Source organism: Maricaulis sp. (genome assembly GCF_015665295.1).
GTDB lineage: Bacteria > Pseudomonadota > Alphaproteobacteria > Caulobacterales > Maricaulaceae > Maricaulis.
Genome location: NZ_JADFAJ010000031.1, coordinates 1 through 53,634 on the forward strand (window position 1 = coordinate 1; position 53,634 = coordinate 53,634).

Here is a 53,634-nt window from a genome sequence, read left to right on the forward strand (position 1 = left end):
GGTCTGGTCGAGATAGCGCGTCAGGGCCGCACCGGGCACGGCCGGCCGGCTGCGCACATCGCGACGCACGGAAACGGTCATCAGCTGGCCAGGCAGGAGGCGCCCATCCAGATTCTCGATTTCGGCCCGAATGATGACGCTGCGGGTGACCGGATCGATCCGGCTGTCGATCTGGGCGATTTCGCCGGTGAAGGTCTCGCCGGGATAGGCAGACGTCTCGGCCGCCACCTGCATGCCGGCGCGGACCACCGACAAGAAGCGCTCGGGCACAGTGAAGTCGAGCTTGATTCGGCTGGTATCATCGAGCCGCGCGATCGTGTCGCCGGGACGGACCAGGCCGCCCAGACTAACTTCGCGCAGACCGACAATGCCGGCAAACGGCGCCCGCACGATGCGGTCGGCCAGCTGGGCCTCGATCGAGGCGACCCGGGCTCGCGCCCGTTCGACGGCCGCACGGGCCTCGTCAAGACGGGATTGCGGCACCACGGAGCGGGCGATCAGGTCATTGGTGCGATCAAGATCACGCTGGGTTTCGCGCAGGGTTGAGCGCGCCTCGGCAAGGTCGGCGGCTTCTTCCGTATCCGTCAATTCAACGAGGATCGTCCCCGCCTCGACCTGCTGACCGGACTCGAAATTGATCCGGGAGATGGTGTCGGTCACGCGGGCGGTTATTGTCACGGTTTCATTGGCGCGCGCAGTCCCGAGCGCTTCGACAACATCGGCAAATTCGAGGCTCGGCACCTCGGACACAGCGACCGGCAGGACGCGCTCACCGCGCGCCATCATATCGTCCGCTCCGGGCAACAGGGCCCGCACGGCAACGATGGCGGTCATCGCCACGAAGGCAACAAGTACAACAATCAAGAAACTGGCGCGACGCATGGCATTCTCCTGAGCGCATAGATGGCTTTCGGCTCAGCAAAGGCAAGTCTTGAGGTTTGCGCAGGCGCACGCGTTTGCGTGGAACGGGACTAGCCGCATGGCGCCGCAGCCCGGAAAGCCGCCGCGTGCGCAGGTTGATCGTGCCGGAGATACCGCCCTCGATCATGTCGGCGGCCGGCCTATTGAACGCGTCGACGCCGCCCATGCGTTGGGAAAGAACGTCGGAGAAGCTGAGAATACGACCATTATTGGCCGAAAAGTTATCACGTCCGTGCAGTTCGGTGCGGACCCAGGTCAGACCGCCAACGACGATACCGGAGCCTTCGATCGAGAAGTGGTCCGGATCAACGCCGGCGGCGAAGCGGTCGATCGACACGCCGGGAACGCGTTGCAGCGTCTCGGCGACCGAGCGGTCCGGCAGGGCGCCGATGTCATCAGCGGTGATCGAGTCGACCACCACTTCGCTGTCGCGTTTGATTGTTCGTGATGTCTGCAGGCTGGGCCGGAAGCCCGTGATCTGGATGACTTCAGCGTCATCCGCGTCATCGGTGGCTTCGGTGGCTTCGGTGGCTCCGGTTCCCGGACCAAAAGCAGGCGATATGGCCAGCAACGCAGTCAGAGCAAAGGCAGATACGCCTTCCTTCCAACCCCGGCCACGGCCGCGCCCCGCAAGACACACTGGTATCGTCGGTGATTTTTCCCTCCGACTTCCTCCCCTTTGATGCGCAACTGGTAGCGCTATTAATATTGCCTAGCACAATTGTATGACTAATTGATTGGGCAATCCAAGTTTTCCGGCGTGGCAAGCTTTCAACCCAATGAATTTGTCGCACGTCGGAATGTGTTTCCCGATTGCAGTGCTGGCGCTTATGTCCACGTTGTCAATTGGCAGAATCAGCCCTATTCTTGCTTGGAATCTCACGGGCCTGGAGCGTTGACGCTCACGACAACGCTCCAATATGCTTGCCTCCGGGTCGGCGGAGAGGCCGGAGTTCAATGTCAGACAATAGCGTAAGAAGAGTGCTGATTGTTGGCGGCGGAACTGCGGGCTGGATGTGCGCCGCAGCCCTGTCGAACGCCTTTCGCGACACGGACATGGCGGTTGAACTCGCAGAAACCGAAGCCATCGGCACCGTGGGGGTCGGTGAGGCAACCCGGCCCCATATCCGCCATTTCAACGCCGGCCTCGGCATCGACGAGGCGGATTTCATTCGCGAAACCCGCGCGACCTTCAAACTCGCAATCGAGTTTTGCAACTGGAACCGGATCGGCGACAGCTACCTCCACCCGCTCGGCGAATACGGCATGCCCGCAGCCGAGATCGAGTTCCATCACCTTTGGGCGAGCTTTGTTGAAGACCTCAATGCAAGCGCACTCGACGCCTATTCCCTGCCCATCCAGATGGCACGGGCGAACCGGTTCGCACCGCCGCACACCGATCCGAACTCCCTGCTCTCGATCTATTCCTACGCCTATCAATTCGATGCCGGACGCTATGCGCGCTATCTGCGAACCTATGCCGAGGCACGCGGCGTCACCCGGACCGAGGGCCGCATCCAGTCCGTCGCCCGGAACGGGGCAAACGGCCACATCGCCTCGGTGAGGCTGGAAGATGGCCGGGTGCTGGCTGCTGATTTCTTTGTCGATTGTTCCGGCTTCAGTGGCCTCCTGATCGAAAAGACGCTCAAGGCCGGATGTGAAGACTGGACCGACTGGCTGCCCTGCGACCAGGCGCTGGCCGTGCCGTGCGAAGGGTCGAAAGAAATCACGCCTTATACCCGCGCCACCGCGCGCGAGGCCGGCTGGCAATGGCGCATTCCGCTGCAGCACCGGATCGGCAATGGCTATGTCTATTCGTCCAACCACATATCCGACGATGAAGCCGCCGCGACCCTGCTCGCCAATCTCGACGGCAAGCCGCTTGCCGACCCCAGATGCCTGCGCTTCGTGACCGACCGGCGCAAACAGGCCTGGGTGAAAAACTGTGTCGCGCTGGGCTTATCCTCCGGCTTCCTGGAGCCGCTGGAATCGACCTCGATCCACCTGATCCAGAGCGGCATCGCCAAGCTGCTGCAGATGTTCCCGAGCACCGCGTTCGAACAGGCCGATATTGATCGTTTCAAGGCCCGCACCAAGGAAGAGTTCGAGCGGGTGCGCGACTTCATCATCCTGCACTACAACGCGACGACGCGGGACGACACGCCGTTCTGGGATCATTGCCGGACCATGCCGGTCCCGCCGGGCCTGGCCGAGAAATACCGCATTTTCGAGGGTTATGGCCGAATCTTCCGGGAAAATGACGAGTCGGTCAATGATACCAGCTGGTTCGCGGTGATGATCGGCCAGGGGCTCAGACCGCGCGCCTTCGACCCGGTCGCGGAATGCCTGTCCGAGGACGAAACCCGTCGCCGTCTCGCCCAGATCCGCCAAGCCATGCAGGCCTCGTCGGATCACATGCCGACCCATGCCGACTTCATCGCCAATAATTGCGCCGCCGAAATGGAGCCCCTGTCATGATCCGCCACCTTCTGCTGGGCGTCAGCCTTGCCACACTCGCTGCCTGCTCTGCCGACACGGGCGGGACCCCGTCCGCTGGTATCACCCCGGCCCGTTTCGAGCGCTTCACCTATTCCGGCGGCGACCCGGTCCACGAGGGCGTGCCGCGGGATGCCGGCACATTCCTCAACCCGGTACTCGGCGGCTTCTATCCGGATCCGTCCAACACGCGCGCCGGTGACGACTATTATCTCGTTACCTCGACCTTTGCCTATTTCCCGGGCCTTCCGGTTTTCCGCTCCAGCGATCTTGTGCATTGGGAGCAGATCGGCAATGCCATCGACCGCCCGGACCAGGTGAATTTCGGCACGCTGGGCCTGTCGCGCGGCCTGTTCGCACCGGCCATCGAATACCATGACGGCCTGTTCTACATCCTCAATACCTGTGTCGATTGCGGCGATAATTTCCTGATCACCGCCACCGATCCGTCCGGACCCTGGTCGGACCCGGTCTGGCTGCCCGACCTTGTCGGCGCCATCGATCCCTCACTCTTCGTGGACGATGACGGCCGCGCCTACATCCTCAATAACGGTCCGCCGGACCGGGAGCCGGAATACCAGGGGCACCGTGCCGTCTGGATCCAGGAATTCAATCTGGAAACGCTGGAGACGTTCGGTGAGCGAATCGTTCTGATCGACGGCGGCGTCGATTTTTCCGAACAGCCGATCTGGATCGAGGGCCCGCACATCTACAAGGTAGACGGACGCTATTACCTGATGGCCGCTGAAGGCGGCACCGCGGAAAACCATTCCCAAGTTGTTCTGGTGGGCGATGCGCCGATGGGCCCCTACACCGCGTATGAAAACAATCCGGTCCTGACCCAGCGCGACCTGCCCCGCGACCGCGCCAATCCGATCACTTCGGCCGGCCATGCAGATCTTGTACAGACACCGGACGGCGACTGGTGGGCCACCTTCCTCGCCGTGCGTCCCTATGGCGATGACCAGTACAATACCGGCCGTGAAACCTTCCTCATGCCGGTCAGTTGGGAGGGCGGCTGGCCACACATCACCGGGCCGGGCGAGGCTATCCCCTATGCCGCCGCCCGCCCCGACCTGCCGGCCGGCGATCCGGAGATTGCGCCGATGGCCGGCGCCTTCACGGTGATCGACGAGTTCGACACAAGCGAGATGGGCCCGGACTGGATGATGATGCGCAATCCGCGCGAGACCTGGTGGCAACTCGATGGCGAGGCGCTCGAACTCCAGCCGCGCCCGGTCGGGCTGGGGGATTTTTCCAACCCGTCCTTCTTCGGCCGCCGTCAGCAGCACATGTTCGGCCAGGCCGAGCTCGCCTTCAGTTTCACGCCCGACACGACCGGTTCTCGCGCCGGACTCGCCGTGCTGCAAAATGACGAATACTGGTATTTCATCGGCCTCGAACAGACCGAAGACGGGCTGGCCATCCAATTGCGCCGCCGCGCCGGGAGCGACGCCCCGTCAGACGGCACCGTGATCGCCACGGCAGGGGTTTCCCTGAACGCGGGCGCCCTGGTCGAGGTCCGGGCCACAGCCCGTGGCCCGCGCTATGATTTCGATTATCGCCTGCCCGATGGCGGCTGGCAGAATCTGCTGCGTGGTGCCGACGGCACCATCCTCTCCACCCGCACCGCAGGCGGTTTCGTCGGCGTCACGATGGGCCCACACGCCTTCACGCCGACCGGGGAATAGACCCGCGATTACCTTCCTACTCGGCCTGCCAGCTTGCGGGCGGGCCGAGATAGGTATCGGGCAGCTCGCCGGTGCGCAGTGACAGGCGCTGGAAGACCAGACCGGGATCAATGAGCCAGATCCGGATATTTTGGGCGCCCGGCGCCTCGACTGTGTGGCGTGTGGTCAGCACGGTGACACTGTCGGCGACATTGCGCATCCAGGCCGCGTGACTGTCATCGGCCTGGACATTGACGATCTCGATCGGCCCGCCATTGAGCTGAACCCCGTAACGCATGCCGCCGCGGTCGAGATAATCCAACGTCGGCGACAGGGTGACATCGATCTCGACCTCACCCGTCGACCAGAGCTGGACCGGATAGTCGAGATAGGGGCCCTCGCCCGGCACGTGAGAGGGTGAGTTGGCCGGCAGGACACTCATGCCGGACCGGCTACGGCCGATTTCGGGAATTTCCACCCAGGCAACGCCATCACCATTCACCGCCGCAGCATGGTCGGCAGCCTCGATCGTGACATGGCCATCGGCCTCGACGAAATGACCGGTCACCGTATCGGCTGCCCGCTGGCGGGCGATGACCGGAACCGTGTATTCGGCGCCGCCAGACCCGGTAACCGTGATCTGACCAGCATGCTCGCCGGCTACCAGCGCTGTCCAGTCGATACTGACCATGACCTCCCCGGCACCGCCTTCGGTGCGGGACAGGATGATCCAGGCTGCACTCGCCGAAAGCTGCACCAAAGCCCGACGGTCCCCGCGATCGAACACCTCGATCTGGCGATCAGCCTCGCCATAGCGGTCAAATACCAGGGCTTCGCCGCCGCTCGACAGGGCCAGCCCGAGATGGGCACCATCAAGCGCCTCGACACGAACCGTTTCCGGCAGGAGATCTTCCTCTGGCTGTTGCCAATAAGTGTAGGAAATGTGGGTCTGGGACATGAAATGGTTCCATTTCCCGTCCGCCACATCCTCGTGATAGATGCGCTCGAGCTCGGCATCGCGTTCAAACAGGTAGGCGACCCGGTCTGCCGCCTCATTCGCCGTGACACGGCCCTGGGCTGCCCAAAGGCGGTTGCGGGCTGTCTCGATGTGCAGCGAATTGAGATTGGCGCTGGCCTGGATCGGGAACCAGACCAGCTGAACAAAGGCGTCGTCGTAGGTTTCAGGCAAACGGGCCCGAACGGCATCCGCCTCGGCCGCAAGCGCCTGCCACTCCGCCTCGACCCGGTCCGCCTCATCAAACCCGGTCAGCGAGAATGTCCCGGCATCAATCAGCTCGGGTTTGCGGCGGGCGTTGTATTGGGTGTAGCGGATCAACAGCGCCGCGATCGCATCGGCCTCAGCCTCGCTGAATTGTTCGGCAGCCCAGTCCCGCGTGTAGCCGGACATCGCCTCCAGCGTCATCGACTCGGGATCCCAGGCGTGGTCAAGAAAGAAGCTGATTGGAAATTCCATCGGCTTGAGATCGCCAACATTGACAATCCAGAGCTCGTGAGCGCCGTGCTCCCAGGCCAGATTCATCTGCTCCCATGTGCGCTCGATCTGGGTCGTGTTGAGCCATTTATAGTTCCGCGGATCACCGACATAGTCGAAGTGATAATAGACGCCATAGCCGCCCTCACGATCAGCACCGCGTCTCGGCAGACGCCGGATATTGCCCCAGTTATCGTCCGCAAAAAGCAGGGTCACATCGTCGGGAACATCCATGCCCTGATCGAAATAGTCCTGCACCTCCTTGTAGAGCGCCCAGACCTGTGGCGTCTCGGAGGCCGGACGGCCTGTCACATCGGCAATGATTTCGCGCTGGGCCGCGACCACGCTTTCCAGGAGGGCAATCGCGGTACCCTCGGTCATCGCCTCGTCGCCATCGCCGCGCATGCCGATCGTGACCAGGCTCTCATGATCACCCATGCGCTCGACACCCTCGCGCCAGAATTCGCGCAAGGTTTCGGGATTGACCGCGAAGTCCCAAGGCCCCTCGCCATAGCGGGCCCATTCAACATGGGCCCGCATCAGAGGCTCATGGTGCGAGGTTCCGATCACCACGCCATACAGGTCCGCGGTCGGCGCATTGAGCGGATCATCATCTGAGAAGGCCTTGCCCCACATGGCCGGCCAGAGATAATTGCCACGCTGGCGCAAGATCAGCTCAAAGACCTGCTCATAGAAATCATGGTTGAATCCGCCATAGCTCTCATTGACCCAGCCATACAGCGCCGGGTTCTCGTCATTCAGGAATATCCCGCGATAGCGCACCGACGGCGCGTCTAGCCGATGGCCGGCCGAGACCTGGAGCTGGTCGTGACGGTCAACCGGCACATCGGCCCACCAATGCCACGGCGACACCCCGGATGCGCGCGAGACGTCATAAACGCCATAGATCGCGCCGCGCATGTCAGCGCCGGCAATGACCAGCGCCCGCTCAATGCCAGGCGCCGGATTATCGACGACCTGGTGAAGATAGGCTTCCCACACACCGTCGATGCCGGACACATCGAGCCGCCCCTCGGCTACCAGGCCATCGATCAGGGCACTGCCGCCAATTGTGCCGACAATAATGGCGCGACCGGCGGCCGCGCCTGCATCGATGGCGACCGGCTGGCCGGACACGGCGGCGAGGTCCTCGGCAAGGTCCTCGGCAGCCCGCAACAGGCCCGGCGCGTCATCCGGATCGGTGACGATGGCAGCGGCCAGCCCGTCCGCGACAAGCGCAAACCCGTCCGCCGCAGGACGACCGGGACAGATCGCGGCCTCACCCGGACAACCTGTCCCGACGTCCGCCTCGGAGGAGGGCTCTTGCCTGTCAGCCATCGGCTGACAGGCAACCAAGATGACCGCAAAGGCGGCCGGAAGAATGTGCCAGGTTGAAGTCCAGCGCATGGGTCCGCCTTTCGGATACCTGTCGCTTTGCCGTCAGTCGGCCGTCACGGTGAGTGTCACTGCTTGAAGATTGGTCGAATCGGCACCCACCGAGATGGTGAATGTGCCGGGTTCGACCACCCGCTCCATGTCGAGATTCCAAAGTGACATTGCACGCTCCGTGACTTCAAAACGCAGGGTCTGCGTTTCACCGGCCGCGAGCGAAACCCGCTGGAAGCCGGCCAGTTGCAGGACCGGCCGTGTCACCACGGCGAGATCATCGCGGATGTAGAGCTGGATAACGTCATCACCGGCGCGGTCACCGGTATTGGTCACATCGACCTCGACGAAGGCACTCTGTCCGGCAGGGATCATATCCTCGACCAGACGCGGCTCGGACATCTCGAACGTGGTGTAGGACAGTCCATAACCGAACGGGTAGAGCGGCGCCTCCTCGTCGAAGAGATAGCCGCGACGGGCTGATGGTTTGTGATTGTAGAAGACCGGAAGCTGGCCAACCGAACGGGCAATGGTCACCGGCAGGTGGCCGCTTGGATTGACCTCGCCCAGCACGACATCGGCGACGCCATTGCCGGTTTCCTGACCCAGATACCAGCCCTCGATCAGGGCATCGGCGTTCTCGGACAGGAAGTTGACAGCCAGCGGTCGGCCATTCAGCAGGACGACAATGGTCGGCTTTCCGAGGGCGAAGATTGCGCGAGCCAGGTCGAGTTGCTGCCCGACCAGTTGCAGGTCGGCCCGGTCGCCGAGATGGTTGTCGGCCCAAGCTTCGCGGCTGAGCTGCTCGTTTTCACCGAGCACCATCAGGATGACATCGGCCTCGCGGGCGGTCGCGACGGCAGCCTCGATCAGTTCGGCATTGACGGCGGGATCGACGAGGTCGACCTGGTCGGCCGCCCATTGCCGGCTCTCGGTCAGGCGCACACCTTCCGAATAGACCACCTCAAACCGGCCGGCGGCGGCCTGCTGGAAACCTTCCAGAATGCTCACCACATGACGCGGCTGATCGGAATAGCCACCGATCGGCGTGTCGACGGCATGGGTGCCGATCACGGCCAGCGTGCCGATTGAATCCGGGTCGAGCGGCAGGGTGTTGTCGCGATTCTCCAGCAGCACCATCGCGCGTTGCGCCGCCGTACGGGCCAGGGCTATGGCGTCGTCGGTCGCCGTCCCGGCAACCGCCGCGTCGGCGTCGGCATAGGGGTTTTCCCAAACGCCGGAGAGGAATTTCAGGCGCAGGATGCGGCGCACGACCGTGTCGATCTGTTCCTCACTGATCCGGCCCTCCGCCACCATGTCCGGCAGGCTGAGGAAGCCGTCACCATGCGGCAGTTCGACATCGACACCGGCTTCCAGGGCGCGGATCGCAGCATCCTCGATATTGTCATACATCCCGTGCCGACTGATCAGCTCGCGAATGGCGAAATAGTCACTGACGACCAGACCTTCATAGCCCCATTCATCGCGCAGCACATCAGTCAGCAGCCAGCGATTGGCGTGGCTGGGGACGCCGTCAATCTCGTTATATGAGGCCATGATCTGCATGACCTCGGTATCCTCGACCAGGCGCTCGAAGGGCAGCAGGAAATTCTCCCGCAATTCGCGCTCGGAGATCTGGGCCGGGCCGATATTCATGCCGCTTTCGGGCTGGCCGTGTCCGGTCATGTGCTTGAGCGTCACGAAGACCCGGTCATCGGCGAGCGGCAGGCCGTCGCCCTGGAAGCCTCGCACGGCGGCAATGCCCAGCTCGGAGACAAGATAGGGGTCCTCGCCATAGGTTTCCTCGATCCGTCCCCAGCGCTGGTCGCGGGCGATGTCGACAATCGGGGCGAGGGTCAGGTGGACGCCGCGCAGGCGCATCTCGCGCGAGGCGACGTTGAACACGTCCTCGAGCAGTTCGGTATCCCAGGTCGAGGCCAGACCGATGGATTGCGGGAAGCTGGTCGCGTTGGGCGCGACATAGCCGTGCAGCGCTTCTTCATGGAAGAGCAGCGGAATGCCAAGGCGTGTCTCCTCGATCGCCCAGCGCTGGGCGGCATTGATGTACTCGACCGTCTCGCGTTCATCGCGATTGAGCACACCGGCATTGGCGCCGGCGGCCTGGGTGCCCGGCTCGACGCCCTGGCGATCATAGGGGCGTGAAATCTGGCCCAGCCCGTTGGGATAGTTCTCGGAAGCACGCTCGGACGAGAAATCGCCGGACGGGGTCTGGATTTCAGCCTTGTTCTGCCAGATGCCGACCATCTGGGCGACTTTTTCTTCGAGCGTCATGCGCGAGAGCAGATCCTCGACCCGCGCCTCGACCGTCTGGCTGGCATCGCGGTAGACCGCGTCCGGGCCGGGACGTTCAGCCTCCTGGGCGGCGCAGGCGGTCTGGCTTGCAAGGATGGCGAGGAGGGCTGCCGGAGCGGCGATCCGGCGCGTCAGCCGGACAATATCGAAGGCAGGCGTCTGGACGCTCATACTGGTGTCTTCCCCTTTGACAGGCCGGATCAGCGACGGTCCGGCGCTTAGCTTTGCGCGATAGTAAGACGAGGCATGGGGGGAAGGTCAATGCATTTGTCCGAGTAAATGCGCCCATATGGACACCCCTGCCGCCTGGAAGTAAGACCGTAGACACAAAAGCATTGGGAATCGTGGCGGTTTATCGCCTAACCCAACCTGCCCGCTGGACGGACAGGCGACAGGCCAAAAGACTGCCCAGACAGCACGACAGAAGGACGATCGACATGGCGGCCACCGACAAGACCGAGGGCAGACCGCGGCGGCGTACCGGCAATCCGGCCCGCATCCACGGCACAATCGCCCATGATCTTGGCATTGCCATTGTCTCCGGCCAATATGCGCCCGGCGAGACCCTGCCCAATGAAATCGACTTCTCCGAGCGTCTGAAAGTCTCCCGCAGTGCCTATCGCGAAGCGGTCCGCATCCTGTCGGCCAAGGGGCTGGTCGAGAGCCGCCCCAAAACCGGGACCCGGGTCACCCAGCCGACCCGCTGGAACCTGCTCGATCCGGATGTGCTGGCCTGGTATTTCGCGTCCGAGCCTGATCCCAAGCTGATCGACGGCCTGTTCGAACTGCGCATGATCATCGAGCCGGCCGCCGCCGCGCTGGCCGCCGAGCGTCGCGAGCCGCATCACCTCACCATCATGCGTGAGGCCCTGATGAACATGGAAAAGCACACGCTGAACAGCGAAGCCGGCCAGAGCGCGGACCGCGCCTTCCACGACGCCGTGCTTGATGCGTCCTGCAACATGCCGCTGCGCAGCCTGGCCAGCACGATCGGTGCAGGCGTGCGCTGGACGACCGTCTACAAGGCCCGCAAGGACGAGCTCCCGCGCGACCCGATGCCGGACCATTGGCGGGTTTTCGACGCCATCGCTGCCGGCGGCCCGGAAGCCGCTCGCAGCGCCATGGCGGAACTCGTGGGCGCCGCCCTGCGCGACACAGCACGGGCGCTGCGCCGCGGCCAGAAGCAGCCGGAAACGCCTGACGCGGGCTGATTTTGCTGCAATTTCTCGCGTAGCGCGGCTCGCCTTGTCGATGCAGCATCTTGCTTGCTGTCAAAATGCAATCTATTTGTCGGAGTATTATTTTGTCTCCGATGCGGGGACACCGCCTGCATTAGAGAGCCTGATGACGAAACGCCTGAGATCACGCGCCTGGTTCGACAACCCGGAAAACCCGGACATGACCGCGCTCTATCTCGAGCGCTATCTGAATTACGGCCTCACATTGGAAGAGCTGCGCTCAGGCAAGCCGATCATTGGCATCGCCCAGACCGGCTCCGACCTCGCCCCGTGCAACCGCCACCATCTCGAATTGGCCAAACGGGTTCGAGAAGGCATTCGCGAAGCCGGCGGCATCGCCATGGAGTTCCCGGTTCATCCAATTCAGGAAACCGGAAAGCGTCCGACGGCGGGGCTGGACCGCAATCTTGCCTATATGGGCCTGGTCGAGCTTCTCTACGGCTACCCCATTGATGGCGTTGTGCTCACCGTCGGTTGCGACAAGACCGCACCAGCCTGCCTGATGGCCGCGGCCACCGTCGATATCCCGGCCATCGCTCTGTCGGTCGGACCGATGCTCAACGGATGGCGCCAGGGCAAGCGGATCGGATCCGGTTCGATCATCTGGCAGGCCCGCGAGATGATGGCGCGGGGCGAACTGGACTATGAGGGTTTCATCGAGCTGGTCGCCACCTCGGCGCCCTCGGTCGGCTATTGCAACACGATGGGCACCGCCTCGACGATGAATTGCCTGACTGAGGCACTCGGCATGAGCCTGCCCGGCTCGGCAGCCATCCCGGCTCCCTATCGCGAGCGCGGCCAGGTCTCCTACCAGACCGGCAAGCGGATTGTTGGCATGGTCCATGAAGACCTCAAACCGTCTGACATTTTGACCGAGGACGCCTTCCTCAACGCGATCGCGATCAATTCGGCCCTGGGCGGCTCGACCAATGCGGCCGTCCACCTGACGGCCCTGGCCCGGCATTCCGGCGTCGATCTACCGCTCAAGGCCTGGCAAACGCACGGCCACAAGATCCCGCTCATGGTCAACATGCAGCCGGCCGGCGTTTATCTCGGCGAGGACTTCCACCAGGCTGGCGGTGTGCCTGCCGTGGCCGCCCAGCTGATGCAGCATGGCCTGTTGCGCGCGGACGCGAAGACCGTCAGCGGCCGCTCGATCGGCGAGAATTGCCACGGCGCCGAAATCATCCTGGAAGACGTGATCTGGCCCTTCGAGGCTCCGCTGCTCAAGGATGCCGGCTTCATTGTTCTGAACGGGAACCTGTTCGACAGTGCGCTGATGAAGACGAGCGTCATCGCCAAGGCTTTCCGCGACCGCTACCTGTCCGACCCCAATGATCCGAACGCGTTCGAAGGCACGGTTTACGTGTTTGATGGCCCGGAAGACTATCACCGCCGCATCGACGACCCGGCCGAAAAGATTGGCGATGACGGAATTCTGGTGATGCGCGGCTCCGGCCCGATCGGGCATCCCGGCGCCGCGGAAGTCGTCAACATGCGGCCGCCCGCCTATCTCATCCAGCAGGGCATCAATGTCCTGCCCTGCATCGGCGATGGTCGCCAGTCGGGAACATCCGGCTCGCCCTCCATACTGCACGCCTCCCCGGAAGCGGCGGTCGGCGGCAATATCGCGCTTCTGCGCACCGGCGACCGACTGCGGATCGACCTCAATGCCGCGACCGTGGACTGGCTGGTCAGCGCCGCCGAAATCCGCAACCGGCGCGATGCGCTCGAGGCTGCGGGTGGCTATCCCTACCCCGCGTCGCAAACCCCGTGGCAGGAAATGCAGCGCGACACGATCGGGCAGCTGGAAACCGGCGCCGCGCTCGAACCGGCCGTCAAATACCGTCGGATTGTCGAGACTTTCGGCAATCCCCGCGACAATCACTAGGACTGCCGCCTAGGACGAATCGAGCGCAATCCTCATCGTGATCGACCGGGTGTCGCCCGGTGCCAGGGCCGGCATCTCGCCTGCCGGACCGTTAATGACGTCGGGGCGGTGGGTCACCGGTTCAAGGCAGGCGAAATCCTCGCCCGGCGGAATGAAGACATGCAGGTGGCGGGCATCAGGCGAGGCTGACACGCGCACGGGCCCAGCCTCACACGTGACCAGGGCGCGGCCATCCCAACCGGAATAGCAATGATCAATCAGTTTTCTGCCGCAGGCCTGCAGCCCGTGGCAGAAGTCGCCAATCCGGCCCGGCGTCGTTCGCTGGACGGGAATCATGTCGTCACGGGCCAGCCAGACATGATCCGATCTGAAACGGATTGTCCGGTCTCCCGAGATGGCAAAATAAGGATGAAAGCCCAGCCCGGCCGGCATGTCCGTGCTGTCCAGATTGGTCAGCGACAAGACCATCTCAAGCCCCGTCTCAGACAGGCTGAAGCGCTGCCGGGCCGACCAGTGCCAAGGCCAGGCACTGGCCGGGTGATCAAGACCGAGCACGATCTCATCCTCATCCCGATCGATCAGCGACCACGGTGATTGCCAGCCATCGCCGTGCAGGGCGTGTGGCTCAAAGCCGGGCAGGACCGGCAGGTGAATGGCTACGCCCTGCCAGTCAAAACGGGCATCGGCGATACGGTTGGCAAAAGGGATGAGCGGGAAGCTCGCTGTCGCCAGGACATCGCAGGCCTTGGCTGGCGTCGACCTCAATATATTACGTCCCTGCCAGCGCAGCGCTGTGACGGCCCCGCCAAGCTGCGGACACAGCTCCAGCTCATAGCCGGCTTGCACCAGTCGAAGCATCACAGGCTTATCAGGGATTGCGGCTGACCGGGCGTCTCGACCCGAACCCGAAAGAGACCGCCGGCCAGAGGCTGTTTCGAACGCGCTTCCGGCGTCTGGTGCAGCCAGGCTGTCGTGCAGTAGAGGGTGCGCAGGTCGTCATCGCCGAAGGCCGCTTTGGTGACAGCCGACACCGGGAAATCAATCTTGCCAAGCTTGCGACCGTCCGGCGCATAGCGGGCCACGCCCCAGCCGCCGAACAGACCGACATGCAGCACCCCGGAACGGTCCATGGACGGGCCATCGCAATAGCCCTCATCCATTACCGCAAAGACCCGCCGGTTGGAAATCTGGCCGGCGTCGTGGTCGAAGGCTTCGACTGTCTTTTCCAGCGTGTCGTGATGATAGAGCGTCTTGCCGTCGGGACTGAGCACCGGGCCATTGGTGACGCCATATCCATCCGCCTTGAGGACCGCGCCCGTATCCGGCGTCCAGCGATAAAGCGCGCCGGTCTTGTCGACCTCGCTGTCATCCATGGAGCCAAACCAAAGCGAACCGTCCGGCGCGACATAGCCATCATTGAGCCGGTTCTGTGGCCGGTCCAGTTCGACCGCTTCGATTAGGGAAAAGCGGCCATCCGCCGGGTCGAAGCGGTGGAGCCCGCCCCGCACGCCGCAGACCAGGCTGCCATCCGTCGCCGGCAGGGCAAAGCCGGTCTGGTCCGGCGTATCCCAGCTCGCCCTGGCACCGTCATCAGCGCCATATCGGTGCAGTTTACGGCCCTTGATATCGACGAACCAGACGCAGCGCTCGCGCGCCGACCAGACCGGGCCTTCACCCAGTTCCGCCTTCAAATCCCAGATCAGCTCGGGCGTTGTCATGCCGATTCCGTCACCGCCTGCGCGAAAGAAATCGGCCCGGGCGGAGGGTCGCCCGGGCCGGAGGTCTGTCGTGACAGGCTAGCCTTCCATGTCCTCGAGTTCCTTGCCGCGGGTCTCGCGGACCATCTTGATCACGAACCAGATCGAGATGACGGCGAACACGGTGTAGATCCCGTAGGCCCCGGCCAGCCCGATCGAGCTGAGCAGGGAGAGGAAGGTGATGGAGATCAGGAAGTTGGTGCCCCACTGGAAGAGCCCCGCAACCGCCAGGCCGGAGCCACGGATCTGGTTGGGGAACATCTCGCCCAGCATGACCCACATGACCGGACCCCAGGAGAAGTTGAAGAACATCACATAGACATTCGCCGCAACCAGAGCCAGGAGCGCCATGTTGTCGGACAGGCTCAGCGAACCGTCGACGAGTTCGCCGGTCGAGAAGGCGAAGGCACACAGACCCAGCGTCACAGCCATGCCGATTGAGCCGATGATGAGCATCGGCTTGCGGCCGAGCCTGTCGATCACCAGGAGGGCGACAATCACCGAACCGATGGACAGGGCACCCGACAGGACGTTGGTCAGGAGGGCATCACTCTCGGTGAAGCCCGCAGCCTGCCACAGCACAGCGCCATAGTAGAAGATGATGTTGATACCGACGAGCTGCTGGAAGCTGGCAAGGCCGATACCGACCCAGACGATCGGGCGGATCTTCTTGGTGATCGGGCTGATCAGGTCACGCAGGCTTGGCTGGTGATCGGCTTCAAGCGAGGATGCGATTTCCTCGACCTTGCGCTTGGCCGTCTTCGGGCCGAACAGCTTCGTCAGCACGCCCGTGGCCTGCTCGTTCTTCTTCTTGAAGACCAGGAAGCGCGGGCTTTCCGGGATCGAGAACAGCGCGATCAGGAAGACCGCGGCCGGCAGAAGCTCCATCCAGAACATCCAGCGCCAGGTTTCAAAACCGAGCCAAAACTCCACTGTCGAACCGCCGGCGGTTTCCGCCAGCAGATAGTTTGACAGGAAAGAGAAGAAGAGGCCGGCGATGATGGCGATCTGCTGGATCGTCGCGAGACGGCCACGGATGCCCGCCGGGGCAATCTCGGAGATGTAGGCCGGCGCCATGACGCTGGCCGCACCGACGGCGAGACCACCGAGCAAACGGTAGATCACGAATTCGGTCGACCCGTTGGCCATGCCTGAACCCCAGGCCGAGATGATGAAGAAGACTGCGGCCGCAACCAGCAGGGTGCGACGTCCGAAAATGTCGGCCGCACGTCCGGCGATCAGGGCGCCAATTGCGCAGCCAAGCAGCATCGAGGCGACATTCCAGCCCGTGCCGACATCTTCCGAGTTGAAGGCGGCCCGCAGGCCGTCGACCGTGCCGTTGATCACGCCGCTGTCATAACCGAAGAGGAAGCCCCCGATCGTGGCGACGATCGCGATGGCCAGGATATAGCCCATGTTAGGCGCTTCGGCGGGAACCGAAGTGCTCACGGCGCTATCTGCCGTATCTGTCATTGTCCAACTCTCCCCATGCGGGCCTTTGGCCCTTTTTGATGATGCGTCTTATCTCCAGCCCGCATCGACGAAATACTCGTGGCCCGTACACGCCCGGGCGTCATCGGACGCCAAAAACAGCGCCATGGCCAGTATGTCCCTGGGTTCGACCCGAAGCTTGAGGCATTGCGCGGCCACGATTTCGGCTTCGCCTTCCGGCGTGTACCATTTTTCCTGGCGCGGTGTTTTCACATTGCCCGGCACGATGCAGGCCACCCGGATTCCGTCCGGGCCCAGCTCGCGCGCCAGCGCGCGGGTCATGCCCTCAATGGCCGACTTTGCGGTCTGGTAGACCGACAGGTCCGGCAGGGCGAGGTGCCAGGAGATCGAGCCGAGATTGATCACCACGCCGGCACCCTGCGCCTTCATGCCGGGAGCGACTTCGCGGGTGGCGAAATACTTGTGGCGCAAATTTACCGCCATGCGGTTGTCCCAGTATTCCGGCGTGACCTCAGCAATGGTGTGACGGTCGTCATTGGCGGCATTGTTGATCAGGATATCGACCGTGCCATGGGCTTCGCGGATCGCCTCGAAGCAGGCATGCAGCGCGTCCAGATCGGTCAGGTCACAATGACGATAGACCGGCGCCGGATCGAGCGAGGACAGCGCGTCGACAATCGCCTTGGCCGGCGCGTCGCATATGTCCAGGAAAACTACTTGCGCGCCCTGGCGGGCAAAGCCCTCGGTCAGAGCGGCACCAATGCCGGACCCGCCACCGGTGATCACGACCAGCTTGCCCTTGAGGGAGGGGTAAATCGCGCCGCTCATGTCGCACCCCCCAGCAGGCCACGCGCCGCGAGATTGCGCATCAGGCCAGAAATCCCCAGCGTCCAGGGCGGGGCCTGGTCGCAAGTCGTCACTTCATTCACCAGCGCCCCGAGGCGTGGCGTGGAGACGCTCACCCGGTCGCCGACCTTGTGGGTGAAGCCCTGTCCCGGCGTGTCGCGGTCCGCGACCGGCGCGAACATCGTGCCGAGCAAGAGGGCGAAACCGTCGGGATACTGGTGATGCTTGCCGATCGCCTGGCCAACCAGTTCCAGTGGGTCACGGCTGATCAGCGACATCGAGCTCTGCCCGGTCAGGGTAAATCCGTCTGCACCGGTGATCTCGAGCGAGATCTCGGCCTGACGGACATCATCGATCCCGAACTTGTCATCGAACAAGCGGATGAAGGGGCCCAGCGCACAAGACGCGTTATTGTCCTTGGCCTTGCCTAGGAGAAGCGCAGAACGCCCCTCGAAATCCCGCAGATTGACATCATTGCCTAGCGTGGCGCCGACGGCGCGGCCGGTGGCGTCACAGACAAGGGCAATCTCCGGCTCGGGATTGTTCCAGTGCGAGTCCGAACGCACGCCGACGCAGTCACCCCAGCCGACCGAGGACAGCGTCGGGGACTTGGTGAAGATCTCCGCATCCGGCCCGATCGCGACTTCCAGATATTGTGACCAGAGACCGTCGGAGATCAGCGCCGCCTTGAGCTCGGCTGCCGATGCCGAGCCCGGTTTTACCGAGGCAATATCAGCGCCGATACGGGCCTGCAGCGCGTCGCGAATTTCGCGCGCCCGGTCGGCATGGCCCTGGGCGCGCTCCTCGATCACCCGCTCGATGGCAGAGATGGCGAAGGTCACACCGGACGCTTTCACGCATTGCAGATCGATCGGGGCGAGCAATTTGACGGCAGCCGACGGCGCCTGACCGAAACCGGCGGCCAAGCCGAGATCATCCAGAGCACCAAGATCGCGGCCCTCCGCAACGACCAGCGCATCCGTGCGCGCCAAGGCGTCGGACACGGTCGGAGCGAAACAGGAAATATCTTGCACCCGGCCATCGCGGATCAATACCGGCGTCGGGCCTTCAGGCAGGGCCAGGCGTCCGATCAGGACGGCGTCCTTCCAGTCCACCGGCAGGCAGTCAGTAATCTGGGTCATTCCTCCCCCGGAGGATTATCTGTGGCTCGGCGCCCGCTTCGAGCTTTTTTAATAGCGCTAACATCAATTTGTCAGACAACGAAGTCAAGCCTCCGCGACCGCCCGCGCCAAAGTTTCAGGAATTGTCCGAGACTCGTCCGGTCGAGGCCCGCACGATGAGCTGGTGCGGCAGCAACTGATCGATCAGGGCGCGCAGATCGCGGCGCGACGGGTCGCGGGATTCCTGAAGGACAAGCCGCAGCGCGGCCTCTGCCATGCGGGCAACCGGCTGTCGGATCGTGGTCAGCTCGGGCCACACAGCCGTCGCCAGCGGCGTGTCATCGAAGCCGGTGACCGAGAGGTCACCCGGAACATCAAGCCCGCGCCGGTGGGCGGCGGCCAGGGCACCGGCGGCCATGTCGTCATTGCTGGCAAAGATCGCCGTCGGCGGGTGCTCCAGCGTGAGCAGGCGCTCGGCCGCCTCGAAGCCGGAGCGATAGGTAAAGTCGCCGGGCTCGACAAGCGGTTCGGCCGGAGGATCGGCTCGCCGGATCTCGGTCTCGAAGCCGAGCAGGCGCTCGACACTGGCGGTCTGGTTGACGGCGCCCTTGATAAAACCGATGCGGCGATGACCGAGCTCGACCAGATGCCGAGTCATTTCGGCCGCGGCCGCGAAATCATCCATCCGGACGGCATGGGCGTCGGATCGGGCATGGCCGGTACCAACCGCGATGGCGACAACGCCGGCCTCGCGCAGGGCGGCGATGGCGCGGTCGGACTCGGCATGCGGCGCCGGCAGGATCACCCCGGCAACCCCCCCCGCGATCAGGCGTCCGATGGCAGCGGATTCGCTGTCCGGCGAGATGTCGCACTTCTCGATCACCAACAGGGCACCACTGGTCTGGGCGCCGTCGAGCGCGCCAACAAGGAATTGCGAGAGATAGCCGGCGGAGGGGTTGGAGTAGAGCAGGCCGATCCGGCCGGCGCCATTGCGGGCCAGGCTGCGCGCGGCGGCATTGGGCGAATAGCCGAGTTCCTTGACCGCGCGCATCACGGCCTCGCGCGTCGAGGCCTTCACGCCAGGCACATTGTTCATCACCCGGGAGACCGTCATCAATGAGACACCGGCCTCGCGGGCGACATGGTCCATCGTCACACCGCCGCTGCGTTTCTTGGTCCTGCTCACACGGCCTCCCCGATCTCTGGTCGTCTTGATCGCGACCCCTCCTCAAGCATCCGCTGGCTTGGCCGCACGGGCAAGGCCAGCCGCCACACAGGCCGCGGCACCGCGACGGGTGAGTGCTTCAAGCGCCGCAGTCAGGGCCTCGACGACGCCGACCCGGCCCGCGAGATCACAGCCGAAGACCGGTTCAATGGCGAGCAGCGCCGGACCAGCGCCGCGCGATAGGCGGCCGCGTCAAAACCGGCGCGAATATCAAGTGTCGGTTCCGCCTCGTCCCGGATCGCATTGACCAGACCATCAAAACCCGGCGCTGCCATCGCCTGATGTACAAGATCATGCCCGGCCAGGGCACCCAGATAGGCCAGCGCCGAATGCGAGCCATTGAGCAGGCGCAGCTTGATACGCTCCCACGCGGCAACATCATCGGTCATTTCGACACCGACAGTCTCCAGCGGCGGACGCCGGTCGGAAAACCAGTCCTCGACCACCCATTGAGTGAAGCCCTCTGTCTTGACCATGGCGGCGTCGCGATAGCCGGCCACAACCTCCAGCGCGTCGATGTCAGCTTCGGTGGTAGCCGGGACGATGCGGTCGACCATCGAGGAGGGAAAGGCGGCCTCGGCTTCAATCCATGCGGCGAGATCGGGGGCAAGCGCGGCGGCGAAAGCGAGCACGGCCTGACGGGTACGCCGGCCATTGTCCGGGATATTGTCGCAGGACAGGGTGGTGAAGGCCGGAAGGCCGGCAGCCCGGCGGGCACCCAGCGCCGCGACCAGCAGGCCCGGCACGCTGCGCGGCTGGTCCGGCGCAGCAAGGTCGGCCCGGATTTCCGGCGCGTCCAGCATCAGAGTCCCACTTTGCGGGTCAAGCAGATAACCTTTCTCGGTCACGGTCAGGGTCACCAAGGCGGTGTCCGGATGGGCCATCACGGCGACCAGGGAGGCCGGGTCATCCGGTCCGACAAGAACCTCGCGGATCGCGCCGATAATTTGACGACGCTCGCCCTCGGCATCGCGTACCCGGCAGGTATAAAGACCGTCCTGGGGATTAAGCTGTTCAGCGACGCGGGGCGACCGCAGGGAGGCGCCGCAGATCATCCAGCCGCACGCTCCGGCAGCCATCAGGGCATCAAAGCAGACCGCCTGGTGAGCCCGGTGGAAGGCACCAAGCCCGAGATGCACGACCCCGACCGGCTGGTTGCGATCATAGCCCGGCTTGTCGATGCCGGGCGGCAGGGACGCCAATGCAGCAGCGCTCAATCTCATCGGCAAACCGCCCGTCCGAAACGCAACCGCGCGCGCCATACCGTCGCCATCCCACGCCGTTTGATGTCCGGATCGGCACCAAAGTTGACAGAGCCACAGTGGCGCGTCAATCAATTGTCCGACAAGAAAAGGCGTCGGAGCCCGTGATGAGAATAACCGCAGCGAAAGTCATCGTCGCCTGCCAGGGGCGCAATTTCGTCACGCTGAAAATCGAAACAGATCAGGGCCTTCACGGAATCGGAGACGCAACACTCAATGGTCGCGAGAAGGCGGTTATCGCCTATCTGGAAGCGCATGTGATCCCGCTGCTGATTGGACGGGACGCGCACCGGATCGAGGATATCTGGCAGTATCTCTATCGCGGCGCCTATTGGCGGCGCGGCCCGGTGACCATGTCCGCAATTGCTGCGGTCGATACCGCGCTGTGGGATATCAAGGCCAAGGCAGCCGGCCTGCCGCTTTACCAGCTGTTGGGCGGCGCCTCGCGTGATGGCGTGCTGGTCTATGGCCATGCCAATGGCGCCGATATCGATGAGGCCCTGGCCGCGAAACACCCCTATAATCCCAAACAGCTGCCGGTCGCGCGGCTGACCGACGGCTCGATGTGGAACTGGTAGGCATGACGCGGGTCCCGCGCATAACGATCATTGGCGAAGCCATGCTGGAATTGTCCGGCGCGGGTGAAGCCTTTGTGCTGGGCGACAGTGTACGTCTGGGCCAGGGCGGCGACACGCTGAACACGGCAATCGGCCTCGCCCGGCAGGGCTGCCAGGTCGACTTTATCACAGCCCTGGGACGCGATGCCTGGTCGGACGCCATGATCGCAGCCTGGCAGGCCGAAGGGGTGGGTACGGATCATGTCCTGCGGCACCCGGAACGTCGGCCCGGCCTCTATGCAATCCGGACCGACGCGGCCGGCGAGCGCGCCTTCGATTACTGGCGCGACCAGTCTGCCGCGCGCGAGATGTTCAGCCTGCCAGGCATGGACGCGGCGCTCGCCGGCGCTGCGACGGCCGACTTGCTTTACCTGTCCGGCATCACGCTCTCCATCCTGCCCGAGGCGGCGCGCCTGCGCCTGATTAGGCTCGCCGGCGCGGTCAGGCAGGCCGGCGGCAGGGTTGCATTCGACCCCAATTACCGACCGACCGGCTGGTCCGGCCCCGCCGAGGCCCGGACGGCCTTCGACGCATTTGCCGCCGTGACCGATCTTGCGCTGCCCACCCGATCCGACGAGGACATGCTTCACCCCGGACTTGGCATCGCCGACCATTTCGCGCGCTGGCGCGGCCTCGGGGTCGCCTCCGTCGTGCTGAAGGACGGGGCAAACGGTTGCCATGTCGGCCTGGGCGGCGAAGCACCGGTCCATCATCCTGCCCATCCGCCCATCGCCGTCATCGACACAACAGGAGCCGGCGACGCCTTCAATGCCGGCCTGCTCGGTGCGCTCACAGTCGGTGCCGAGATCAGCGCAGCCATCAAGGCCGGCAGCCGGCTTGCCAGCCACACAATTGCCCATCCTGGCGCGATACCGCCACACGCCGGGTCCGGCTCCTTCATCAGCCAACAAGAACATGTCTCATGACCGCGTTTGCCCGCCTTCCCGCCCCGCGCCTTGCCGGCCTGGGCCTTCCAGCCCTTGCCATCGCCCTCGCGCTCGGCGGCTGTTCGGCCGACCAGCCTGTCCCGGATGCGACCGGGCACGCCCGGCCTGCGGCCGACGACTCGCACCTGCTCGACCCGCTCTTCACCGACCACATGGTGATCCAGCGCGATCAGCCGGCGGCTATTTGGGGGCAGGCCGAGCCAGGCAGCACGGTCACGGTGCGCCTGGGAGTGGACAGCCAGAACGCGACAGCGGATGCCGCGGGTCGCTGGCAGGCCGAATTCGGGCCGCATACCGCAGGCGAGCAACTGGTGCTCGAAGTCATCACGGCCGATGGCGTCAACCAGCGGATCGAGGATGTTCTGGTCGGTGATGTCTGGCTGTGTTCCGGCCAGTCAAACATGGAATTTCCGGTCGAGCGAGCCCTCAATCCGGGCAGCGAGATCTCCGGACCGCACAATCCTGCCATCCGTCTTCTGACCATAGCCCATGACAGCCGCGCCGCACTGCTTGCGGACCACGCCAATCCCGATGTCTGGCGGGTCTCCGCATCGGACAGCGTGCGGGACTTCTCCGCCGTCTGCTATTTCTTCGCTCGCGAGCTCCAGGCCCGGGTCGATGTGCCGATGGGGCTGATCGACGCCTCCTGGGGCGGCTCACAGATCGAAGCCTGGATCAGCGCCGGCGGCCTGCGCTCGACCGGCGACTTCGACACCGCGCTCGACACGCTGGCCCTTTACGCCACTGACCCGGCCGCCGCGAGCGCCGGATTGGGTGTCGAATGGGAAGACTGGTGGCAAACGACCGCCGGCACGACGCCCTGGTCACGCGAGGCGGTCCTCGCCGATCCGGGACAGCCCGCGCCGACGCCGATGGGCGACTGGCGCAGCTGGGGCATTCCGGAAATGGACGGACATCTCGACATGGTCTGGTTCACGCGGCAGGTCGAACTAGATGCCGGTCAGGCCGGACAGGACGCCTGGATTGATCTCGGCGGAATCGACGAGGTCGATGCCAGTTGGGTCAATGGCGAATTCATCGGTTCGACCTTCGGCTGGGGCACGGCGCGCACCTATGCGCTGCCGCAGGGCGGGCTGCAGGCCGGCACCAACACGATCGCGATCAATGTCCTCAACAACTGGGGCGCCGGCGGCATGGTCGGGCCTGATGAGGCCGTCCGCCTGCGCTTTGCCGATGGCAGCGAGGTGCAGCTCGCCGGCAATTGGCGCTATGCACGGGTCGCGCCCTCGATTGGCTCGCCCCCGCGCGCGCCCTGGGAGTCCGTTGGCGGGTTGACCGGCATGTACAATGGCATGATCGCCCCGCTCGAACAGACCCGGATTGCCGGCATGATCTGGTATCAGGGCGAATCCAATACCGGCCGCGCCGACGCCTATGAGGAGCTGCTCAACACCTTGCTCGCCGACTGGCGGGACCAGTTCGGGTCCGACATGCCGGCGCTGATCGTGCAGCTGGCCAATTTCGGGGCCCTGGCAGACCAACCCGTCGAATCCGGCTGGGCGCGTGTACGGGATGCCCAGCGTCGTGTCGCCGAGACGGACCCGCGCGCTGGCCTGGTCATCACGATTGATATCGGTGACCGGCTCGACATCCATCCCGCCAACAAGCAGGAGGTCGGCCGCCGCGCGGCCCGAGCCGCGCTGCATGTCCTGCATGATGCTCAAGGCACAGGATGGGGCGCACGGCCGCGCGCAGCACGCCAGGACGGTGGCCGCATCCATATCCGTTTCGATGATGTCGAAAACGGTCTGTACGCGATGAGTGCGGAGGCGCCGGGCGGGTTTGAGACCTGCGGCGCCAATGGCTGCCAATACGCCCGGGCCAGACTGATCGGGGACCGCGTCGTGCTGACGACCGACGCCGAGCAGGGTGCTGTGACCCATGTCCGCTATTGCTGGGCCGATTCCCCGATCTGCCAGCTCTATGACGGGGCCGGCCTGCCAGTCGGACCGTTCGAGCTCGCTGTGACCCGGGAATAGGCGGCACCCGCGATCAGGCCATCCTGAGGAATGGACCGCAGCCCGCAGCATGGCCGGGAACACGCCTGCGACGATGCGTTCATAGAGGACCTGCGGGATGTCATGGCCCATGCCGTCGACAATCTCCTGTGCCGCGCCTGGAATGTTGGCCGCGGTGTCCTCACCGGCCTCGACTGGGACCAGCGGATCGTCACGGCCATGGATCGCTTCGACGGGCTGACCGATCGTCGCCAGTTTTGCGCGCCGGTCACCTTCTCCCATGATCGCCGCATATTGGCGGGCAAGGCCGAGCGGATGATGCCCGCGGTCAAGATTGGCCGCTGCGCGTTCACGCACCAGGTCCGGATCGATCCGGCAGCCCGGACTGCCGATCGAGAGGCAGGATTGAACCGCGCAGTCGAGATAGCCCTCGCGGTCGGTCGCCGGATTCGGGGCCGGGGTCTAGGCAAGGAATGGCGGGCGACAGGTCGGCGAGGATGGCAGCGAAATCCGGCGGGCCGGCATGGTCGAAATGCTGCGACAGGCCGACATCGCGATTGTCAAAGCGGATCCCCCGGTGTCCGGGCTCTGCCAGCCAGTCGAGAAAATTGCAGAAGGCCCGTCTGCCCGTGTTTCGGGGACCCGCTGCGCGCGCATCCAGGACAAGCGGGCTGAAGGCTAGCGCAAAGGTCCGGTGAGATGGAGACGGACCTTGAGGCCACCATGATCAACCGGCCGCCCAGGCTGGCCAAAGGGCAGGCGCGTGGCGCGTACCAGCGCGGGATCGGTGGTCACCAGGGCAACCCGCCAGCCGGAAAAATGCATCCGCATCGCTTCGCCAAATGCACCATAGACTGCATAAAGGGCCTTCTTGTTGCCGATCCGGGCGCCATAGGGCGGATTGACGATGACCAAGCCCGGCGGACCATCGGGACGCGCAAGCTCCTTGACCGGCACGACATCGAAATCGGTGACGCCGGCTAATCCGGCGCGTTCGGCATTGGTCCGGCTCATTCGGACGGCGCCCGGGTCACGGTCAGAGCCGCGATAGCGCGCAGCCCCGAATGTGGCGGCAGCCCGCGCGGCGGCGGTCTCGGTGCGCGCGGACTTAAGCGATCGCCAAGCCGCGCGGTCAAAACCGGCAAGCAGCTCGAAAGCAAAATTGCGTGAGCGGCCCGGCAAAAGGCCGGCCGCGATCTCGGCCGCCTCGATGACAAAGGTGCCCGAGCCGCACATCGGGTCAAGCACGGGCTCCGCCCCGTCAAACCCGGCCTCGCGCAGGAAGAGCGACGCCATGGTTTCGCGGATCGGCGCCTTGCTGACCTCAGCCTTGAAGCCGCGCCGGTGCAATAATTCACCAGACGTATCGACGCTCAGCGTACACAGATTGTCATCAATCCGGACCCGGACGCACAAGCCAGCCTCATCGCTTGTCGGAGTACCGGCGACGGCCTCGATCGCCTTCGCCACGCGCTCGGCGGCGGCTCCGGCATGGTAGATTTTCGAGCGTCGGCAGCTGGCTTCGACCTTCACCGGCATATCGGGTCGCAGCAGCCCCTTCCAGTCGAATCGGTGGGCACGCTTGTCCAGCTGCGACAGGTGGACCACGCGAAAACTGTCGAACCGGGCCAGAATCCGACTGGCGCCGCGCACTTCGAGATTGGCCCGCCACACATCAGCCCAGCCGCCGACAATCGTCACACCGCCCGGCTCCGGACGCGGCTTGTCAAACCCGAGCGCTGTCAGCTCTGCGCACAGGGCTGGCTCAAGGCCGGGCACCACACCCAGGAAAATTTCGAAACCCGTGTCATTCGCCATCGCGGACATTTATCCGAGATCGCGGCCGGATGCGACCACCAGAGACGACAAGCGACCACTCACCCCTGGCCCACCTCATCCAAGGCAATCGCCAGTGATTTGACGACGGCCTGGCACTCGACACCTTCTGCCAGTTCCAGCGCGGCGATCGAGCGGCGGGTGATGCGCGCCAGGACAGGCCCGGCCGGCGTTTTTAGCGTCACCAGCGTCGCGGCGGCATCGACTTCCGCGATGCGTTCGACCGTGGCAGGCAAGATGTTGAGTGCCGACAGGCCTCGCGGCCGATCGCGGGAGACCAGCACATCACTGGCGGCGATGCGCAGGCGCACCATGCCGCCTTCTGTCCCGTAAAACTCCGGCAGGTAGATCGGCGTGCCGCCGGCCGACAATTCCGTAAGACCATCCTCATGCCGACGCCCGATGCGGGCGCAGATCACGGCACCGGCCTGACTTGCTCCCGCAGGCATCAGGGCTGGATCGCCCAGAATCTGCTCAGGCGTGCCCTGACCGACCGCGCGACCGGCCTCGATCACGACAACCGTGGTCGCCAGCCTGACCACTTCCGGCACAGAGTGGGAAACGTAGAGGATGGGAATGGAAAACGCGTCCCGCAGCCCTTCAAAACAAGTCAGGATCTCCGCCTTGCGTGGCGCATCCAGAGCCGCCAGCGGTTCGTCGGCCAGCAGCATGTCGGGATTGCTCAGCAAGGCCCGCCCGATCGCAACCCTTTGTCGTTCACCGCCCGACAGGCCTGCCACCGCCCTGTCCAGGAGTGCGCCGATCCCAAGGAGCTCGACTATCGGATCAAAGCCGACCGCTTGCGGTCGTACCGCGGCGAACCTGCGTCCATAGAGAAGATTGGCGCGCACACTCAGGTGCGGAAACAGGCGCGCATCCTGGAAGACGCAGGCCAGCTGTCGCCGGTGTGGCGGGACGAAGACCCGTTTTTCTGTGTCATTGAGGCAGCGCCCGTCAATACTGATTCTGGCATGCCGGGGCCGGGTCAGGCCCGCCACAGCGCTGACTAGGCTCGACTTGCCAGAGCCCGAGCGTCCAAACAACACGGTGACGCCGGGCGGCGCCTCAAACTGCGCATCCAGCTCGAAATCACCAAAACGGTGCCGGACATCGACCCTCAGACTCATTCGCCGGCCACCTTCCGGGCAACGCGGCGCGCCAGAATCTCCGAGGCGATCAAGGCGGATATCGAAATCACCACCGAGATGATCACCAGTCGCACGGCCGACATTTCCCCGCCGGGCACCTGCAGGATTGCGTGGATCGCTGTTGGCAGAGTCTGGGTCTGGCCGGGAATGTTGGCAACAAAGGTGATGGTTGCCCCGAACTCCCCCATCGCCTTGGCGAAGGCGAGAATCGAACCTGCCAGAACGCCCGGCAACGCCAGCGGCAGGGTCACCGTCGCGAAGACCTGGATCGGCCGGGCACCAAGCGTGGCACTGGCCTGCTCCAGCTTGGGGTCGACGGCCTCAATCGACAGACGGATAGCCCGAACCATCAAGGGAAAGGCCATGATCGCAGCCGCCAGAACCGCCCCGGTCCAGCGAAATGCGAAGACAATCCCGAAGGGTTCCAGCAAACGGCCAACCGGACCCTGGCTTCCGAACGCCAGCAAAAGCAGATAGCCGGTCACCACGGGCGGCAGGATGAGCGGCAGATGCACAAGTCCGTTGAGCAGAGACCGGCCCGGGAAATTCCCGCGCGCCAGCAGATGCGCTATCCACAGGCCGGGCGGCAGGCTGAGCAGCGTCGCCCATGCTGCAACGCGCAGCGACAGGAATACCGCCTGCCACTCCTGCGGGCTCAACCCGTCCATACGCGCCGCCTCCTGTCACTCATCAACGACAAATCCCTGCTCTTCCAGCACACCACGGGCCTGCGCACTGCGCAGGAAGGCGAAAAACTGGCGCGTCGCATCGCTGGCCCGCCCCGCCGTGATCGCGACCGGATAGCGGATTCCGGGATGGCTCGAGGCCGGCAGCTCGAACAGCACGGATACACGCGGCTCAGCGAGCGCATCACTTCGGTAGACAAGCCCGATCGGCGCCTCACCGATGGCGACGAGGGCCAGTGCCGCGCGCGCATTGTCGGCCTGCACAACATTACCTGACAGATCCTCCCAAAGGCCGAGCGAGCGAAGCGCTGCCTCGCCGTATATCCCCGCAGGAACCGATCCGAGCAAGGCCATGGCCATGCGACGATCACCGAGCTCGGCCAGGCAAGCCTCGAACGTGATATCCGGCCAGGGCGTGCGACCACTGCCATGCGCAATGAGCACCAGTCGGTTGCCGACGAGGTCAAAGCGGCTGTCCGCCTCGATCCGGCCTTCGGTCTCCAGCCTGTCCATCCACGCCGAATTCGCCGACATGAAGATGTCGGCCGGCGCACCCAGCGAGATCTGCCGGGCCAGTACGGGCGATCCGGCATAGGCCAGGGTGAGGTGGTGGCCGGTCTGGCGCTCGAATTCAGCGCCAATTTCATCGAGGGCCGTGCGCAGGCTCGATGCGGCAAACACCGTGATCTCGCCGGCCGGTGGCGCTGCCCGGCAACCGGTCAACAGGACCAGCCCGGCCAGTCCGGCCGCCAGAATGTCGAACGCCCACCGCAGGCGCGAGCGACCCGTCTGGTCGCTGGCAGCCCTTGCGGTTTGAAGAACGGTTATCGCCACGGCAATCCAGACACTCTCCGGTTAAACCCGCCCGGTTACTGGCAGCAAGGCGCCTGTAACGGCCCGGGCCTGTTCGCTGGCAAGAAACAGAATGACCGCCGCGAGATCATCCGGCGCCACCCAGTCAGACGGGTCCGCATCCGGCATGTCGGCTCGATTGGCGGGCGTATCGATAATGGAGGGCAGGACGGCATTAACCGTCACCTTGCCAATCAGTTCACGCGACAGACTTTCGGTCAGACGCGCGACCCCGGCCTTGGACGCGGCATAGGCGCCCATGCCCGTGTCAGATCTCACCGCACCGGCCGCGCCGATATTCACGATCCGTCCCGCCGCGCTTTCTGTCAGCCAGGGCAAGGCTGCCTGGCTGGCGACGACAGCCGTGCGCAAATTGATGGCGAACATGCGTGCCCAGGTCTCGACATCGCCGCCCTCGACCGTTTCCCAGGCAAAGCCGCCGGCGATATTGAGCAGGGCATCAATACCCCCATTCGTCTCGGCGATTGTCGACATGGCGTTGCCCGTGGCATCCGGGTCGGTGAGGTCAACGCCGCCGAGACGGAGATGACCAGCCAGATCGGTCGCATCACCGATTGGAGCCCGGTCGACCAAGGCGACCCGGTGGCCCTCCTGAAGCGCCCGACGCGCTGCTGCCTGCCCGAGAATTCCTGCTCCACCGGTGATCACGATCGTGCGCTTGTTCATGCTTCTTCCCGCTGCCTTGTCATTGCTCTTGCCGGTCAGGACCGGTTGCCGCCAAGAAACCTGAATTCCATGTCGCAAACCAGTCCTGCGGACAGGTTTTCCTCGCTCTACCGGGCCGCTTTGCGCCTTTTTCTGCGTATATCGCGGGAAAGAAAGGTGTGATGTCATCCCTGCCCTGTACCCAAATCATCGTCATTCTGACAAAGGTCGGGATGGCGGTGTGTGGGGCGTGGGGAGGCTGATCCCTGTCTGACACCCGGGCCATGAACTGGCTGGTGTACGCGCCCGTTGCGGCTTGGCATCGCTACAGGCGAGGCCGGCTCTGTGCAAAACTCGGCAGGCCTGATTCGAACCCTTGGAGCGCCAAATGGACATCGACACCACACCTGCAATCTGGGGCGCCATGCGCGCTCGGCAGGGCCGTGACACCGCAAGCACCGAAGGGTTCGCGCGCATGCTGGCAACCTGTCTGGATCTCGGCATCGACTGGATCGATCATGCCGACATCTATGATGACGGTGCGGTCGAGGCCCTGCATGGCGAGGCGGCCCGGACCCTTTCCGGCGGGGACCGCTCACGCCTGCGCGTGATCAGCAAGTGCGGGGTCCGTTTCGCCTCACCCGGCCAGCCCGGTGTTCGGCTGCATCATTATCGGGCCGATGCGGCCTGGCTGCAGCAACAGGCGGAGGCCTCCCTGGCGAGGCTCGGTACCGAGCGCATTGATCTCTACCTCCTGCACCGGCCCGACTATCTCATGCGGGCCGAGGAGACGGCCCGGGCTCTGGAGGACCTGATCAGCAGTGGCAAGATCGCCGCTTGCGGCGTGTCCAATTTCTCGGCCCACCAGGTCGAAACACTCGCCGCGGCCGGCAATCTGGCACTCGCCGCCAACCAGATTGAGCTGTCACCCTTCCACACCGCGCCACTCGATAATGGACAGATCGACCAGGCCCGCCGACTGGGCCTGGCAGTCCTTGCCTGGTCACCACTCGGCGGGCAGCGCCTGTTCAACGCCGACGATGAAGTATCGTGTCGGGTACGCGACTGCCTGTACGCAATGCGGGCACGATTGCCGGACGATCACGGCATCGACGCGCTGGCCCTTGCCTGGTCGCGCCGGCTCGGTGCAATCCCGATCCTGGGAACCGCTAGCCGTGATCGTCTCGAGCGGCAGGTTCGAGAGATGTACGCCATCGAGATGGACGTGCAGGACTGGTATGAAATCCTGGAGGCAGCACGGGGCGTGCGGGTACCCTGAAACCGGTCCGAGGTTCCGCATTTCAACGGTTGAGCGGGCGCCCGACAATGGCTCGGATGCGCGCCAGAGTCTCCGGTGTCGGATCACCAAACAGGCCGCGCGCCGACGGCGGAAGATGCGCCATCGGATCCTCGTCATCCTGAAACAGGTAGCGATCGAAGATGAGTTTCCAGGCCTGGCGCTCACGAGCCGGCATGCCGCGCAGGGTCAACAGGCCGTGCAGCAATGTCAGGAAGGGTGTCGCCAGATGCTCCGGCCCGTCGCGCCACCAGAAATTCATCATTATCCCGAAGGGGTCCAGCGTCTCGACATAGTGGACCTGCATGGAGGGCATGTAGAGTGCGTCACCCGGGCCCAGCTCGGCAAGGCGGGCTTGCTGCATGGCCTCGGCAAAGCGCGGAAAGCGGTCAAGGTCCGGCGCGCGTGGATCGACCAGGCTGACCGGCTGACCCGCCAGTGTGACATCGAGCGGACCGATATAAAGGTTGGCCAGCTGCTCGATGGGGAAGAGCAGGAAGCGACGCCGACCGGAGACCACACAGGCCAGGTTCTGTGGCAGGTCCCAATGTGGTGCGGTGCGGGTCTGATTGCCGATCCAGAGCGAGGTCAGACGCTCGACGTCCGGATCGAGCAGCGGCATCGCATTGTCCCTCGCGATCGGCTCCAGGGCCTCGCGCACCGGCACGCCGCCGGCGAACACGGCATCCGGTTCCGTCGCGTCTTGCCCCGACAAAAGCGTGTCCAGCAATGCACCGAGCGGCGGCGTTTCCACGTCGAAGGTGAAACCACTGAAATCATCCTTGTAGAAGAACCGTGTCCCGGTCGCATGCGGCTGGCGGAAGGTCCGGACCAGCGTGTCCGGCGCCGTCTGCTTCAGCCGGTCGGCAAGCACATCCGCGCCCTGTCGGGAGGCCGCGAGCAGGGGCCAGTCATTGACCAGTCCCCGCAGGACGGCGGGCTCGCCGGCTGGCTGGATATCCGCCTCGAAGCGCGCCCGTTCTACGCCCTCGAATTCGGCGACCGGTGCTATCCCGGGAAATCCATCAATCACCATCTCGGCCTGTCCGGTCTCTTGCCTGCGGGTCAGCCGACGACGATCAGTCCGGCTGCCCGACACCCAACAGGAAGACCAGCGGATCGGCAAGCCGGGCATTCCATGCCGTCTCGTTGTGATCGGCTCCCTCATAGCGGGTCGAGCGATAACGGGCAGAGTCGTCAAAGCCGCGCCCGGCCATCACGGCATCAATCGCATCCTGGTAGGGCGGATAGAGACCATCCAGATTGATCGTGCCATGATCCAGCCAGATGCGGTGACGGGTCGGATCCAGCGGCGCATCGGCCAGGAAATCCGACCAGGCTGCCAGCGCCTGCTCGCGCCAGGCACCGGCGATTTGCGGGTCGCGGAAAGACCCATCGGCAAAAATCGGCCAATGAGTCGACAAGCCGGCCGCCGCCCCGAAGGTCTCGGAATGCCGTGCCAGCCCGTAAAACGAGATCAATCCGCCCATGCTCGACCCCATCAGGGCCGTTTCTGCGGCCTCGGGACGGGTCCGGTAGCGGCTGTCGATGAGCGGTTTGATGTCCTCGACCAAAAAGCGCAGAAAAACATCGGACAAGACCGCATCACCCCAGCTCTCCATCGCCTGCGCCTGCGCCGCGGCTGGCAGGCGGTCGAAGACGGCCCGGGGGGCATATTCAAGGGCCCGGCTTGGCGTGTTCCAGATGCCGACAATTATGGCCGGCCGGATACGCCCCTCGGCGATCAGGCGGTCCATTGTCTCGTCCAGCCCCCACTCGACACCGGCGAAGGAATAACCCGGCTCAAACAGGTTCTGCCCGTCCATGGCATAGATTACCGGATAGGCCTGTACGCCCTCCGCATAGCCGGGCGGCAAATAGACCGAGATCGGTCGCGCTTCCAGCCCGTCCGCACCCATAGGCTCGAGGCGGATCACCTCTCCGGCGTCCGGCTGCGCCGTGATCGCCGGTGTAAACAGAACCAGCAGGGCCAGTGAAAGCATGGCTGGGGACAGCATGGCCGGGAAAAGCTGGCCCGGTGACAGGAGATGCCGCATCCCGCTACCCCGCCACAAAGCGGATGGCGGCACCACCGCCGGCCGCGATTGGCAGATCCAAAATCGTGTCGGCATAAACCACGCGGGTCTCGATCAGGACGTCATAGGGATTGTCATGCCAGTGAGCGTCCGGACCATCGCGATAGATCTCGGCGGTGTAGGCGCGACCCGCGTCGAGGAAGTCGAGGGGCACGGACAGGGTCCGGGGCTCCTCGTCCGTGGCAGCACCGAGATACCAGTCCGCCCCGCCCCGCTCCTGGCGCACCGTAACGATGAAGTCCCCGACATCGCCTTGCAGCGCGATCGACTCTTCCCAGTCGGTCGGTACATCACGAATGAACTGGAAGGGCGCGGGATTGGCTGCGTAGTTCTCCGGCAGGTCAGCGGCCATCTGGATCGGGCTGTAGAGTACAACATAAAGCGCCAGCTGGCGGGCCAGCGTGGTCTGCACCCGGTTGGGGCTGTCCGGCCCGTTGAAGGTCAGGTCAAAGATACCCGGCGTGAAATCGGCGGGTCCGGCGAGCATGCGGGTAAAGGCGAGCATGGCTGTGTGCTCGGGCGGGTTGGGCGGGTTGCCCCAGGCATTGAACTCCTGGCCGCGTACGCCCTCTCGGGAAATCCAGTTCGGATAGGTCCGGCGCAGACCGGTATCCTTCACCGGCTCGTGAGGATTGATGGAAATGTGGCGCGCGGCTGCAGCTTCGAGCACGCGGATATGGTGGTTCACCGCATATTGCCCGTAGTGCCATTCATGGCGTTCTTCGCCTTCCTCATCGATGCGGATCAGATTGCCGGCATCGGCGACGTAGCCGGTCTTCACCTGGGTCACGCCGAGGCGTTCATAAAGGTCAAAAGCCGCCTCCATCTGGGTCTCGTAATTGGTCAGATGACCCGAGGTCTCGTGGTGCCCGATCAGGCGAACGCCGCGCTCGCGGGCATGGTCGGTGACCGCCTCGATGTCAAAATCGGGATAGGGTTCGGTAAAGGAGAACAGGGCGCCATTATTGAACCAGTCGCCGTCCCAACCGATATTCCAGCCTTCGATCAACACGCCGGCGAAACCGTTTTCGGCCGCGAAATCGAGATACTCGATCGCATTTTCCGTCGTTGCACCATGCTCGGGACCGGAGCCCCAGGTCATCGTGTTGATATGCATGCCCCACCAGATGCCGATATATTTGCCGGGCTCGACCCAGCTGACATCACCGAGGGCATTGGGCTCGTTGAGATTGAGGATGAGGTCGGAATTGATTAGCCCGACCGCCTCCTCGGCGACCTGGATGGTGCGCCAGGGCGTGGTGAAGGATCCATCCTTGTGGACCGCGATCCCGTCAGCACCCGGCGCAAGCTCTGCCGTCAAAACGCCTTCGCGCTGCTGATCCAGTCGCATGCCGGAATAGTCCACCAGTGCCGCCTCATGGATCGCGACATGGACGCCTTCGTCCGGTAGGCGCGCCGTGAAAGGCGTGTGCGCGGTGCCGACATCAATCAGGGGTGTGGTGCGGTAGACATACTCATAGCGGTTGTAATCCCCGGCCGGCGTCCACCAGGTCTCGCTTTCCTGCGGCATGGCAAAGCTGGTGACCTCGTCGACAATCGCGCGATGCTCACCATCGGGGACCGGCACCTCATAGCGAAAGCCCAGCCCGTCATCAAAGACACGCACGCGAACATCGAAGCCGCGACCGGCATCGCGCTCATGCCGGTAGCTGACCAGGAGCTCGTTGTGCTGGTCATGGACGAGCCGGCGCTCACCCCAGGGCAATTCCCATTGCAGGTCGGCGCTGGCCGTCTCGCTGGCAATAGGCCAGAGGCGGGTTTCGAGGTTTCCCGCGACGGCGAAGCGCAGGCCAAGCATGGATGGCGAAATCACATCCTCGCCATCAAACTGGACACGATAGCGCGGCAGGCCAGACTCGCTCCAGAATGCCGCACTCAGACGTCCATCCGGCGAGGTCACGACCAAAGGAGATTCGATGACCTGGCCAGCGATCGGGCTGTCTGGCCCGGGCTGGGCGAAACTGGCAGGAACCGCAATGGCGGACAGCGCCAGCAAGGCGGCAACGAGCCGAATGGCAGCGCGTGAATGACGTACAATCATGAAGTCCTCCCGGTATTTTTACCCAGTGTGCCCATATCTTGCAAATTTATGCAATTCCCATGACGCGCTTAGCCCTTGCCGCCTCGCACGTGCTCGGGATAGCATAAACATACAATAGAATACTGCGCGGGGAGGCGCATTGTCATGACTTCGCAAATATCGAGACTGACGATCGGATTGCTGGCGGCAACCTGCCTGACAGCCTGTGCCGCCAGCCAATCCGACAGCGGTATTGGGCGCATCGAAATTGCCGATCGCTCGCCTGCCGATGAAATCATCTACTTCGTGATGCCCGACCGCCTCGAGAATGCTGACCCGTCGAATGATCTGGGCGACATTGAGGGCGACCGTCTTGATCACGGTTTCGATCCGACCGCGCGCGGCTTCTATCACGGCGGCGACCTCGCCGGGCTGACCGCGCAACTGGACTACATCCAGGGCCTCGGCATGACGGCCATCTGGCTGACACCGATCTTCCAGAACCAGGCCGTACAGGGTGGCCCCGGGCAGGAGTCCTCAGCCTATCACGGCTACTGGATCACCGATTTCACCCGCCCGGATGCCCATCTGGGCACGCGAGAGGATTTTCGCGCTTTCGTCGATGCGGCCCATGACCGTGGCATGCGCGTCTATATGGATATCATCACCAATCATACGGCGGACGTCTTCGCCTACCGGGAATGTCATGACCCGACCTCCCCGCTTTATATCAACCCTGAGGGCCAATGCCCCTACCGCCGTATCGGTGACTATCCTTGGACGACACAGGGCGGCCCGGATGGCGCGGCAATCAATCAGGGCTTTCTTGGCGATGATCCGGCAAACCAGACTGCGGCGAACTATGCCCGGCTTACCGACCCGAACTGGGCCTATACGCCCTACCTGCCGGACAGCGCTCCGACCCGGACACCGGACTGGCTCAATGATTCCACACTCTATCATAACCGCGGCGAGAGCTTCTGGTTCGGCGAGAGTGAGCTCTATGGTGACTTTTCCGGGCTGGACGACCTCAACACCGAACACCCCCGCGTGCTCGAGGGCATGATCGAGATCTACAAGGACTGGATCACCGAGTTCGAGGTCGACGGCTTCCGCATCGATACAGCCAAACACGTGCAGCCGGAATTCTGGGTACGCTTTTCCCGGGAAATCCTTGACCACGCCCACGCGCTCGGCATCGAGCACTTTCACATTTTTGGCGAGGTCTATGAATTCGATGCCGGCCAGCTGGCGCGCTACACGACCGAGGCCGGTCTACCCGCCTACCTTGACTTCGCCTTCCAGGGAACGGCGCGCGGCTTTATCGTCAACAATGATCCCGGCGAGCGCTTCCAGTCGCTTTTCCGCATCGACCATGTGCTTGAAGGCGGTTTCGACACCGCCTCGACCCTGCCGACCTTCCTCGGCAATCACGACATGGGCCGCCTCGCCGGCTTCCTGCGCGAGGCCCATCCTGAAATGAGTGATGACGACATGCTGGCCCGCCTCCGGCTCGCCAATGCGCTGATGTTCTTTTCGCGCGGAACACCAACCATCTATTACGGCGACGAACAGGGCTTTGTCTCAGATGGTGGCGACCAGCTGGCACGCGAAAACATGTTCGAAAGCGCCGTGGCAGAGTACAATGACAATGACCTTGTTGGCACCGAGGCCACGACTGCGGACCGCAATTTCGATCCCGATCACCCGCTCTACCGCGCGATCGCGGAGATGGCCGCGCTGCGTCAAACCCACCGCACCTTGCGGCGCGGCGAGCAGATTGTTCGACATGCCGACCATGAAGACAGTGTGCTGGTGATGAGCCGCGTCGATTACGATCGCGGTGAGGAATTCGTGATCGCCTACAATGGCGAGGCTGTCGCCCGCGACATCCGCGTCGAAGTCGATGGTCGCGCCAGTGCATGGGACAGCCTTGCCGGGGCCTGCCCGATGATCAGCGACGCCCCAGGCACTCTCAGCCTCAGCATCCCGCCGCTCGACTACGTCATTTGCCGGGCTAGCCTGGTCGAATAACTTGACCGCGAACGCTATGACAAAGCCCCGACGGATACGTCCGCCGGGGCTTTTTGGTGACGGCAGCCCTTGAGCTTGCGGCTAATCTGCCAGCGCTCCGCCGGTCTCGACCACGACCCGGCGGCCCGGCACAAAGATGACGGACAAGGCAGCAAGCCCCAGCGAAACACCTGCAACCAGAAAGGCGTGGATCGGCTCATTGCCGAGGAACAACCTCAGGGCGATACCCATCAGACTGCCGACAACAATTTGCGGGATGACGATGAAGAAATTGAAGATGCCCATATAGACACCCATTTTCTCGGCCGGCAGGGCATCGGACAAAATGGCGTAGGGCATGGTCAGAATCGACGCCCAGACAATGCCGACACCGATCATCGAGATCCATAGCAGGGCCGGATCCGTGATGAAGTAGAAACTGGCCAGCGAAACCCCGCCAATCGCGAGATTGATCGCGTGGGTGACCCGCCGATTGAACCGTTTTGCCATGAAAGGCAGCAGCAGGGCGTATATCGCGGCGATGCCATTGTAGGTCGCGAAAAGCAGGCCGACCCAGTTGGCCCCATCGGAATAGGCTTCCGACCCGGTATCCGTAGCCCCGAAATGAAAGCTGGTCACAGCCGGGGTGGAATAGATCCACATCATGAAGAGCGCCGCCCAGGAAAAGAACTGGACCCAAGCCAGCCGCTTCATGACGGTCGGCATGGTGTTGAGATCTTCCAGAACATGACTGAAGAAATTCTCGGTCTGGCCTATGGCCCGCAACACGGTGTGCAGGATGAAACCGAGCCCGAGCGCAGCCACTCCACCTGTCAGGACGTAGAGCTCCTGCGCGCCATTAAAGCGGTACACCGCTGCACTCGCGACAAGGCCAGCCACCAGATAACCAAAGCCCGAGCCAAGATAGCGACGGCTGGACTGCGGCGGACGTTCCGGATCGCGCGGCAACCCCATCGCCTGGCGTTCGGCCTCGTCATAGGCCGCCAGCTTGTCCGGTGCATACTCGCGGCTCGTGATGACTGTCCACATGACCGAAACGAACAGCGCAACGGCGCCAATATAGAAAGAATACTTCACATTGTCCGGGACAATGCCGGCCGGCGCGACATCAGACACGCCGAAAACATCGGACAGGATCCATGTCGCGGCCGAGGCGACGGTGGCGCCGGCGCCAATGAAGATGGTCTGCATGGCAAAGCCGCGCGTGCGCTGACGGCTGGGCAACATGTCGCCAACAAAGGCCCGAAACGGCTCCATCGAAATATTGATTGACGCATCCAACAGCCACAGCATGACTGCGGCAAGCCAGAGCATGGGAGAATTCGGCATCACCAGGAGCGCGATGGTGGTAAGTATCGCGCCTGCCAGGAAATACGGACGACGACGCCCGAGACCGGTCCAGGTCCGGTCGGAAAAATAACCGATAATCGGTTGAACGAGGAGGCCGGTCAGCGGCGCCGCCAACCACAGGAGCGGTAGCGTCTCGATCGGCGCTCCGAGCGTTTGGAAGATACGGCTGACATTCGTGTTCTGCAGCGCGAACCCGATCTGTATGCCGAAGAAACCAAAGGAAATATTCCAGATCTGCCAGAAACCGAGTGCCGGTTTTTGCATGACAGCCTCCCCTTTTCATAATTTTTCACATCCTTATCCACTCTTCCGCGCTTGTCGATAGGACAATACAATTGATTGAAAAAAATAGACAAAAATGCTACAAGGAAAAAGAATGATCGCTCCAAACCAGCCATGAACTTGCCATATCGGTGCAAAAGATTTCAAATATGGGAAATGCGGGCCCCGCGCGATCGGGCGCCATGAACTTGCCAGTTTTGCAGCACCCGTGCATTGCTGACACCAATGATTTGAGAGGGTTGGATCAAGACGTGAGCAAGAAGCCGACACGCCTGGAAGACTTGGCGCAACGCGCAGGGGTTTCCGTCTCCACGGCCTCGCGTGCGCTCAATGACAGCCCGTCGGTCAATATGCGCACCAAGCAGGCGATCTGGAAGCTGGCGCGGGAGCTCGACTATCCCTTCCGACGCCACATGCCCGCCGGACCGATCGGCGCCAAGGCCACCATCTCGATTGTGGTGCCCCGGCCCCAGGGCCGCGACACCCGCCTCTCTGATCCATTCTTCTTCGAACTCCTGACAGGGGTGGGAGACGCCGCTCGCGAACGCGAATGCGACGTCCACATTTCCCACGTCGCTCCGGCCAGCTATGACGACCTCCACATGGCAATGACGACCCATCGCGCCGAGGGCGTGATTTTTGTCGGGCAGTCCAACCTGCATGGCGCGTTTAACCGACTGGCTGAAACCGAGAAGCGCTTTGTGGTCTGGGGCGCCGAATTGCCCGAACAACGCTATTGCTCGGTTGGCAGTGACAATGTCACCGGCGGGCGCCGCGCCACCCAACACCTGATCCGGCTCGGCCGTGAGAAAATCGTTTTCCTTGGGCAGTCCGAAGCGCCGGAAGTGATGCAACGCTTTCGTGGCTATCGCGACGCCCTGCTTTCAGCCGGACTGCAGGCCGATGACGACCTCGTCATCCCGTCGCATTTCGACATCGAGTCCGCGGAGGCATCCGTCGAGGCGCTGATCAAGAATGGCGTTCCTTTTGATGGGATCGTCGCGGCGAGCGATGTCCTGGCATTTGGTGCCTTGCGAGCGCTGCAGCTGGCCGGAGTTTCAGTGCCGGGCGATGTATCAGTGGTCGGCTATGACAACGTGTCGTTCGCTCGCTACGCCCACCCGGCCCTGACCACGGTCGACCAGGACATGGTCGCCGCTGGACGCCTGATGCTGTCGAAGCTGCTCGACTTCCGCGGCCCGCAAGCGCGCCGCTCGGAACGACTGGCGACCGATCTGATCATTCGAGAAAGCTGCGGCGGCTGATGCGTCAGGCGCGCTGGGCGAGCACGCCGGCATAGGCCGGCAAGCGGCCACCCTCGCCTGAAATATTGACCTGCTCGATCACCCGCCAGCCTGCGGGCATGTCCCAGCTGATCGGCTCTGCAGTCAGATTGAAGATGCAGAGGACGGCAGCCTCGCCGGAGCCGCGCTCGAAGGCCAGCAAGCTTTCGGCACCGGTCTCGATGACCCGCATGGCACCGGTTCGAAGCGAAGGATGATCCGCCCGCAATCGTACAAAGCGGCGAGCAAGGTGCAAGGTTGCATCTGGATCTGCCTCCTGGGCATCGACTGCGAGATCAAAATGACGGGCATCAACCGGCAACCAGGGCTCGGCCTCGGAGAAACCGCCATGCCGCCCCTGACGCGTCCAGGGCATGGGCGTACGCGCTCCGTCCCGGCCCAGCGTCTGCGGCCAGTTGGCGATCGCCTCGGGATCCTGAAGCCGGTCAAACGGGACCATTGCCTGCGGCAGGCCAAGTTCTTCACCCTGGTAGATAAACACATTCCCGCGCATGGCCACGAGCAGGAGCAAGGCCATATTCGCGAAAGCCTCGCGATCCCCTTCGGCCGCCCAGCGCGACACCGCTCGCGGGGCGTCATGATTTGAGAAGGTCCAGGACGGCCAGCCACTCACACCGTCTGACGGCCACAGGTCGGCAGCCGAACGAACGAGGGCCGGATCAAGCGATTCGGCATAGAGATAGAGAAAACCATAGGCCGAATGGAGGCGGCCGGGACGGCGCGTGTACAGCTCCATCTCCTCCTGCGCCCGCTCGCCACCAACTTCGGCAACCAGAAAGCGCCCCTCATAACTGTCCGCCAATGCTCGCATGCGCTCGAGAAAAGCCGGGATATCGGGGTGGGACTGGTTGAAATAATGGTGCTGGAAGTCGAACGGCCGCGTCCGACGGGCACCGGTGGTCTTGATCGGCGGATTATCGTGCAGCGCCGGATCGTGCATCATGAAATTCACGGCGTCGAGGCGGATACCGTCGACGCCGCGATCCAGCCAGAACGCCATCGTATCAAGCAACTCTTCCTGAACGTCCGGATTGTGAACATTGAGGTCCGGTTGCTCGGGCAGGAAGTTGTGCATGTAGTACTGGCCGCGCCGCGCGTCCCAGGTCCAGGACGGACCACCAAAGACGGATTGCCAGTTGTTCGGGGGCGAGCCATCCGGCTTGGCATCGGCCCAGACATACCAGTCGGCCTTGTCATTGGCTCGGCTCGAACGGCTTTGCTGGAACCAGGCGTGAGCTTCGGACGTATGAGAATATACCTGATCGATCAGGACCTTCAGGCCCAAGGCGTGCGCCCGCTCAAGCAGCACATCGAAGTCATCAAGAGTTCCGAAAATCGGGTCGACGCCGCGATAGTCGGCAACGTCATAACCAAAGTCCCGCATGGGAGATGTGAAGAAGGGCGACAGCCAGATCGCATCCACGCCGAGCGAGGCGACATGATTGAGCCGCGCAGTAATGCCAGGCAGATCGCCGATACCGTCATTGTTCGAATCGAAAAAACTGCGCGGGTAGATCTGATAGATCACCGCGCCCTTCCACCACTCAGACGTCGGCTGGTCCTGCGACCGCTGCTCGGATTGCGCGTCCAACTCCACTCAGGCCTCCCCGCGCCCAGAGGCGCTATCTTCACAAGATGCTTGCAATCGCATCTTTTAGCAATTTTGCAAAAAATTGCATTTGATCTGCTTTCTTGTCAATCGCCGTTTCGAGCACAGTAGCGCGATATAATAGACCTCAAGGCGACATTTGATGGTGTAACATTCTCGCATCACGTCGGGATACGATTCAAAGATCGCAATATTGCCAGTTGCCGCATGAAATAGTTTTCATTAATTTGCACTGGAATGGCGGCGGCAAATTTCCTGTCGACACGCCGGAGGGAGGACTAAATGACCAATCAACGCACCACTCGTCGTGGCTGGCTTCTGACCAGCGCGGCATCCACACTGGCCCTGTCGATGGCGCTGGCCGCGCCGGCCTCGGCACAAGACCAAGCAGAGGAAGCGTCTGGCGATGTGATCACCGTCACCGGCTTCCGCAGCTCGATCGAAAGCTCAATCGCGGTTAAGCGCGAATCGACCTCGATCGTCGAGGCCATTTCGGCGGAAGACATCGGTCGCCTGCCGGACAACTCGATCGCAGAATCACTGGCACGCCTGCCCGGCCTCGCCGCCCAGCGCCTGCGCGGACGCGCCCAGGTGATTTCGGTGCGCGGTCTCGGCCCGGATTTCACCACCGCGCTGCTGAATGGCCGCGAACAGGTCACCGCCGGCGACAATCGTGGCGTCGAGTTCGACCAGTATCCGTCGGAGCTGTTGAGCTCGGTTGTTGTCTACAAGACACCTGACGCCCAGCTGGTCGGCCAGGGCTTGGCCGGCACAGCTGACCTTCGCACCGTGCGCCCGCTGGATCGCGACGAGCGGACGATTGCCATCTCCGGCCGCTATGAGTGGAACCAGTACGGCGCCCTCAATGCCGGTTCAGAAGATAACGGCCACCGCGTCACCGGCTTCTACATTGACCAGTTCGCCAACGACACCATCGGCCTCGCGCTCGGCTTTGCCTCGCAATCCTCCCCGACGCAGAGTGAGCGCTGGGATGCTTGGGGTTATCCGACCGTCGGTGCCGGCGACTTGCTGCTTGGCGGCGCCAAGCCGTACGTCGAGAGCCGGCAACTCGAGCGCACCGCCTTCGTCGGCACGCTGGAATTTGAACCGAACGCCAATTCCCACACGACGATCGACGCCTTCTACTCGCAGTTCGAGGACACGGGCATCCTGCGCGGCATCGAACTGCCGCTCGCCTGGGGTGGCGCGACGCTGCAGCCGGGTTACACGGTTGAAGACGGGCTGGTTACGGCTGGCACATTCTCCGGCGTCCAGGGCGTGGTCCGCAATGACACGCGCTTCCGCGAAGCGGACGTTATGTCATTCGGCGTCAACCACGAACAACGCCTGAACGACCAGTGGACCGGCACGATCGACCTTTCCTATTCGAGCGTCGAACGTGACGATACGGACTACGAGTCCTATGCGGGTACCGGATCCGGCTTCGGCAATGGCGCATCCGACACGCTCGCCTTCCAACTTGGTGGCGGCGGCGGCTTCATTTTCGGTTCAAGCCTCGATTATGCCGACCCGAGCCTTCTGCTGCTGACCGACCCGCAGGGCTGGGGCCAAGCCGGCTTCATCAAGCGGCCGTCAACGGAAGACACGCTCTCCGCACTGCGCGTTGAAGCCGAGCGGGAAATCTCGCAAGGTTTCTTCTCCAGCGTCGAAGTCGGCATCTACGCCACGGATCGTGAAAAATCCAAGCGCTCTGTGGAAGACTTCATCGACCTGGCCAACCCCGGCGCGACGAACACCACGGCAATCCCGGGCGATCTCCTGCTCGAGCCGACCAGCCTCGACTTCATCGGCATTGCCGGCATGGTCAGCTATGACCCGCTTGCCCTTCTGAACAGCGGCGTCTACTCGCTGCGCCCGAATCTGAACGCTGATGTTCTGACCAAATCCTGGGATGTCGAAGAACAGCAGGTGATTGGCTATCTTCAGGCCAATGTCGACTCGGTCCTCGGAAACACGCCGGTTCGGGGTAATTTCGGCCTGCAGATTGTGCATACCGAACAGTCCTCGACGGGCCCTCGCGTCGGTCAGGGCGCCCTCTTGGCCTACACGGAAGACGAGGCTTACTCACACCTTCTGCCGAGCGCCAACTTCTCGTTTGAAGTGGCCGAAAACACCTTCGTCCGCGTAGGCGCCGCCCGCACACTGGCCCGTCCGCGCATGGACGAGCTGCGCGCCTCGCAGGAAATCAGCATCAACTCCCAGGTCTGCACGCCAGACGATGGTAGCGGGAATCCAGCCTTCGACGCGGCCAATTACGACCTCGCCGGCGGGCAGTCCTGCCTGACTCTGTCCGGCGGCTCGCCGCGCCTGCGTCCGGTCACTGCCGACGCGATCGACCTGTCAATCGAACACTATTTTGCTGACGGGGCCGGCTACGTTTCTGCCGCTCTCTTCAACAAGGATATCGATAATTACGTGTTCGGTTCTGCGGCTCGTACGATCGACATGACGGATGCCGCGAATGCTATCTTCGGCGGCGCCTTCACCGCCGCCAACCCGCAGCTCACGACCGGTATCCTGTACGAGCCGGTCAACACGGATGGTGGCTATATTCGCGGTATCGAGCTGGCGACCAACATCCCGGGCGACGCCGTCGCACCCTGGCTTGCCGGTTTCGGCCTTCTGGCCAGCTACTCCTACACAGAGAGCGAGGTCCAGCCGGATCCCAACCAGGCACCGATCGCAATTCCGGGCCTGTCGGAAAATGTCGGCAACCTGACCGTCTACTATGAGAATGGTGGTTTCGAGGCTCGGATCTCCAACCGCTGGCGTTCGGAGTTCCTCGGCGAGGTCACCGGTTTCGGTGCCAACCGCGAGTTCCGCAATGTCGAAGCGGAGTCGGTCATCGACGCCCAGATCGGCTACGAGTTCGGGCCGGGCCCGCTGGATGGGCTGGCGATCTTCGCTCAGGGCAACAACCTGACCGACGAAGCCTTCGTTACATTCCTCAATGACGACCCGCGCCAGGTTAAGGACTATCAGCAGTATGGCGCGACCTACCTCGTCGGCTTTAGCTGGCGTCGCTAACAGCTTCCTTCCCGAAGCGAACCCCTCCGCCCCTGCCTGCCTCGTGCAGGCAGGGGTTTTTCTTTGTCGGCACGGGCGGCAAACTGACCCCTTGCGCCGCACGCCCGGCGCCCCCCTTGCCCGAGAACGGTAGGCAGCCATGAAGACCAGTCGCATCAAATCAGCCCTCATCGTCGGCGGCGGCACGTCAGGCTGGATGGCGGCTGCCGCACTCTCGCGCTTCTTGGGCACGACGCTCGATATCAAGCTGGTCGAATCCGAACAGATCGGGACGGTCGGCGTTGGTGAAGCGACGATTCCGCAGATCAAGCACCTCAACTCCGCCCTCGGGATCGACGAGCGCGACTTCGTCGCCCGAACCAATGGCTCGTTCAAACTGGGGATCGAGTTCATCAACTGGCGGCGCCAGGGCGAAGCCTATTTGCATAATTTCGGTTCGATCGGCCTCAATCTGCAACAAGTACCCTTCCATCACTACTGGCTGCGCGCCCGTGCCGAGGGCTCAAGCGAAAGCCTGTGGGACTACTGCCTGAATACGGCGGCAGCCCGCCAGATGCGTTTTTCGCCACTTGAGAAAGTTGGCAATTCACCACTTTCCGGTGTCGCTTACGCCTACCATTTCGACGCCACGCTTTACGGGCAATTCCTGCGCGCCTATGCCGAGCAACGCGGCGTAACCCGCATTGAAGGCTTGATTGAAAGCACGGACATGGATCCGGAGAACGGCAATGTGACCGCCGTGCGCCTGAAAGACGGACGCACGCTCGCTGCCGACCTCTTCATCGACTGCTCCGGCTTCCGCGGCCTGCTGATCGAACAGGCCCTCGGGACGGGCTATGAGGACTGGACCCGCTGGCTGCCCTGCGACCGCGCCATCCCGGTTCCCAGCTCGAATGCGACCGCGCCTATCCGCCCCTATACCCAATCCATCGCCCATAGCGCCGGCTGGCAGTGGCGCATCCCCCTGCAGCACCGCACCGGCAATGGCCACGTGTTTTCCAGCGCCCATGTGAGCGAAGCCGATGCAACTGATACGCTGATGGCGAATCTGGAAGGAGAGGCGCTGGCCGAGCCACGCGTGATCCGATTTGTGACGGGTCGCCGCAAACAGTTCTGGAACCGCAATGTTGTGGCCCTGGGTCTGTCGGCCGGCTTCCTGGAACCGCTGGAGTCGACCTCGATTCATCTCGTCCAGTCGGGTATCAGCCGGCTCATCGCGCTCTTCCCGGACGGCGACTTTGCCGCTGCCGACCAAGATGAGTACAATCGCCAAATGGCGCTGGAGTATGAGCGCGTCCGCGACTTCATCATCCTGCACTACCACCTTAATGAACGAACCGATTCCGACTTCTGGCAAGACTGCGCCGCGATGTCGGTTCCCGACACGCTGGCCGCCAAGCTCGACCTTTTCCGCGCCAATGGCCGCCTCTATCATCGGGAGGAAGACCTGTTCACCGATTCAAGCTGGCTCCAGGTCATGCTCGGCCAAGGCGTCATGCCAAGGGGCTACCATCCAATGGCTGATGTTCTGCCCGCCGACCAACTGCATGATTTCCTGGCCAATATCGGGAAGATTGTCGGCCAGGCCGCAGCAACAATGCCGACTCATTCGGAGTTTCTCGCCAGGCATTGTCCGGCGGCGATGGACGCCTAGCCGTCTGCCTTGCAGAAGCGTTCGATGTATGCGCGGTGATCCGGCACGGGCGTTACCGCCTCCGCCATGACCCGGCGCAAGCCAGCCAGCCGCTCGGCACCGTCCACCGGGCTGCCCACAACCAGCGGATCGAGCCCGTCGGGTTCAATCCCCTGACCGGCATAGACTGCCATCCAGGACGGATTGAGGAAGAGCTCCGTACCCGGCGAGACCAGGCGGCCCGTGGCGCGAAAATGCTCCATCCGCCAGGACAGGCTGTCCGGGATATCCATATTGGCCGTGTAACGCCAAAGCGGCGCGTCATCCCGTGTCGTCGCGTGATAGTGAAGAATGAGGAAATCGCGGATGCGCTCATATTCCTCACCGGTCAACCGGTTGAACTCGGCAGCCTCAAGGCTGTTATCCCGCTTGCCGGGAAACAGGGCCAGCAGGCGATTGATACCTGTCTGGATCAGGTGAAGGCTGGTGGACTCAAGCGGCTCCATGAAACCGGCCGACAGACCCAGGGCCACAACATTGCGGTTCCAGAATTTGCGACGCCGGCCGGTTGTGAAGCGAAGCGGGCGCGGATCAGCGATTGGCCTGCCGTCGATATTGGCCATCAGTGTGTCGCTGGCCTCCGCGTCCGTGATGAACTGGCTGGCGTAGACATGGCCATTGCCGGTGCGGTGCTGCAGCGGGATGCGCCATTGCCAACCAGCTTCGCGCGCTGTCGAGCGGGTGTAGGATGTGAATTCCCCGGCTGTCTCGCACGGCACAGCCACGGCGCGGTCACAGGGCAGCCAATGGGTCCAGTCCTCATAGCCGGTCTTGAGCGCTTTCTCGATCAGCAATCCGACAAAGCCAGTGCAGTCGATGAAGAAATCAGCCTCGATCGTGCGCCCGCTTTCCATCACGACCGCAGTGACGTCACCGATCTCGGACAGACGCGTCTCAACGACCCGACCTTCCTCGCGAAGCACGCCACGCGCCTCGGAATAACGACGCAGGAAGCGACCATAGAGAATGGTATCAAAATGGTAGGCGTAGTCGAAGGTCGACTGGACGAGACGCGGGTCCCGGGCAGGCGGCGAGAACCGGTTCTCACGGGCAATCACCCAGGCCATGGAATAGGCATCAAGCGGCGTCACATCACCGCGTTGTCGCTCCCGCAGCCAATATTGGTAGAGCGGCACGGAATCAAAATCCCGACCGTGGCTTCCGAACGGATGAAAATAGCGCTGCCCCTTGCGCGACCAGTCGACGAATTCGATGCCCAGCTTGAACGACCCCTGGGTCTCGCGCACGAACTCATTCTCGTCGATACCCAGCATTTGGTTGAACAGCTTGATCGGCGGAATAGTCGCCTCACCCACGCCAACGACACCGATCTGCTCGGATTCGACCAGCGTGACCGATGCGGCTCCCTTGGTGGCGTTGATAATGGCAGCTGCCGCCATCCAGCCCGCTGATCCACCACCAACTATGGCAATCCGTGGCAAGCCGCTCTCGGGATCAACGGATTGGGGCGGCATGACGTTCGGCTTTCGGCTGGATCAGGAACACGACCCCGATTTGACCGACCTCGAACGTATTTGTCGACACCCATCCTCTGCAAAGGATGCGATTTTAATGGTGCGGCGCACCATCAATTTCTTCTGCTGAGCAATATAAACAAGCCTGTCGACGCCGACTTACCGTTGCAATTTTATGCAAATCATTGGCATATGGTCCGCCACTCACGGGAGAGTTCACATGTCCGCATTTCGCACCGCATTGGCCGCCAGCCTCGCTGCGCTTGCCATTGGACCGACCAGCCTCGCGCAGTCGGTATCGCCCGAAACCGGAGGTCGTGAGCTGGTTCGCCTCGACCACCCCGAATGGAGCCATGACGCCGTTCTCTACCAGATCAATTTGCGTCAATTCACGCCCGAGGGTTCGATCGCTGCGGCGCAAGCCGAACTCCCTCGCCTCGCCGAGCTGGGCGTCGATATCCTCTGGCTGATGCCGGTCCAACCAATCGGTGTCGCGGAGCGCAAGGGCGAGCTGGGCAGCCCATACTCGATCAGCGACTACCGCGCCATCAATCCCGAGCTTGGCACGATGGAGGATATGCGCAGCTTCATCGATACAGCCCACCAGCTGGGCTTCCACGTCATTCTGGACTGGGTCGCCAATCACTCGGCCTGGGACAGCCCGCTCGTCGAGGCCCACCCCGACTGGTATTCACGCAATTGGCGGGGCGAAATCCAGCCGCCTCCCAGCACCGACTGGAGTGATGTCGCCGACTTTGACTACAGCAATGCGGAATTGCGCGACTATATGGCCGATAGCATGAGATTCTGGGTCCGCGAAGTCGGATTCGACGGTTTCCGATGCGATGTCGCCGGCTTCGTCCCGATCGATTTCTGGGAGCGAGTGCGCGCGGAGCTCGACGCGATCCGCCCGGTCTTCATGCTGGCCGAATGGGAGCAACGTGACCTGCATCGCGATGCGTTCGACGCAACCTATGCCTGGAGCTGGAACAATACGATGCATGATGTCGCAATGGGCCATGCCGATGCCGGCGCCTTGCGCAGTCACTATTTCTACGATGAAGCCAATAGCTGGCCGCGCGATGCTTACCGCATGCGCTACACCTCCAACCATGATCAGAATTCATGGGAAGGCACTCAATTCGAACGCTTCGGCGACGCGCTGGAGGCAGCCATCATCCTGTCCTTCACCGGCACCGGGATCCCGCTTATCTACAATGGTCAGGAAGCCGGCAATGAGGATCGCCTCGCCTTCTTCCAGCGCGATCCGATCGAGTGGCGCGAACATCCGCTGAATAACCTGTTCCGCGATCTTGTCGAACTGCGGCATGCGAACAGCGCGCTCTGGGCCGGCGCTGCCGGCGCCGCGATGCAGGCCGTGCCCAACTCGCAGGACGGCGCGGTGTTCAGCTTTGTGCGCCGGGATGAGAACGGCGCCGTTCTGACAGTCATTAATTTCAGCGACGCGCCGCTCACCGCGACTCTTGGCGACGGCCCGCACGCCGGGGCGTACCGCGACTGGCAAAGCGGTGAGGTCCTGACCTTCACCGACCGCACCGACCTGGCACTTGCCCCCTGGCAGGCACGCGTTTTTGTGTCGACCGCCGCACAATAGCCCCACCGACACCGGCCTCAGCGGCCCCCGAACACCCTCGGCGAAGCCGGGTCCGTCAGAAACGGACCCGGACGTCGATGCCGGCGCGTTGTCGTTCCGTCTCTTCGCCAAACTCCGCCTGGTATCCAATGCTCAGGCCCACCCGGTCATTGCCGGCAATCTCCAGATCAACACCAAGCTGATAGACGAGATCATCCAGCGTTGTCCCGATGATGGCCGGATCCGCCAACGGATTCGCCCCGAGGAAACGCACGGGCAGTTCAAGCCGGTCTTGCGTGCTCAACTGCAGGCCACCGGTAATCGAAATGACACCGACCATGTCCTCTGCCTCGCGGAACACATGCCCCACCGTCATTTGCGGCGTGAGGGCACCGATCAGCGTGGTGTCGGAAAGCACCTCGACCCCCAGGCCATCCAGACCGTCCTCGGTGAGGCCGGCATGGTGCAGCGCGGTCAACGAGGCTGACAGCTGGGGCCGAGCAAAGAGGCTGCCATGGCGGAAGCTCTCACCGACATGTCCGTCAAGCCGCGCATGCCCCGTTTCCGGAGAAGACGTGCCGACATCGCTGGTAAAGACTTCAACCGCGCGCTCTGTCTCATGCCAGGACCAGCCGCCGGAGACCGATGCGCCATAATAGGGGCCGGTGGCCCGGTTCCGTTCGACACCCAGCCCCACCACGAAACCACTGCTCTCGGTACGGGCGCGGTGACCGTCGATCCGGATCGGATCCGTCTGCTCATAGCTGACACCCGCTGCGACAGACCAGTCATCGCCGATCCGCTGCTCGAACCCACCAGTGAAGCGCATCGACTCGCCTTCTGTCTGCAGGTTCTCGAAGTTGGCTTCACGTGCGCTCGAGGTCATCTCGAGTCGCGACCAGGCACATTCGTCGCCGCGGGCGCCAACCGGCGAGCCGCAATTGAACAGATCATCGGCAAAGTTACTGGCCGAATTGAGCTGGCCATGCATCACCGCCAGGTGAGGCTCCGGATTGAGCTCGGCAAAGACCGCCTCGTAGAGATCGAGCTGTTCTGCCTGCATGTTGCCAAGGAAGGCCAGCAAGCGACCGATTCCGGCAGAACCGCCGACATCCAGGGCGGAGTCCATGTGGTCGCCGAGCGCACGCCCGTTCTGGTTCAGGCTGGGCAGGCCAAAGGCCGTATCGATCAGCAGGTGGACACCGGCGGCATCGGCCGCGACCGAATAATCAACTGCCATAGTGTCGCGAATGACCAGGCCATTGTCGACACCGCCCTCGGCCGCTGCGAACAGAGTCACGGCCTCTCGGTCCTCAAGCCAGGTCAGCGTGATATCGCCGGTGCCGTCCACAGTGGCACCGCCCGTGACATTCACACGGTCGGACGCGTAGGGGCCAAAGGCGACATCAAAGACCAGATGGCCGCTCTCGGTTTGTTCGAAATGACCATCCAGCTCCACCGTATTGATGACCCGCGCTCCGTACAGGAGGTTTGTTGTCGGATCACCGATGGCATCAAAATTCCCGAAAGTGTCACCGTTCAGAAGGTCGATCGGATAGGGCGAGGCCGACAGACCCATGATGAAGTTGCCGGCATTCCTGAAGGTCGCCTCGGCGACCGGGGCTGGCGCCGCGGCCTCCCACAGATCGGCTCTCGCCTCGGCTGGATCAAGGCCATCCATGACCGGCCCTGCCGGCTGACCCGCAGGCATCTCCGCCTGCAGGACAGAATGCGCGAATGCAGGCCCACCGACAGTTTCACTGTCTGCCGCCGTGGAAGGCGCCTGCGCCGCGATGACCAGAGATTCCTGGACCGGCGGCGCTTTTTGTTCTGCGGCAGCATCAACATCGACGCTCGTTGGCAACAAGGCAGCGGGAGCGGGTTGTGCCGCTGTCCCGAGTTCTGCCTGCACGGGTCGCCTGGACGCGCTCTCCGTCGACCCCATCGCGGCCACAAACTCGCGCTCTGTCACAGGCGATGAAGCTTCAGCAGACCGTGAAGGTACCGCGCTGGCCGTGTTCGTGCTGGCAAGCTGCAGGACCGATTGCGGGCTCGTCGCACCATCTCTCAGATCGATTGCGTCAAAGGCGATGAAGGTCGCCCCCGCCTGGTTGTCAAACCGGTTCACACCCGAGCCAAGATCAACATTGCCGACAACCAGACCGGTATTCTCGATCAGGTCATTGCCGGAGGTCGTGACGATCGCCCGGCCGGAGACCGCCGACACGCTGCCAGATGTGAAGAGTGTATTGTCGGCGCCGCCGTCAAAGAAGACGCCCATGCCGCGATTTGATCCGCCGCGAATGTCATCATCCAGGGTCACGGTAATGGCCGCGGCCGCCAGCGCGCTCATCACATCGACGCCGTCAGCCCGATTGGCCATTTCGACAAGCGGCGTGTTCTCCATGACCTCGCGCTGTGCAGACGTGATCAACGCAATCGGTTCGGCAGGTGCGAAGCTTGTGCCGAGGCTTTGAGCGAAGAAGGCGATCGCATTGTAACCCGCCGTGATGATCGCGCCGGAGTGATTGACGATGACCCGACCGGCTTCGCCCTCGCCGCCCATCGCGCCGAAGAAACCCAAGCCGTTCGCAGAACCGAATGTACCGCCACCGCCGCCGATCGACTGGGCGAAAATGCCCAGCGCGCCGCCACCAAGCAAGTTGATGGTGCCGCTGGAATTGATGGTCACATCGCCGCCATCGCCGCTATTGCCCCCGAACGGATTGCGCGCCACGTCGATCCCGGCTTCCTGCACGCCGATAGTCGTGTCACCGCCATTGCCACCACCGCCACCGATGGATTGGGCGAAGATCCCGTAGGCTCCGACCCCATGGGTGGTGATGTTGCCGGTATGGGTGACGGTCACGTTGCCGCCATCACCGGCGGTGCCCCCGATTCCCCCGAAGGAAACCGCGCCGGCGTTGGAGATATATCCATCACCACCATTGCCGCCGCCGCCGCCGATCGACTGGGCAAGGATGGCGTGGGCATTGTCGCCGGTCGTAACGATCGAACCGCTATTGGTCACAACCACATTGCCGCCATCACCGGAGGCGCCGCCGAAACCGCCCATACCGATGCTGACGCTCGGCTGGAACGTGCTGCCGAGATCACCATTGTTCTCGATGAGGGCGTTTCGCGTATCACGAGACCCGTCCATATTGCCGGCGCCTCCATTGCCGCCACCGCCGCCGATGGACTGGGCGAAAATCCCGTAGGCAAGATCGCCGTCTTCGCCGTAATTCGGGTCATCATCCGCGCTGAAGAAGCGGGTGCCAGACGTCTGGATCGAGCCGGTGTTGATGACAGTCACATCACCACCATCGCCGGCCGCGCCGCCGAAGCCGCCGATTGCGATCGTTCCCGTGGCCGTCGCGCCGCCCTGGCCGACTTCGCCACCACCACCGCCAACTGATTGCGCGAAGATACCGCGGGCGCCATCGCCCCAGGTATTGATCGAGCCGTCATTGGTGACCAGCACGTCGCCGCCATCACCCGAGGCCCCGCCAAAGCCGCCGAGCGTGAAACTCATCGAGTCGCTGTCGCTGCTGGAAAGCAGGGCATCCAGCTCCTCTCCGTCCAGCGAGGTACCGCCGCCATTGCCGCCACCGCCACCAATGGACTGGGCCTTGATCCCGTCCGAGCCGGCGCCAAGGGTCGTGATCGCACCGCTATTCGCGACGGTGACATCGCCGCCATCACCCGCTGCACCACCAAAACCGCCAACCACGGCAACGAGTTCGAGATTCTTGTCTTCATCGCTGATGTCAGCGGCATCACGTGTAATCGCAAAGCCGGTTGCGCTGCCACCATTGCCGCCGCCGCCGCCGATCGACTGGGCGAAGACACCGATCGACCCACGGACCCAGGAAACGACTGTTCCGGAATTGTCGACCGAAACATCGCCGCCATTGCCCGCCGCACCGCCGGAACCACCGACGGTTATTGCGATCGACGCTGACTGGCTGGCGCCCGCTGCGCCGGTCGCCGACATGCCGGGGCCACCA

Annotated in this window: 36 protein-coding genes and 1 pseudogene; 14 read left to right on the forward strand and 23 right to left on the reverse strand. The window is 63.3% G+C overall.

Going from position 1 to position 53,634, the window contains the following annotated elements; genetic code table 11:
* Positions 1-882, reverse strand: an 882-nt coding sequence (locus QZZ02_RS13110) for an efflux RND transporter periplasmic adaptor subunit (RefSeq protein ID WP_291845063.1), incomplete at its 3' end; no start/stop codon positions are given.
* Positions 770-1,492, reverse strand: a complete 723-nt coding sequence (locus tag QZZ02_RS13115; RefSeq protein WP_291845064.1) for a TonB-dependent receptor plug domain-containing protein — start codon at positions 1,490-1,492, stop codon at positions 770-772. The genes QZZ02_RS13110 and QZZ02_RS13115, both read right to left, overlap by 113 nt.
* A gap of 386 nt (positions 1,493-1,878) precedes the next feature.
* On the opposite strand from QZZ02_RS13115, the gene QZZ02_RS13120 reads away from it, so the two are divergent.
* Together QZZ02_RS13120 and QZZ02_RS13125 are read left to right on the forward strand one after the other, a co-directional pair.
* Entirely contained in the window at positions 1,879-3,399 is a 1,521-nt protein-coding gene (locus QZZ02_RS13120; protein WP_291845066.1) for a tryptophan halogenase family protein, read from the forward strand.
* A complete protein-coding gene (locus tag QZZ02_RS13125) occupies positions 3,396-5,108 on the forward strand; it encodes a glycoside hydrolase family 43 protein (protein WP_291845067.1) in 1,713 nt (570 codons plus the stop codon). The genes QZZ02_RS13120 and QZZ02_RS13125 overlap by 4 nt, the downstream gene beginning before the upstream one ends.
* Before the next feature lie 16 nt (positions 5,109-5,124).
* Here QZZ02_RS13125 and QZZ02_RS13130 read toward each other — a convergent pair whose 3' ends face one another.
* Complete coding sequence (locus tag QZZ02_RS13130; protein WP_291845068.1) at positions 5,125-7,986, reverse strand: glycosyl hydrolase 115 family protein; 2,862 nt, start codon at positions 7,984-7,986, stop codon at positions 5,125-5,127.
* A 33-nt stretch (positions 7,987-8,019) separates the two neighbouring features.
* Entirely contained in the window at positions 8,020-10,449 is a 2,430-nt protein-coding gene (locus QZZ02_RS13135) for a glycoside hydrolase family 3 N-terminal domain-containing protein (RefSeq protein WP_291845069.1), read from the reverse strand.
* Positions 10,450-10,715: 266 nt separating this feature from the next.
* Here QZZ02_RS13135 and QZZ02_RS13140 point away from each other — a divergent pair, with 266 nt between their 5' ends.
* Both QZZ02_RS13140 and QZZ02_RS13145 read left to right on the forward strand, forming a co-directional pair.
* Positions 10,716-11,489: a FadR/GntR family transcriptional regulator gene (locus QZZ02_RS13140; RefSeq protein WP_291845070.1), complete on the forward strand. Its 774-nt coding sequence runs from the start codon at positions 10,716-10,718 to the stop codon at positions 11,487-11,489.
* A gap of 133 nt (positions 11,490-11,622) precedes the next feature.
* Complete coding sequence (locus QZZ02_RS13145) at positions 11,623-13,407, forward strand: IlvD/Edd family dehydratase (RefSeq protein WP_291845071.1); 1,785 nt, start codon at positions 11,623-11,625, stop codon at positions 13,405-13,407.
* A gap of 9 nt (positions 13,408-13,416) precedes the next feature.
* Here QZZ02_RS13145 and QZZ02_RS13150 read toward each other — a convergent pair whose 3' ends face one another.
* From QZZ02_RS13150 to QZZ02_RS13180, 7 genes are all read right to left on the reverse strand, one after another.
* Positions 13,417-14,265 (reverse strand): aldose 1-epimerase, encoded by an 849-nt coding sequence (locus QZZ02_RS13150; RefSeq protein WP_291845072.1) that lies wholly within the window; start codon positions 14,263-14,265, stop codon positions 13,417-13,419.
* Positions 14,265-15,125, reverse strand: a complete 861-nt coding sequence (locus QZZ02_RS13155) for an SMP-30/gluconolactonase/LRE family protein (RefSeq protein WP_291845074.1) — start codon at positions 15,123-15,125, stop codon at positions 14,265-14,267. The genes QZZ02_RS13150 and QZZ02_RS13155 overlap by 1 nt, the downstream gene beginning before the upstream one ends.
* Before the next feature lie 78 nt (positions 15,126-15,203).
* A complete protein-coding gene (locus QZZ02_RS13160; protein ID WP_291845075.1) occupies positions 15,204-16,637 on the reverse strand; it encodes a sugar porter family MFS transporter in 1,434 nt (477 codons plus the stop codon).
* A gap of 48 nt (positions 16,638-16,685) precedes the next feature.
* Positions 16,686-17,444 (reverse strand): SDR family oxidoreductase, encoded by a 759-nt coding sequence (locus QZZ02_RS13165; protein ID WP_291845076.1) that lies wholly within the window; start codon positions 17,442-17,444, stop codon positions 16,686-16,688.
* Positions 17,441-18,604, reverse strand: coding sequence for a fumarylacetoacetate hydrolase family protein (locus QZZ02_RS13170; RefSeq protein WP_291845077.1), 1,164 nt, complete (start codon positions 18,602-18,604; stop codon positions 17,441-17,443). The genes QZZ02_RS13165 and QZZ02_RS13170 overlap by 4 nt, the downstream gene beginning before the upstream one ends.
* Before the next feature lie 115 nt (positions 18,605-18,719).
* On the reverse strand, positions 18,720-19,769 hold the full coding sequence (locus tag QZZ02_RS13175) for a LacI family DNA-binding transcriptional regulator (RefSeq protein WP_291845078.1): 1,050 nt from the start codon (positions 19,767-19,769) through the stop codon (positions 18,720-18,722).
* A 131-nt stretch (positions 19,770-19,900) separates the two neighbouring features.
* Complete coding sequence (locus tag QZZ02_RS13180; protein ID WP_291845080.1) at positions 19,901-21,031, reverse strand: mannitol dehydrogenase family protein; 1,131 nt, start codon at positions 21,029-21,031, stop codon at positions 19,901-19,903.
* A gap of 146 nt (positions 21,032-21,177) precedes the next feature.
* Between QZZ02_RS13180 and QZZ02_RS13185 the strand changes: the two are divergent.
* The 4 genes and pseudogenes from QZZ02_RS13185 to QZZ02_RS13200 all read left to right on the forward strand — a co-directional run.
* A pseudogene (locus QZZ02_RS13185) lies at positions 21,178-21,567 on the forward strand (bifunctional D-altronate/D-mannonate dehydratase); the annotation flags it as partial.
* Positions 21,568-21,650: 83 nt separating this feature from the next.
* Positions 21,651-22,613 carry a sugar kinase gene (locus QZZ02_RS13190; RefSeq protein WP_291845081.1) on the forward strand — a complete coding sequence of 321 codons (963 nt, stop codon included), beginning with the start codon at positions 21,651-21,653 and terminating at the stop codon, positions 22,611-22,613.
* On the forward strand, positions 22,610-24,634 hold the full coding sequence (locus QZZ02_RS13195) for a sialate O-acetylesterase (RefSeq protein WP_291845082.1): 2,025 nt from the start codon (positions 22,610-22,612) through the stop codon (positions 24,632-24,634). The genes QZZ02_RS13190 and QZZ02_RS13195 overlap by 4 nt, the downstream gene beginning before the upstream one ends.
* 30 nt (positions 24,635-24,664) lie before the next feature.
* A complete protein-coding gene (locus tag QZZ02_RS13200) occupies positions 24,665-25,288 on the forward strand; it encodes a hypothetical protein (RefSeq protein ID WP_291845085.1) in 624 nt (207 codons plus the stop codon).
* Between the two features lie 3 nt (positions 25,289-25,291).
* Here QZZ02_RS13200 and QZZ02_RS13205 read toward each other — a convergent pair whose 3' ends face one another.
* From QZZ02_RS13205 to QZZ02_RS13225, 5 genes are read right to left on the reverse strand one after another with little or no spacing between them, the layout of a single operon-like run.
* Positions 25,292-26,431 (reverse strand): class I SAM-dependent RNA methyltransferase, encoded by a 1,140-nt coding sequence (locus QZZ02_RS13205; RefSeq protein WP_291845086.1) that lies wholly within the window; start codon positions 26,429-26,431, stop codon positions 25,292-25,294.
* Positions 26,432-26,490: 59 nt separating this feature from the next.
* Positions 26,491-27,576, reverse strand: coding sequence for a molybdenum ABC transporter ATP-binding protein (modC, locus tag QZZ02_RS13210; protein ID WP_291845087.1), 1,086 nt, complete (start codon positions 27,574-27,576; stop codon positions 26,491-26,493).
* Positions 27,573-28,265 (reverse strand): molybdate ABC transporter permease subunit, encoded by a 693-nt coding sequence (modB, locus tag QZZ02_RS13215; RefSeq protein ID WP_291845088.1) that lies wholly within the window; start codon positions 28,263-28,265, stop codon positions 27,573-27,575. The genes modC and modB overlap by 4 nt, the downstream gene beginning before the upstream one ends.
* A 15-nt stretch (positions 28,266-28,280) precedes the next feature.
* Positions 28,281-29,117 carry a molybdate ABC transporter substrate-binding protein gene (gene modA / locus QZZ02_RS13220; protein ID WP_291845089.1) on the reverse strand — a complete coding sequence of 279 codons (837 nt, stop codon included), beginning with the start codon at positions 29,115-29,117 and terminating at the stop codon, positions 28,281-28,283.
* Positions 29,118-29,138: 21 nt separating this feature from the next.
* Positions 29,139-29,822, reverse strand: a complete 684-nt coding sequence (locus QZZ02_RS13225; protein ID WP_291845090.1) for an SDR family NAD(P)-dependent oxidoreductase — start codon at positions 29,820-29,822, stop codon at positions 29,139-29,141.
* A 367-nt stretch (positions 29,823-30,189) separates the two neighbouring features.
* On the opposite strand from QZZ02_RS13225, the gene QZZ02_RS13230 reads away from it, so the two are divergent.
* On the forward strand, positions 30,190-31,080 hold the full coding sequence (locus tag QZZ02_RS13230; protein WP_291845093.1) for an aldo/keto reductase: 891 nt from the start codon (positions 30,190-30,192) through the stop codon (positions 31,078-31,080).
* A gap of 22 nt (positions 31,081-31,102) precedes the next feature.
* Here QZZ02_RS13230 and QZZ02_RS13235 read toward each other — a convergent pair whose 3' ends face one another.
* Genes QZZ02_RS13235 through QZZ02_RS13245 form a run of 3 tightly spaced genes read right to left on the reverse strand, consistent with a single transcriptional unit; the run spans position 31,103 to position 35,256 of the window.
* Positions 31,103-32,134, reverse strand: coding sequence for a cupin-like domain-containing protein (locus QZZ02_RS13235; RefSeq protein WP_291845094.1), 1,032 nt, complete (start codon positions 32,132-32,134; stop codon positions 31,103-31,105).
* 43 nt (positions 32,135-32,177) lie between these two features.
* Positions 32,178-33,155 (reverse strand): alpha/beta hydrolase-fold protein, encoded by a 978-nt coding sequence (locus QZZ02_RS13240; protein WP_291845095.1) that lies wholly within the window; start codon positions 33,153-33,155, stop codon positions 32,178-32,180.
* A 4-nt stretch (positions 33,156-33,159) separates the two neighbouring features.
* Positions 33,160-35,256 (reverse strand): glycoside hydrolase family 97 protein, encoded by a 2,097-nt coding sequence (locus QZZ02_RS13245; protein WP_291845096.1) that lies wholly within the window; start codon positions 35,254-35,256, stop codon positions 33,160-33,162.
* 144 nt (positions 35,257-35,400) lie between these two features.
* Between QZZ02_RS13245 and QZZ02_RS13250 the strand changes: the two genes are divergently transcribed.
* Positions 35,401-37,269, forward strand: a complete 1,869-nt coding sequence (locus QZZ02_RS13250) for an alpha-amylase family glycosyl hydrolase (RefSeq protein ID WP_291845097.1) — start codon at positions 35,401-35,403, stop codon at positions 37,267-37,269.
* Between the two features lie 81 nt (positions 37,270-37,350).
* Here QZZ02_RS13250 and QZZ02_RS13255 read toward each other — a convergent pair whose 3' ends face one another.
* Complete coding sequence (locus QZZ02_RS13255; RefSeq protein WP_291845098.1) at positions 37,351-38,883, reverse strand: MFS transporter; 1,533 nt, start codon at positions 38,881-38,883, stop codon at positions 37,351-37,353.
* A gap of 269 nt (positions 38,884-39,152) precedes the next feature.
* Here QZZ02_RS13255 and QZZ02_RS13260 point away from each other — a divergent pair, with 269 nt between their 5' ends.
* Positions 39,153-40,166: a LacI family DNA-binding transcriptional regulator gene (locus tag QZZ02_RS13260; protein WP_291845099.1), complete on the forward strand. Its 1,014-nt coding sequence runs from the start codon at positions 39,153-39,155 to the stop codon at positions 40,164-40,166.
* Positions 40,167-40,170: 4 nt separating this feature from the next.
* Here QZZ02_RS13260 and QZZ02_RS13265 read toward each other — a convergent pair whose 3' ends face one another.
* On the reverse strand, positions 40,171-41,802 hold the full coding sequence (locus QZZ02_RS13265; protein WP_291845100.1) for an alpha-glucosidase: 1,632 nt from the start codon (positions 41,800-41,802) through the stop codon (positions 40,171-40,173).
* 294 nt (positions 41,803-42,096) lie between these two features.
* Here QZZ02_RS13265 and QZZ02_RS13270 point away from each other — a divergent pair, with 294 nt between their 5' ends.
* The gene (locus tag QZZ02_RS13270; protein ID WP_291845102.1) at positions 42,097-44,862 is read left to right on the forward strand and encodes a TonB-dependent receptor; all 2,766 of its coding nucleotides are present in this window, start codon (positions 42,097-42,099) and stop codon (positions 44,860-44,862) included.
* 139 nt (positions 44,863-45,001) lie between these two features.
* The gene (locus tag QZZ02_RS13275) at positions 45,002-46,516 is read left to right on the forward strand and encodes a tryptophan halogenase family protein (protein ID WP_291845103.1); all 1,515 of its coding nucleotides are present in this window, start codon (positions 45,002-45,004) and stop codon (positions 46,514-46,516) included.
* On the opposite strand, the gene QZZ02_RS13280 is transcribed toward QZZ02_RS13275, so the two are convergent.
* Positions 46,513-48,030, reverse strand: a complete 1,518-nt coding sequence (locus QZZ02_RS13280; RefSeq protein WP_291845104.1) for a tryptophan halogenase family protein — start codon at positions 48,028-48,030, stop codon at positions 46,513-46,515. The genes QZZ02_RS13275 and QZZ02_RS13280 overlap by 4 nt on opposite strands.
* 220 nt (positions 48,031-48,250) lie before the next feature.
* Here QZZ02_RS13280 and QZZ02_RS13285 point away from each other — a divergent pair, with 220 nt between their 5' ends.
* On the forward strand, positions 48,251-49,645 hold the full coding sequence (locus tag QZZ02_RS13285; RefSeq protein ID WP_291845105.1) for an alpha-amylase family glycosyl hydrolase: 1,395 nt from the start codon (positions 48,251-48,253) through the stop codon (positions 49,643-49,645).
* A 55-nt stretch (positions 49,646-49,700) separates the two neighbouring features.
* On the opposite strand, the gene QZZ02_RS13290 is transcribed toward QZZ02_RS13285, so the two are convergent.
* Positions 49,701-53,621 (reverse strand): autotransporter outer membrane beta-barrel domain-containing protein, encoded by a 3,921-nt coding sequence (locus QZZ02_RS13290; RefSeq protein ID WP_291845106.1) that lies wholly within the window; start codon positions 53,619-53,621, stop codon positions 49,701-49,703.
* Positions 53,622-53,634: the final 13 nt, after the last annotated feature.

Coding starts and splice junctions, on each gene's coding strand:
- QZZ02_RS13250 (WP_291845097.1), top strand. CDS start 35,401: ATGACTTCGCAAATATCGAGACTGACGATCGGATTGCTGGCGGCAACC.
- QZZ02_RS13245 (WP_291845096.1), bottom strand. CDS start 35,256: ATGATTGTACGTCATTCACGCGCTGCCATTCGGCTCGTTGCCGCCTTG.
- QZZ02_RS13280 (WP_291845104.1), bottom strand. CDS start 48,030: ATGCCGCCCCAATCCGTTGATCCCGAGAGCGGCTTGCCACGGATTGCC.
- QZZ02_RS13135 (WP_291845069.1), bottom strand. CDS start 10,449: ATGAGCGTCCAGACGCCTGCCTTCGATATTGTCCGGCTGACGCGCCGG.
- QZZ02_RS13160 (WP_291845075.1), bottom strand. CDS start 16,637: ATGACAGATACGGCAGATAGCGCCGTGAGCACTTCGGTTCCCGCCGAA.
- QZZ02_RS13140 (WP_291845070.1), top strand. CDS start 10,716: ATGGCGGCCACCGACAAGACCGAGGGCAGACCGCGGCGGCGTACCGGC.
- QZZ02_RS13230 (WP_291845093.1), top strand. CDS start 30,190: ATGGACATCGACACCACACCTGCAATCTGGGGCGCCATGCGCGCTCGG.
- QZZ02_RS13235 (WP_291845094.1), bottom strand. CDS start 32,134: ATGGTGATTGATGGATTTCCCGGGATAGCACCGGTCGCCGAATTCGAG.
- QZZ02_RS13155 (WP_291845074.1), bottom strand. CDS start 15,125: ATGACAACGCCCGAGCTGATCTGGGATTTGAAGGCGGAACTGGGTGAA.
- modC (WP_291845087.1), bottom strand. CDS start 27,576: ATGAGTCTGAGGGTCGATGTCCGGCACCGTTTTGGTGATTTCGAGCTG.
- QZZ02_RS13165 (WP_291845076.1), bottom strand. CDS start 17,444: ATGAGCGGCGCGATTTACCCCTCCCTCAAGGGCAAGCTGGTCGTGATC.
- QZZ02_RS13200 (WP_291845085.1), top strand. CDS start 24,665: ATGGACCGCAGCCCGCAGCATGGCCGGGAACACGCCTGCGACGATGCG.
- QZZ02_RS13170 (WP_291845077.1), bottom strand. CDS start 18,604: ATGACCCAGATTACTGACTGCCTGCCGGTGGACTGGAAGGACGCCGTC.
- QZZ02_RS13180 (WP_291845080.1), bottom strand. CDS start 21,031: ATGAGATTGAGCGCTGCTGCATTGGCGTCCCTGCCGCCCGGCATCGAC.
- QZZ02_RS13190 (WP_291845081.1), top strand. CDS start 21,651: ATGACGCGGGTCCCGCGCATAACGATCATTGGCGAAGCCATGCTGGAA.
- QZZ02_RS13275 (WP_291845103.1), top strand. CDS start 45,002: ATGAAGACCAGTCGCATCAAATCAGCCCTCATCGTCGGCGGCGGCACG.
- QZZ02_RS13120 (WP_291845066.1), top strand. CDS start 1,879: ATGTCAGACAATAGCGTAAGAAGAGTGCTGATTGTTGGCGGCGGAACT.
- QZZ02_RS13255 (WP_291845098.1), bottom strand. CDS start 38,883: ATGCAAAAACCGGCACTCGGTTTCTGGCAGATCTGGAATATTTCCTTT.
- QZZ02_RS13125 (WP_291845067.1), top strand. CDS start 3,396: ATGATCCGCCACCTTCTGCTGGGCGTCAGCCTTGCCACACTCGCTGCC.
- QZZ02_RS13130 (WP_291845068.1), bottom strand. CDS start 7,986: ATGCGCTGGACTTCAACCTGGCACATTCTTCCGGCCGCCTTTGCGGTC.
- QZZ02_RS13290 (WP_291845106.1), bottom strand. CDS start 53,621: ATGTCGGCGACCGGCGCAGCGGGCGCCAGCCAGTCAGCGTCGATCGCA.
- modB (WP_291845088.1), bottom strand. CDS start 28,265: ATGGACGGGTTGAGCCCGCAGGAGTGGCAGGCGGTATTCCTGTCGCTG.
- QZZ02_RS13145 (WP_291845071.1), top strand. CDS start 11,623: ATGACGAAACGCCTGAGATCACGCGCCTGGTTCGACAACCCGGAAAAC.
- QZZ02_RS13205 (WP_291845086.1), bottom strand. CDS start 26,431: ATGGCGAATGACACGGGTTTCGAAATTTTCCTGGGTGTGGTGCCCGGC.
- QZZ02_RS13195 (WP_291845082.1), top strand. CDS start 22,610: ATGACCGCGTTTGCCCGCCTTCCCGCCCCGCGCCTTGCCGGCCTGGGC.
- QZZ02_RS13240 (WP_291845095.1), bottom strand. CDS start 33,155: ATGCGGCATCTCCTGTCACCGGGCCAGCTTTTCCCGGCCATGCTGTCC.
- QZZ02_RS13285 (WP_291845105.1), top strand. CDS start 48,251: ATGTCCGCATTTCGCACCGCATTGGCCGCCAGCCTCGCTGCGCTTGCC.
- QZZ02_RS13225 (WP_291845090.1), bottom strand. CDS start 29,822: ATGAACAAGCGCACGATCGTGATCACCGGTGGAGCAGGAATTCTCGGG.
- QZZ02_RS13270 (WP_291845102.1), top strand. CDS start 42,097: ATGACCAATCAACGCACCACTCGTCGTGGCTGGCTTCTGACCAGCGCG.
- QZZ02_RS13150 (WP_291845072.1), bottom strand. CDS start 14,265: ATGCTTCGACTGGTGCAAGCCGGCTATGAGCTGGAGCTGTGTCCGCAG.